We start from the raw sequence: 54,860 nt of genomic DNA on the forward strand, positions 1-54,860 counted from the left end.
TGGCGGGCTTTATCGGCAAGGCCGTGGGCCCCAAGGCAGGCGGCGTGGCCTATACCAAGGAGCGCTAGCTTTCTTGCCCCCGAAAGGACCCTTGCCATGCTGAGCGATGCCACCGACGAGGCGCTGTTCCAGGCCGCCGAGGCCATCCGCGCCAAGGCCTATGCGCCCTATTCCCGCTTCACGGTGGGCGCGGCGATCCTCGCCGATGATGGGCAGATCTATAGCGGCTGCAATATCGAGAATGCCGCCTATCCCGTGGGCAATTGCGCCGAAGCTTCGGCCATCGCGGCCATGATTGCGGGCGGCGGCAAGCGCATTGCCCGCATTTATGTGACGGGCCCTGGGGCCGCGCCGGTCACCCCTTGCGGCGGCTGTCGCCAGCGCATCCGCGAATTTGCCGATCTCGATGTCACGGTGATCTCGCATGGCGTCGAGGGCGAGCCGCTGCTGACGACCCTCGAACAATTGCTGCCCCACAGCTTTGGCCCGGAATATTTGCCCAAGTGAGCGTGGCAGGGATCGATGCGGTCGGCGAGTTTTGCGCCAAAGCAACGCCGACCCCCACCCCGACCCTCCCCTCAAGGGGGAGGGAGGGCTGGAGCCGATAACATTGCGTGTAAGCTACGCCCGCCACGCAAACCGGGCCTGCGATCCATCGTCCCCTCCCCCTTGAGGGGAGGGCCAGGGTGAGGGCGTAGGGTCCTTCACCCCAATTCACGCCATCGCCAACCCCTCCCGGCTGCGAGAGGGGAGTGACAAAAAAACGAGACCAAAACCATGACCAAAGCCGCCAAGACCATTCGCCAGATCGCGGGCAAGGAGCCCATCACTGCGGCCCTGGTGCTGGGCTCGGGCTTGTCGGCGATTGGCGAGGGGCTCGCGGATTGCATCACCATTCCTTATGCCGAGCTCAAGGGCTTTCCCGGTGGCGGGGTGTCGGGGCATGGTCGCGACCTGCTGATCGGCACGATGGGCGGCAAGCGCATCGCGGTGCTGACTGGGCGCGAGCATTATTACGAGCATGGCAATGCCGCGGCCATGCGCCCGGCGCTGGAAACAATGGCGGAGCTGGGCGCGCAAACCTTGCTGCTGACCAATTCGGCCGGCTCGGTCGATGAGCGGCTGCGCCCGGGCGATCTGATGATGATTTCCGATCACATCAATTATGCCGGCATGAACCCGCTGATCGGGGAGGCCACCGACCGCCGCTTCACTAATATGGTGGATTGCTATGCCCCCGAGCTGCGCGCCAAGGCCATGGACATTGCCGAGCGGCGGGGGCTGCATTTGGGCGAGGGCATTTATCTCTGGTATTCCGGCCCGAGCTTTGAAACTGTAGCCGAAATCCAGATGGCAATCCGCCTGGGCGCCCAGGCCGTCGGCATGTCCACGGCACCAGAAGTGATCCTCGCGCGTTTCCTTGGGATGAAGGTGTGGGCCTGCTCCTCGATCACCAATATGGGCGCGGGCCTGTCGAGCGAGAACATCAGCCATGAGCACACCAAGACCATGGCCGTTGCGGGCGCGGACAAGCTCAAGCAGCTGATCCCCGCGCTGGTGGAGGAACTATGAGCCTGAGGGTCGTCAACCAGCAACCACCCGCCCCGGTGCATCGCCGCAATCCCGGCTTCACCCTCGATCTCGATTGGGTCGAGCGCACCGTGATGAACCGTTCGGCGCTGGAACGCCGCGCCGGCACGATCGGCGCCCGCCGCACGGTGAAAAAGGATTATCAGCTCGCCTGGTTGCTTAAGGCGATCACGCTGCTTGATCTGACGACGCTCAATGCCGATGACACGCCGGCGCGGGTGGAGCGGCTTTGCGCCAAGGCGCGCCAGCCGGTGCGCCCCGAAATTCTCAAGCGCCTGGGCGCGGAAAAGCTGCGCATCGTGCCCGGCGCGGTCTGCGTTTATCATAGCTTTGTTGCTACGGCCGTGCATGCGCTCGAAGGCAGCGGCATTCCCGTGGCGGCAGTATCCACCGCCTTTCCCCATGGCCTCGCGCCTCTTGAAACCAAGCTGCGCGAAATCGAGCTTTCAGTGGCCGATGGCGCACGCGAAATCGACATCGTCATCGAGCGCGGCACCGTGCTCAGGGGCGATTGGCAGGGGCTGTACGATCAGATCCGCGCCTATCGGCAGGCTTGTGGCGACGCCCATATCAAGACCATTCTGGGCACCGGGGAATTGGCCACCCTCACCAATATTGCCAAGGCGTCGCTGGTCTGCATGCTGGCCGGCGCTGATTTCATCAAGACCTCGACCGGCAAGGAAAAAACCAACGCCAATCTCGTGGCCTCGCTGGCCATGATCCGCATGATCCGCTGGTTTGCCGAGGAAACCGGCATCGAGATCGGCTACAAGCCGGCCGGTGGCATTTCCCAGGCCAAGGACGCGCTCGCCTATATGGCGTTGATGAAAGAAGAGTTGGGAGCCCACTGGTTGCAGCCGCACCTGTTCCGCTTCGGCGCTTCCAGCTTGCTCACCGATATCGAACGCCAGCTCGAGCATGGGGTAACCGGGCACTACGCCGCCGATTATCGCCAGCCGATGGTTTGAAACACCAGGTTATCTGCCGCCATGGCACGGAGCCGCTGCAAGGCGCGGGCGGGACGAGCAACCGGGCGCACCGGACCGGAGGAACGACATGAACAAGATCACGCAAGTCTTCGAAACCCTCGACTACGGTCCAGCCCCAGAAGCGGCCGACCAGGCGCTGGCCTGGCTTGATGCGCATCACCGCCAGTTCGGCCACTTCATCAGCGGGCAGTGGACCACCGCCGCCGCCACATTTCCCACCCATAATCCCGCAACAGGCGAACCCCTGGCGCTGATCGGTGTCGGCACGGCGGCCGATGTCGATGCAGCCGTTGCCGCCGCGCGCGCGGCCTTTCCGGGCTGGAGCGCGCTTTCAGGCTTTGAGCGCGCCAAATATCTCTATGCGCTGGCGCGCGCGGTGCAAAAGCATGCGCGCCTGTTTGCCGTGCTCGAAACCCTCGACAACGGCAAACCCATTCGCGAGTCGCGCGACATCGATATTCCCCTGGTGGCGCGCCATTTCTACCATCATGCCGGCTGGGCCCAGCATGCCGCGCGCAGCTTTCCAGGCCAGGTGCCCTATGGCGTTTGCGGGCAGATCATCCCGTGGAATTTTCCGCTGCTGATGCTGGCCTGGAAGATCGCGCCGGCTCTCGCCGCCGGCAACACCGTGGTGCTCAAGCCGGCCGAATTCACCTCGCTGACGGCCCTTTTGTTTGCCGAGATCTGCGAGCGGGTCGGCCTGCCGCCGGGCGTGGTCAACATCGTCACTGGCGCCGGCGACACGGGCGAGGCGATCGTCGCCCATCCCGGCATCGACAAGATCGCCTTTACCGGCTCGACTGAAGTGGGCAAGGCCATCCGCGCCGCCACTGCCGGTTCGGGCAAGGGCCTCTCGCTCGAGCTCGGGGGCAAAAGCCCCTACCTCGTCTTTGACGATGCCGATCTCGACAGCGCCGCCGAAGGGCTGGTGGACGCGATCTGGTTCAACCAGGGCCAGGTCTGCTGTGCCGGCTCGCGCCTGTTGGTGCAGGAATCCATCGCCGAGCGCTTCATCAAGAAGCTCAAGGCGCGCATGGCCACGCTGCGCCTCGGCGATCCGCTCGACAAATCCATCGATGTGGGCGCCATGATTGACCCGGTGCAGGTGGAGCGCGTGCGCAAACTGATGGCCAAGGGCGTCGCCCAAGGGGCCGAAGTGTTTGAGGTCGAGGGCGAACTGCCCGCCAAGGGCGCGTACCTCAAGCCCGCCTTGGTCACCAATGTTTCGCCCGCCAATACGCTGGTGGCCGAGGAAATCTTCGGGCCGGTGCTGGTGGCAATGAGCTTCCGCACGCCCGAGGAAGCGGTGGCGCTGGCCAACAACACCCAATATGGCCTTGCCGCGACGATCTGGAGCGAGAACATCAACCTCGCCCTCGATATCGCCCCAAAACTCAAGGCCGGCGTGGTGTGGATCAACGGCACCAACCAGTTCGACGCCGCCGTGGGCTTTGGCGGCGTGCGCGAGAGCGGCTTTGGCCGCGAAGGCGGGCGCGAAGGCATGGCAAGCTATCTGCGCCCCGCCTGGGAGCACGACCTGCCCCTCGTCCCCGCCATCGCGGATGCCGAGCCGCTCGAAGCACCGGCGCGGCCAGCGGCCAGTCCACTCGACAGCCTCGACCAGACTGCCAAGCTCTATATCGGCGGCAAGCAGGCCCGCCCCGATAGCGGCTACTCGCTGCCCGTGCATGGCGCCAATGGCAGCCTGATCGGCGAAGTGGGCGAAGGCAACCGAAAGGACATCCGCAACGCCGTGGAAGCAGCGCGCAAGGCGCTGGGCTGGAGCATAACGACTGCCCATAACCGCGCCCAGATCCTTTATTTCCTCGCCGAAAACCTGGATTACCGCCGCGCCGAATTTGCCCGCCGGATCGCGGCGCAAACCGGCGGGGATGGTGAAGCGGAAGTGGCCGCCAGCATCGAGCGGCTCTTTGCCTTTGCCGGCTGGGCCGACAAATATGACGGCGCCATCCACAATCCGCCCACACGGGCCGTCGCTGCCGCCATGGTCGAGCCCATCGGCGTGCTGGGCATCGTCGCGCCGGCCGAGCAACCGCTGCTAGGGGCGATCAGCTTGCTCGCCCCGGCCATTGCCATGGGCAACACCGTGGTGCTGGTGCCATCGGTGCTAGCCCCGCTCAGCGTCACCGACCTCTACCAGGTGCTTGAAACCTCGGATGTGCCCGCTGGCGTCGTCAACATCGTTACCGGCAACCCGCAGGCGCTGGGCAAGACGCTGGCCGAACACCACGGGGTCGATGCCCTCTGGTTCTGCGGCTCGGCCGAAGCCTCCACTCTGATGGAGAAAGTCTCGGCCGGCAATCTCAAGCAAACCTGGACCACCAGGGGCCGCCGCTTCGACTTCACCGACAGAGAAAAATTCGCCGGCGACTACTTCCTCGCCGAAGCCACCCAGATCAAGAATGTCTGGATCCCCTACGGGGCGTGAGCTGGGAGGGTTCGTAGATGAGCTTCCTCCCCCAGGAAATCATCGTCAGCAAGCGCGACGGCCGGGCTTTGCCGCCCGCCGATATTGCCCGTTTCATTGCCGGCCTGGGCGATGGTTCGGTCAGCCATGCCCAGGCGGCGGCGTTGGCCATGGCGGTGTATTTCCGCGGCATGGACATGCCCGAGCGGGTAGCACTGACCCTGGCCATGCGCGACAGCGGCACCGTGCTCGATTGGTCCGATCTCGATGGGCCGGTAGCCGACAAGCATTCCACCGGCGGAGTGGGGGACAATGTGTCCCTGATGCTGGCGCCCATCCTGGCGGCCATGGGCATGTTCGTGCCGATGATTTCGGGGCGCGGGCTCGGCCATACCGGGGGCACGCTCGACAAGTTCGATGCCATTCCCGGCTATTCCACCAGCCCCGACAATGCGCTTTTCCGCCTTGTGGTGCGCGAGGTGGGCTGCGCCGTGATCGGGCAGACCGCCGATCTCGCCCCTGCCGACAAGACGCTGTACGCCATTCGCGATGTCACCGGCACGGTGGAGTCGGTCCCCCTGATCACCGCCTCCATCCTTTCGAAAAAGCTGGCGGCCGGTTTGGGGGCCCTGATCCTTGACGTCAAGACCGGCTCGGGCGCCTTCATGCCGACGCTCGAACAATCGCGCGAACTGGCGCAAAGCCTCGTCGATGTCGCCAATGGGGCAGGGCTGCGCACATCAGCGCTGATCACCGACATGAACCAGCCCCTCGCCAGCGCGGCCGGCAATGGGCTCGAAATGCGCAATGCTGTCGATTTCCTCACCGGCAAGCACCAGGACCTTCGCCTGCGCGAGGTGACGCTGGCCTTAGCCGCCAGCCTGGCGGAGCTAGCCGGCATTGTTCCCGACCGGGCAGCGGGCCTCGAACTGGCCGAGGGGGCGCTCACCAGCGACCGTGCCACCGAGCGCTTCAGCCGCATGGTGGCGGCGCTGGGCGGGCCGACCGATTTTGTCGAGCAGATGGACCGCCACCTAGCCCCGGCGCCCCTGGTGCGCGACGTATTCGCGCCGGCGGAGGGCCGGGTGGCCAGCATCGACACCCGTGGCGTCGGGATGGCGGTGGTCGCCCTGGGCGGCGGGCGCACTGCACCGGGCGAGGGCATTGATCATCGCGTCGGCTTTGACCACCTGCTGCCGCTTGGCGCCAGGGTGGATAACCGCACCCCCATCGCCCGCCTGCATGCCCGCGACGCCGCCAGTGCTGATGAGGCCGAACGCCGCCTTGTTGCTGCCTACCGCCTGGGCGAAACTGCGCCCGATCAGCCGCTGATCGCCGCCGTGCTGCCGCCGCCCGCTTCCCCAAGGACCTGACGCCCATGCCCCGCGCCATTCTCTGCATTCTCGACAGCGTCGGCATCGGCGGCGCGCCTGATGCGGCGGCCTATGGCGACGACGGCGCCAATACGCTGGGCCATATCGCCGAATATGCCGCCGCTGGCAAAGCCGACCGCCCGGGCCTCCGCAGCGGCCCGCTGGGCCTGCCTAATCTCGACGCCATGGGCCTGGGCGCCGCCGTCCAGCTCTCCACCGGCACCGTGCCGCCCGGATTGTCCGCGACGCCGCACGGCGGCCGTTTCGGCGTGGGCCGGGAAGTCTCCAAAGGCAAGGACACGCCATCCGGGCATTGGGAAATCGCCGGGGTGCCCGTACCCTTCGACTGGGGCTATTTTCCCGCGACCGAGCCCTGCTTCCCGCCCGAACTGACCGCTGCCCTCATCGAGCAGGCGGGCCTGCCCGGCATTTTGGGCAACAAGCACGCCTCGGGCACCGAGATCATTGCCGAGTTAGGCGAAGAGTCGATCCGCACCGGCATGCCCATCTGCTACACCTCGGTGGATTCGGTGTTCCAGATCGCCGCGCACGAAACCCATTTCGGCCTCGATCGGCTCTACCAGCTGTGCCAGACCGCCTTTGCGCTGACGGCGCCGCTGCAGATCGGCCGGGTGATCGCCCGCCCCTTTGTTGGGGAGGATCGCGGCAGCTTCAAGCGCACCGGCAACCGGCGCGATTTCGCCATTCCTCCGCCCGAACCGACCCTGCTCGACCGCAATGCCGAGGCCGGCAACGCGGTTTACGCCATCGGCAAGATCTCCGACATCTATGCCGGCCATGGGGTCACCCACAAACTCAAGGGGACCGGGCTGCCCCAATTGTTCAACCGCACGCTCGAGGCAATGGAAATGGCGCCCGAGGGCGCGCTGGTCATTACCAATTTCGTTGATTTCGACAGCGAATACGGGCACCGCCGTGATGTCGCGGGCTATGCCGCCGCGCTCGAATATTTCGATGCGCGGCTGCCCGAGCTGATCGCGGCCCTGCGCCACGATGACCTGCTGGTCCTCACCGCCGATCACGGCAATGACCCGACCTGGCCGGGCACCGACCATACCCGCGAGCAAATCCCCATTCTGGTGTTTTCCCCAGCGCTCTCGCCAGGCGAGATTGGCATCCGCCCCAGCTTCGCCGATATTGGCGAAAGCCTTGCCCAGTGGCTTTCCCTGCCGCCAGGGCGACACGGCAGCAGCTTTCTTTCCCCCAATTTCAGGTGATCCCATGACCGATGTCCTGCCCAGCAACGTCACCGTGGTTGATCACCCGCTGATCCAGCACAAGCTCACGATCATGCGCGACAAGGAAACCTCGACGGCCAGTTTCCGGCGGCTGCTACGGGAGATTTCGCTGCTGCTTTGCTATGAGGTCACGCGCGATCTCGAGCTTGAAATGGTCTCGATCGAAACCCCGATGCAAAGGATCGATGCGCCCACCATCAAGGGCAAGAAGCTGGTTTTCGCCTCGATCCTGCGTGCCGGCAATGGCCTGCTCGAAGGCATGCTCGACCTGGTCCCGGCCGCCCGCGTTGCTCATATCGGGCTTTATCGCAACCATGAAACGCTTGAGCCGGTGGAATATTACTTCAAGGCGCCCTCCAACCTGGCCGATCGCCTGGTGATCGTGGTCGACCCCATGCTGGCCACCGCCAATTCAGCGACGGCCGCCATCGACAAGCTCAAGGAGCGCGGCGCCAACAATATCCGCTTTTTGTGCCTGCTCGCGGCGCCCGAGGGGATCAAGCGGTTCACCGCGGCCCATCCCGATGTGCCGGTGTTTACTGCGTCAATCGACAGCCATCTCGACGACAAGGGCTATATCGTGCCCGGCCTCGGCGATGCCGGCGATCGCATGTACGGGACCAAATAAATGGCCAAGCTCGTTCACACCATGATCCGCGTTCTCGACGAGGAGCGCTCGGTAGAGTTTTACCGCCGTGCCTTTGGGCTCGAGATCGCCGAACGGATCGACTTTCCCGATTTCACCCTGGTTTATCTGCGCGGTGATGATGTCGCCTTCGAGCTGGAACTGACCATCAACAAAGGGCGCACCGAGCCGTATCAGCTGGGCGATGGCTATGGTCATCTCGCCGTCGTGGTGGATGATGTCGATGCCGAGCACCGTCGCTTCCAGGCCGAGGGCATTACCGTAGGCAAGCTCGTCGACTTCAAGAATGGCGACACGCTCGTGGCGCGTTTCTTTTTTGCCACCGACCCCGATGGCTACAAGATCGAGGTGATCGAGCGGGGCCGCCGCTTCGGCTAGCCCCGCTTCGGGTCTGCCGCTCAGCGCTCGCGCAGCGGCAGGCCAAGCTGAATGAGTTCGCGGCGCGTGTCTTCGGCCGACTGGAAATGAATGGCCTGCATGCCGAACTTGCGCGCCGCCACCACATTGGGCTCGCTGTCATCGATAAAGACGCAGCTTTCCGGCGCCATTCCATAGCGTTCGCAGAACACGCGGTAAATGCGTGGATCGGGTTTTACGAGGCCTTCGAGCCCCGAAACAATCACCCCGTCGAACTTTTCGAGGAACGGCCATTCCCCCAGCCGCGTCATCCACTTTTCCCAGGAAAAGTTGGTGATGGCGAAGGTCGGGATCTCCTGCTCGATCAACTCGTCATGGATGTCGATCGTGCCCTGGATCATCGGCCCAAAGGTTTCGGTCCAGCGGTGATCGAACGCCTGGATCTCGCGCCAATAGCGGGGGAACCGGCTCACGAGCTTGGCGACGCCTTCGGAGTAAAGCGTGCCGGCATCGAATTCCAAGTTCCAGTCGGGCGTGCAGATATTCTGGTGAAACCACAATGCATCTTCCTCGCTCTCAAAGAGCTTGCGGAACAGATACATGGGGTTCCAGTCCACAAAGACCCCGCCAATATCGAAGACGGGGATGAGGGTATCAGTCATGGCAATTTCCGGCTGTGGACAGATGCCGGTTTGTGGCACGACGGCGGGGGTCGTGCAAGCAAGCTAGCAGCCCTGGCACTGGATGCGATCGCCCTGAAACCGCGGCATGAAAAAGCTCTGGCGGTAAAGGGGGATATCCTGCTGGAAGACTAGGTCGAACATGGGCACAAACGGTGCAGATGCCTCGGCAACGATGATATATCTGTTGCGCACGATGTCCTTTATGGCGTTTGGCAACTCGATGCTGGCGTTGACGGTGTGCGGGGTTCCTCCGTTAAAACCGAGGGACCAATCTACGCGCGTCGTTCCGTCGGCTCGGATCTGCACCGAGGTTACTACCTGCTTGAGGTTAGCTGCTGAATACGGGGCAAGTATCCTCGAAGCGGCCTGAAAATAGTCGTTGATCTGAGTGGTGCTGATCACGTCATCTGAGCGGGCCACGAGGTCGCCAACGGCGCCGGCGGTCGACTGTACCTTTCGATCCATGGTGATGAGCGTACTGGCTTCGATCGAGCCCGCATATAGGACCAGCATGATTGGCAGGATGAGGGCAAATTCCACCACCGCGGCTCCGCGATTGTCCTGACGCCAGCGGATGATCAGTTGCGAGAGATTTTGCCAGGCCTTCATCAGAACGGCTCGTTCTTGAACACTGTCGTGCTACCCAGCAAGCGCTGGCTCTGCGGCAGGTTGGCGAGGCCCAGCCCACCAATGTCCACTAAGATTGGGTATTTGTAATAGACTTGCACCATCACCACATCGGATCGGTTGCCGCCATCGTAGCCGGAGGGGACAGTCCATTCGCAGTCGGTGGTACAGTTGGGGTCAACCGGGGACGTCGTTGTCGCCGATGTGAAATTTGTTACCGTTGACACGCGGATATGCAGCCCGGCGCAATCGGGGAACAGCCCGTACAGCCGGCTGCACACCTCGGTACGAAACCGCGCCGTGTCAAAACCGGCAGTCTTGGCTTGACCGGTGCGGATCAAACGGGACGCATCCTGCACCGCGCTTTCCAGCACCTGGGTGGACAGGAACACCAGCGAGGTCTGCAGAATGGCCGCGATGATTGCAAAAAAGGGTAGGGCCAGGAGGGCGAACTCCACCGCGACGGCGCCCCGGCTGTCGCCGGCAAAGCGACGGCCTGCGCGCAGGCGCCTGGCTCGTGCAATGGGCGCAAAAAGGGTTGGGATCATCGCGGTGCTCGCTTTAGCAACGAGACAATAAGCCTGTACCCCTAAGCCATGGTTAGGATCGAGGGTTCGGCAACGAAGCTTCGCCCGGATGGTTAAGCGGGGCTAAACTGGCTTAGTTGCCGGTACCGGTGCCGACCAGCTGCGAGGAGGCCAGCGTATTGGCGGTATACTCATTCTGGTCGCCCAGCATTATAGTGGGCTGGCAGATCGGCGCGCAGGCAAGGCTCGTGCGCTGCAGGCCCTGATACACCGTCACCACGCCCGAGCTCATCTGCACCACATCGATCAGTGTGTCCGCGATCGGGTTGCCGACATTGTCGAGGATGATCAGGTTGGTCTGGCCATAGCTCTTGCCGGTCAATACCAGCGTCTTGGAATCCTGAATGGTCACATCGGCAATGCCGGGATTACCCACGATCACCGTGGCCGCCGGCGCACTGATGCGCAGCACCCGGGCCATGTTGACGCTGACGCTGATCGGCCCCGTTTCCGCCGCCTGGAGAGCGGGCAGGGGGGCAAGGGCGAACAAGGCAGCCAGGCAGGCGGCGACACGGGAGCGCATGGGCAGGTCCGGACTCGGGTACAATGCCGCTAGAGTTACCGAGATTGGTAAATAAAGGGAGAACGAACCTGTTCTTGCGCCACTCGAGGCCCTGCGTTCTTGCGCCTGACCCAACTTACTGCCGGCGGACCCAGGCAATAAAGCAACATTCAAGCTCTACTTGCAACTTGCATTGCTTGCTTCGAATGCAAGTCTTTCCGTTAGGGTCTTGATCATCATAAGCAAACCCGCGACTTGGGTTCTCTTTCGTTTAACTCAATTTCAACAGCTGCCGAATAGTTTAGGGCCATGTTCGATGCGTGGCCTGTCACTCGATGGCGTCACCCCGATGACGAGAGCAAGGAGCTTGGGAATGAACATTTTCGCACGTTTCGCACAGGACGAGTCCGGCGCGACGGCTATTGAATACGGCCTGATCGCCGCACTGATCGCCGTGGCAATCATTGCTGCAGCTACCACGCTGGGTACCGATTTGGCCGCGTTATTTGGCAGAATCTCCGGACGCCTGACGACTGCTGCTCCAGCGGCGTAATCCCTGCTGCGAAATTGCCAGAGGGGAGGGAGCAAGTTGCCCCTCCCCTTCATCGTGGCTAGGCCTGGTTCTGCAGGCTATTCGCCTCGGCACCCGAGTGCCTTGCCGCTTTCCGTTAGCATTCCTTGTTGCAACAGTGTGTGCGCATGTCCGCTGGCCCGTGCTCGTCTAACCGCGCTCAGAGGAGTTAGTATGTTCTGCGATGCTCGGTGTCGGCGGGCCTAGCCCGATTACTGGAGACAGGTTCCTTGTCCACGCTTGCCCTGCTGTTTTTCCCCTTTGCCATGGCATTTGCGGCTTCGTCCGACCTGTTGACCATGCGCATTTCTAACAAGCTGGTGCTCCTGCTGGTCGCGGGTTTTGCGCCGACGGCGTTCGCCATTGGCCTGCCTCTTGAACTCGTGGCGATGCATATCGCCTGCGCCCTCGCCGTATTGGTGGTCGGCTTTGCCTTCTTTGCAATGCGCTGGATCGGTGGCGGAGACGCCAAGCTGGCGGCAGCGACCACGCTGTGGCTCGGCGTGGGGCTGACGCTGCCTTACCTGGTCTATGCCGCCCTGCTCGGGGGCGCCCTGACCCTTGCGATTCTGTCCCTGCGCCGACTGCCGCTCACGCCATTTCTGGCCCGTTTCGAGTGGCTCGAGCGGCTGCATGACAGCAAGTCAGGGGTGCCCTATGGCGTCGCATTGGCCATGGCGGGTCTCTTGGTTTATTCCAATTCCGCTATATTCGAGCGCCTCGCATCCTGAGTCTTCAGTTGAGCACGTCGCTCAACACTGCTCGTCGTTGCATTATGCAAGTCTTAGCAGCCCGTTAACTCCGATTGCCAAGCTTCCTTTAACCAAACTTTGACCCTTTGGCCTCATTGTTTGGTGGATCAAGGGACCAACCGTGTCCCTCCACCAAGCGGAGTAGGCAATGAGGCCGGCGCGTCTGATTCTGTTGCTGGTAGCGTTGATCGCCGGTGGTCTTGCAGCATTCCTGGTCATGCGGGGCGGCGAACAGCCCGGCCCCCAGGTGGTTACCCAGGCAGCGCCGGCTGAAACCAAAACGCAAATCCTGGTGGCGGCCGCTCCCATCGGTGTCGGCGAGCGCTTGTCCAGCGCGGCCGTGCAATGGCAGGACTGGCCCGAAAGCGCCATCCGGCCCGAATACGTCACCATTTCCGCCATGCCGCAGGCGCCCGAAGAGCTGACCGGCGCCGTCGCGCGGTTCGAGTTCTTCCCGGGTGAACCCATCCGCCAGGAAAAGTTGGTCACCACGGGGCAGGGCTATCTCTCGGCCGTTCTGGCATCCGGCAAGCGCGGCGTGTCGGTGCCGGTCGCACCCGCCACTGCCGCGGGGGGCTTCATTGTGCCCAATGACCATGTCGATGTGCTCCTGACCCGCTCCACCGAAATGGGGCAGGTCTCCGAAGTGGTGCTGCCCAATGTGCGCGTTCTCGCCATCGGCACCCGGCTGGGCGAAGTGGGCGCCACCGGCGCCGGCACCCAGAGCGATCCGGCCCAATCCGGCTCGGGATCGGGCACCCAGGGCCAGGCCTTCGAGAACGCCACCATCGCCACGCTCGAGCTTGATCCTTCCCAGGCCGAAACCCTCGTCAATTCCACCGGTCAGGGCGAGTTGTCGCTGACCTTGCGCTCGATGGCCGATTTCAACGAAGCCGCGACTTCGGTGGGCAGCAGCCAAACCGTGCGCTTGATCCGCTTCGGCCGCGAGCAAAGCGTGATGTCGGGCAACACTCAGGCGCAGCCCAGCGTCGCTGTTCCGGAATCCACTCAGCCCAATGCGGCTCTGCCGGCTGTTGTGCCGGCCTCCGTCAGCCAACCAGAGCCCGCAGCCTCCGCGCCCCCCGCGGTCGTGCTCCAGTAAGCGGTGAAAACCATGATCAGCCCCGCCGCCCGTTTTTCCCGCTCTGCCCTTCACCGTTGCCTCTTGCCTACGCTTTGCGCGGCGCTGCTGATCCCCTCGGCCGCAACCGCCCCGGTGCAGGCGCAGGACGCTCAACTCAGCATCTCTGCAGCGGCTTATGGCGCGGTTCGCTCCACCACCGTCGCTCTCAACAAATCGCTGATCGTCGATCTGCCAGCTGGCGTCGCCGAAGTAATCGTCTCCCAGCCTACAGTGGCTGCGGCGATCATGCGCACCCGGACCCGCGCCATCGTTCAGGGCATTGGCGGCGGCGATACCAATATCTTCTTTCTTGATGACCAGGGCCGCACCATCAGCGTGCTCGACATCAAGGTGCTCGAAGAACCCTCCCAGGTCGGCAACGCCCTGGAAGGCGCCCTGGCTCGCGTCATCCCAGGCTCCAATATCCAGGTTGAGTCCGTTACCCTCGGCCAACTCGGCGAAGAGGTCAATCGCGTCGTGCTGACCGGCACGGTGCAATCCGCCGAGGACCGAGATCGTGCCTTGGAAGTGGCAATTCAGTTCGCTGGTGATCCCAAGAACGTCGCCAACATCATCGATGTGGCGGGCGCCCAGCAGGTCATGCTGCAGGTCACCGTGTCCGAGATCAACCGCAACACCGCCAAGGAATTGGGGATCAATCTGGCCGGCACGGCGGTGATTGGCGGGGTCAATCTTGGCTTCAACAACACCACTGCTGGCACCAATTTCACCACCAATGGTGCGACAGGCAACTTCCCCATCGCCAATGTGAATATCGATGCCGAAATCCGTGCCCTTGAAACCCGCGGTGCCTTGCGGATTCTGGCTCAGCCAACCTTGACCGCTATATCGGGCCAAACTGCCAATTTCCTCGCCGGTGGCGAACTGCCCTATTACGATCTCGACGATGACGGCCGCCGCATCACCAACTACAAGCCCTACGGCGTCGAGCTTGATTTCACCCCCATTGTTAAGTCCAACGGTCAGATTGGCCTCAAGGTCGAAACCAGCGTGTCCGAGCCGCAGACCGACGGCTCGCTGAGCAAGCGTGGCGCCTCGACTTCCATCGAACTGCCAGCCGGCACGACGCTCGCGATCGGCGGGCTACTGCAGGAGCGGGTCAGCCAGGGCATCAACCAGATGCCCGGTTTGGGAAATATCCCGATCCTCGGTGCGCTGTTCCGCTCGCGTCAGTACCAAAGCCAGGAAACCGAACTCGTGATCCTGGTCACGCCATACCTGGTGCAGCCCACCCACGGCACCATTGCCGTGCCCACCGATTTCAGCGAACCGGCCAGCGATGCCGAGGCGGTTTTCCTGGGCAAGATGGAAAAAATGTATGGCGTCGGCGGTCGCGCCGAAATGCGGGGCGGCTTCAGCGGCTCGGTCGGCTTCATGCTCGATTGATGCGGCAGCAGGCGCCAAAGGAGAATAGTGTTATGAGTTTTCTGACCCCCGAGCCCCGCAAGATCGAAGAAGGTGCGGCCGAGATCGCCTCGGGCGCTCGCCTCATTCCGCGCATCACCATCCAGGCCTTTTGCGAAAACAGCCAGACCGCCCAGCTGGTGGAAAGCGCCATCCACGACCGGCGCATGTCTAAGGTGGCCCTCACCACTCACAATGGTGGGCTCGATGGGGCAGTGGAAACCTATAAATCCAACCCTACGCCCAATCTGGTCATCATCGAAACCACCCTCCAGCCCGCCGAGATTTCGCGCGAACTGGAGCGTCTGGCCGAAGTATGCGATGCCTCCACCCGGCTAGTCGTTCTGGGCCATGTCAATGACGTGATGCTTTATCGCGAGCTGATCCGCTCCGGCGTATCGGAATATATCGTCCTGCCCGCCACCTCCCAGACCATTGTCGGCGCCATCACCGAACTCTTTGCCTCCGATGGCGCCGCCCCGATCGGGCGCACTGTGGGCTTTGTGTCGGCCAAGGGTGGCGCCGGCGGCTCTACCATCGCCCATAACGTCGCATGGATGGTGTCCCAGACGCTGCGCCAAGATTCCTTGATCGTTGACATGGACCTGGCCTTTGGCACGGCCGGGCTCAACTTCAACCAGGATCCGCCCCATGGGCTCGCCGATGCGCTGCTGGCCAACCAGAAGGTCGACCAGACCATGCTGGATCGCCTGATGAGCAAGGCGGCCAACCACATCAACCTGCTGACCGCGCCGGTCACCCTCGACCAGACCTATGATTTCGAGGAACGCGAGTTCGAAGGCATCATCGAGATGTGCCAGGCGTCCATGCCGGTGGTGGTGCTCGATATTCCCCATAGCTGGAGCGCCTGGGTGCGCCACACCCTCGCAACCATCGACGAGGTGGTGATCGTCGCCGAGCCCGATCTTGCCAATCTGCGCAACGCTAAAAACCTGTCCGACACCATCAAGGCGCTGCGCCCCACCGAAAGTGCCCCGAGCCTTGTGCTTAACAAGGTCGGCCTGCCGCGCCGGCCCGAGATCAGCGCCAGTGAATTTGCCAATTCCATCGAATGCCAGCTACTGGGCCAAGTGCCGTTTGATGCGGCTCTCTTCGGCACGGCCGCCAATAATGGGCAGATGATCGCCGAGGTCTCGGCCAACAACAAGATCAACGAAGTGTTCCGCGCCGTCGGCCTGCACGTCACTGGCCGGCAGGCACCGGGCGGGGCGGGCAAGTCCTCCGGCCTCAAAATGCCTTCATTCCTGAAAAAGCGAGCCTGAGGCGCTTTGGCAAGCGCTGGCTAGAACGGTACAACGAGCATGTTTGGTAAGCGTACATCCTTTGGCGGCAATACTCCCGGCGTCAATGTAGCCCCGCCGGCGCGGCCGCCCGAGCGTGCGCCCGTCCGTGCCGATCCGGTGCGCCGGGCCAGCGACGAGGCTGCCGCAATGCGCCTGCGCGGTGAGGAGGTGGTTGATGTGCGCACCCCGGTCGATGCGCAGCGCGACAAGGAATATTTCGCCACCAAGTCGGCCATCTTCAACGCCCTGATCGATTCCATCGACCTGTCGCAGCTGGCCACCATGGACCAGGACGCGGCGCGAGAGGAAATTCGCGACATCGTCGCCGAGATCATCGCGCTCAAATCCATCATCATGTCGATCTCCGAGCAGGAAGACCTGCTCGAGGATATCTGCAACGACGTGTTGGGCTATGGCCCGCTCGAGCCCTTGCTGGCGCGCGACGACATCGCCGACATCATGGTGAACGGCTCCCAGAAATGCTATATCGAAGTGGGCGGCCGGGTGCGGCTCACCAATGTGCGCTTTCGCGACGACGCCCATCTGATGAATGTGTGCCAGCGCATCGTGAGCCAGGTCGGCCGGCGCGTTGATGAAAGCTCCCCCATCTGCGACGCCCGCTTGCCCGATGGCTCGCGCGTCAACGTCATTGCGCCCCCGCTCGCCATCGACGGGGCTGCGCTCACCATCCGTAAGTTCAAAAAGGACAAGCTGACCCTTCAGCAGCTGGTCAAATATGGCTCGATCTCACCCGAAGGCGCCGAAGTGCTGCGCATCCTGGGCCGCGTGCGCGCCAATGTGCTGATCTCGGGCGGTACCGGCTCGGGCAAGACCACTCTCCTCAATTGCCTCACCGCCTTCATCGAAAAGGACGAGCGGGTCATCACCTGCGAGGACTCCGCCGAACTGCAGCTGCAGCAGCCCCATGTGGTGCGCCTTGAAACCCGCCCGCCCAATCTGGAGGGGGAAGGGGAGATCACCATGCGCGATCTCATCAAGAACTGCCTGCGTATGCGCCCCGAACGCATCATCGTGGGCGAAGTGCGTGGCCCCGAAAGCTTCGACCTGCTCCAGGCCATGAACACCGGCCATGACGGCTCCATGGGCACGCTGCACGCCAACAGCCCTCGGGAAGCGCTGTCGCGTCTTGAATCCATGATCACCATGGGCGGCTATTCGCTGCCCAGCCGCACCATCCGCGAAATGATCGTGTCGTCCATCGACGTGGTCGTGCAGGCCGCGCGCCTGCGCGATGGTTCGCGCCGCATCACCCATATTTCCGAAGTGCTGGGGATGGAAGGCGATGTGATCGTGACCCAGGACATCTTCCTTTACGACATCATGGGCGAAGACCAGAACGGCATGCTGCTGGGGCGCCATCGCTCCACCGGCATCACCAAGCCCCAGTTCAGCGAGCGCGCCCGCTATTTCAACGAAGAAGCCAATCTGATCGAGGCGCTGGAAAACGCCAATGTCGAGCAGAACGAGCTGTTGGGGGCATAGCCGTGAACGCGCTCCTGCTTGCTCTTCTGGCTATGGTCGCGGTCGGCGCCGCCGGCTTTGCCTTGGTGCCTTCGGCCCTCGGCAGCAGCCGCAGGGCCGCCAAGCGCCGCGCCGCATTCAAGGTCGACCGGGGTACGCGCCTTGCGACCGACAGCGCCCGCGTGCGGGACCAGCGCCGCAAAAGCGTGCAGGACGCGCTCAAGAGCCAGACCGATGCCCTCAACGCCAAAAAGCGCGTGCACCTGCCGCAGCTGCTGTTCCAGGCCGGGATGACCATCAAGCCAGCGACCTTTATCCGCAACAGCATCATCGCCGGCGTGATCATCTTCCTGCTGCTGGTTCTGGTGCAGGTGCCGTTTTATTTCGCCGCGATCTTTGCCGTGGCGGGCGCTTATCTGGGCCCGCGCATGTATGTCAGCCGCAAGCGGCGCAAATACCAGGACAAGTTCCTCGACGAACTGCCCAACGCGGTGGAAGCCATTGTGCGTGGCGTCAAAACCGGCCTGCCGCTCAACGATTCCATCCGCGTCGTCGCCAAGGACGCCAAGGAGCCGGTGAAGTCCGAATTCCAGCGCGTGCTCGACCAGCAAAGCTTTGGCATGTCGATGACCGATGCGGTGCAGGTGCTGCTCGAGCGCGTACCCCTGGCCGAGGTCAACTTCTTTGTGGTGGTGATCAGCGTCCAGCAACAGGCGGGCGGCAATCTGAGCGAAGCGCTGGGGAACCTCGCCCGCGTTTTGCGCAACCGCAAGAAGATGAAGCAAAAGGTCAAGGCGATGTCGTCCGAAGCCAAGGCTTCGGCGGGGATCATCGGCTCGCTCCCCTTCGTCGTGGCCACGCTGGTCAGCGTCGTGTCGCCCGCTTATCTGGCGCCGCTTTTCACCACGCCGCTCGGCAATATGTGGCTGGGCGTCGCCTTTGTGATGCTCTCATTCGGCGTCTTCGTGATGAACCGGATGATCCAGTTCGATTTCTAAACTCCTGGGCAAGGACGTGCTGTTGTGAACATTGTCGAGCTTTTGACCCAGCGCGAATTCCTGATTGCCGTGCTGGCCGCGGTTTCCGCGGCTGCCGTGGTGTTCACCTTTGGCTCGAGCCTGATCGTCAAGACGGAGATGAAGACCCGCATCAAGCGCGTGGCGCTGGAACGCGACAAGATGCGCGCCGAGGAGATGGCGCGGCTGCGCGGCAGCGCGCTGGGAAGCGATGGCCGCTCCTCCATTCGCCGCAATGCCGAAACCAAAACCTATATGAAAAAGGTGGTGGAGCGGTTCGACCTCAAAAAAGCGTTCCAGGACGATGCCACCGTCGACAAGCTCGCCATGGGCGGTTATCGCGGGCAGGGGCACCTGACCACCCATTTGTTCATGCGCTTTGCCACGCCGATCGGCATTTTCGTGCTGGTGGGTTTTTACTTCTTTGTCATGGCCCCCTCGCCCGAACGGCCGGTTTATCTCAGCCTGCTTTACAGCATCGGCGCGGGGCTGGCGGGCTCCTACCTGCCCAAGCTGCTGCTGCAGAACGCCATCTCCAAGCGCCAGGCCTCCATCCGCAAGGCCTGGCCCGATTGCCTCGATCTGCTGCTGCTGTGCGTGGAAGCGGGCATGTCGATGGAACATGCCTTCAAGCGCGTGGCCAAGGAAATCGGCCAGCAAAGCGTCGAGCTTGCTGAAGAGCTGACCCTCACCACCGCTGAATTGTCGTTTCTCGAAGATCGCGGCCGCGCCTATGAAAATCTGGGGCGCCGCACCGGGCTCGACAATGTGCGTTCGGTGATGACCGCGCTGATCCAGGCTGATCGCTACGGCACCTCGGTGGGCCAGGCCCTGCGCGTCATGGCCGAGGAAGGCCGCGAATCGCGCATGTCGGAAGCCGAGAAAAAGGCGGCATCGCTGCCCCCCAAGCTCACCGTGCCGCTGATCCTGTTTTTCCTGCCCGTGCTGTTCGTCGTCATCCTGGCCCCTGCCATGATCAAGGTCTTTGCCACCCCAATGAATACGGGGATGTAAGCGCAAGCACAGTTTGTCGCCCCAGCGCGAGCGCAGCCCGTCGCTCCCGCTCAATCGCAGCTTGTAGCGCCCCGCGAGCGCCAGCCGGGCTCAAGCCTCAGCCCTGATCGACCTGTTCCCAGCGGTTCTGCTGGGTCAGCAGCGAGCGCACATAGGTCATGTTGCTTTCCACCTGCTCGGGCGGCAATTCGGCGGCATAAAGCGCACGCGCTTCGTCGAACCGGCCCTGCAGGCCCACAACCAGCGCCAGGTTCTGCCGCACGCGGGTATTGGCACCGCGCATGGTTACGGCGCGGCGCAGGTGCTGCTCGGCCCGGGGCAGTTCATTGGTCATGGCATAGGACAGGCCCAGATTGGCCTCGATCGGGGCTTCCCCGGGGGCCAGGGCCAGGGCTTGCGTATAAAGCCGGCGCGCCTCCTCATTGCGTCCCAGCTGGTCCAGCGTTGCGCCCTTGACCAGTAGTGCATTCCAGTCCGGCGCATCCGGGCGGATGGCCTTGTCGATCACTGCCAGCGACTGGGTAAAGCGCCCATCGGCCGTCAGCGCCTTGGCATAGGCGATGGTGATTTCGGTATCGGTGGGGTGATGCGTCATCCCCGCTTCCAGCACGGCCACGGCCTGCCCGCTTTGGCCCGCATCGCGCAGCGCGGCGGCATATTGGATGATGAGGTTCTTGTCCTTGGGCTGGCGCTTGTAGCGCTCGGTCAGTTCGCCCAGGCCCTGCTGACTCTGCACTGCGGGCGTTTCCACTCCCGTCAGCGATCGGTTCGACGCACAACCGGCCAGCAGCAGTGTCGTCATCCCCGCCAACACGGCACAGCGCAGCAATGGGGGTAGGCAGGGCAGGGCAAGCACGGCAAACACCTCGAACCAGGAAAGCCTTCGCTTTAGTAGAACATTAACCCTAACGCGCCGTTAAGTCGGGCTTTGGCGATTGCCGGTGGACCGCGACGCGCGCTAAGAAAGTGCACGATCTCAGGGACCAAGCCATGACCACGACCCAGCCCATTGCCATCATCTGCCTTGCACCCGGCGGGCTCGATGGGGCCGGCCTCGACCCCACCATGCTGGCCTGGGCGCAGGCCAATGCGTTTGATGGCGAGCGCGGCCGCTTGCTGCCGGTCCCAGGCGAAAACGGGGCGCTTGGCGCTTATCTGTTCGGGCTTGGCGAGGCGGGCGATCGTTCCCCCATGGTGCTGGGCCTGGCGGGCGCCAAGCTTGCGCCCGGCGATTACCGCCTGGCCGGAGCCTTCGGCGATCCGACGCTCGCGGCAGTGGCATTCCGCCTCGGCGCCTATCGCTTCACCCGCTATAAAAAAGGCAAGCCCGCCCCGCAGCTGGCGCTGCCCGAAGGCGCCGATCCCGCCGAAGTCGAGCGCCTCGTGGAAGCGGCGACCCTGGCACGCGACTGGATCAACACCCCGGCCAATGATTTTGGCCCCGAAGAATTCGAGCGTCAGATCCGCGCCTTTGCCCAAGAGCGGGGCATGAGTGTTGCCGCCACCGTCGGCGAGGATCTGCTCGCCGCCGGCTTTCCCCTGATCCATGCCGTGGGGCGCGCCGGGCACCAGCCGCCGCGGCTGCTCGACCTTTCCTGGGGCAATCCCAGCCATCCCAAGGTGACGCTGGTGGGCAAAGGCGTGACCTTTGATACCGGCGGGCTCGACATCAAGAACGCGGCGGGCATGCTGTTGATGAAAAAGGACATGGGCGGCGCCGCCAATATTTTGGGCCTCGCCCATGCCATCGTGTCGGCCAAGCTCGGCCTGCGCCTGCGCGTCCTCATCCCCATTGTGGAAAACGCCATCGCCAGCGCCGCCTTCCGGCCGGGCGACGTGCTCCCATCGCGCAAGGGCCTGACGGTCGAGATCGGCAACACCGATGCCGAGGGCCGGCTGATCCTGGCCGATGCGCTGGCGCTGGCCGATGAGGAGAGCCCCGAACTGCTGCTCGACATGGCAACGCTCACTGGTGCTGCCCGCGTTGCGCTCGGCCCGGAACTGCCCGCGCTGTTTTCCACCGATGATGCGCTGGCGCGCGAGCTTATGACCGCCGGCCTCGCCCTGGACGATCCGCTCTGGCAAATGCCGCTGTGGTCGCCCTACGATGCCATGATGAACAGCAAGATCGCCGATGTGAACAATGCCGGGCAAGGGGGCTTTGCCGGCTCCATCACCGCCGCCTTGTTCATGCGCCGCTTTGTCGCCAATGCCCGCGCCTGGGTGCATCTCGACATTATGGCCTGGGCCCCCGAAGCGCGCGCCGGCCGCCCCTTCGGCGCCACCGACCACGGCATCCGCGCGGTCTACGGTGTGCTCAAGGCGCGGTACCCCCGCGCAGCCTCGTAGAGGCTGTCGCGCCCGCGCAGTCCGCCGCAACCCGCAGGGTTGTCGGCCCGCCGCAACCCGCAAGCTAATCGCCCCAGCGCAACCCGCAGGGTTGTCGCGTTCAGCCCCGCGCAGCCTCGTAGAGGCTGTCGCGTCCCGCTAAGCCCGCTCCTAATACCCTCGCCCGCGATCCACCACATTGCGCAGCGGCTTGCCCGCCTCGTGATCGGCAATCACCTGCGAAAAATAGGTAGCGCCGGTTTGCGGGTTGGAAATTGCCGCAATATGGGGCGTGAGGTAGCAGTTGGCTGTGTCCCAGAGTGGACTATCGGCGGGCAGTGGCTCGGTTTCGAACACATCCAGGCTCGCGGCCCCCAGCGTACCGTCGCCTAGCGCCGTGACGATGTCGGCCTCGCGCTGGTGCCCGCCTCGCGCTGCATTGACAATCGCCGGCCCACCATCGAGCTTGCCGCGCCGCAGCTTGCGGAAGGTTTCCATATTGAGGATGCCCGCGGTTTCAGGCGTCAGCGGCAACAGGTTCACCAGGATATCGGTGCCGGCAAGAAAATCGTCGAACTGCTCGGCGCCCACGAATGCCTCAACCCCGTCCACCGCTTTGGGCGTGCGGCTCCAGGCGCGCACCGCAAAGCCCAGCGGCACCAGGCGCCGCGCCGCGTCCTGCCCAAGCACGCCCAGCCCCATGATACCGACGCAGGTCTCGCTGGCGGCGGGCGGGTAAAGCTGGCTCCAGCGCCGCGCCTTCTGGTCGGCCTGGAAGCGGCTATGGAGCCGGTGATGCATGGTCACCTGCGCCACCACATAATCGGTCATGCGCTGCGTCAAATCCTCGTCCACGAACCGGATCAATGGCACATCGGGCAGGCCGGGATGCTTGAGCAGCGCATCAACGCCCGCCCCGATGGAAAGCACCAGTTCCAAATTGTCGAGCCCCTCGAACGCATCGGGCTTGGGCTTCCACACCAGCAGGTAGCGTATGGCGGCCGGATCGAACCGGTCGCCGCGCCGCACCACCGGGTAATCGCCCAGCGCTGCCCGCAGGCGCTCGGCCCAGCCGGCCTCGTCCAGATCGGAAAGGTGCAGCAGCAGCATGAGAAGGTCCTGGGTTTAGACAAAAAGAAAGCCGCGCTTGGGGCGCGGCTTGATGAAGGCTTGAACCGCTTACTGTGCGGCTGGGGGCGTGCCCGGATCGTTCGGCAGCGCCGGCGAAGGGGCCTGGGTCGGCGCCATCGGATTGGCCGGCGCCTGGTTGGTTGCGGGGGTGCCGCTGCCCGTCGGGGTGCCCACCACCGGTGATTCGGTCATGGTTTCCTCGGGTGTTTCCACCGCCGCATCGGGCGCCACTGGCACGGTGATGTTTTCGGGCGCGGTGCTGGCCGGATTGCTGGGCGCAACCGGATCTGCCGGCGCAACATCGGCTTCTTCGCCGGCCGGCTCTTCAGCCTGGGGCTCGGCGCCTGCCTCGGTTTCGGTCGCGGGCACATCCGCTGCCGGGAACGGCACCGGATCGGGCGACAGGGTCTGCAGGTAAGCCAGGATATCGGCACGCTCTTCGGGGCTGCGCACGCCGGCAAACGCCATCTTGGTGCCCGGCGCATAATCGCGCGGGCTGGTCAGGAAGGCGTCGAGATTCTCGTAGCTCCACACATCGCCCGCGGCGTTGTGGGCGATCAGGGCGTCGGAATAAGCAAAGTCTTCCACCGCGCCTTCGGGGCGGCCGACAACGCCATAAAGATGGGGACCCTGCTTGTTGCCCTCGCCCTCGCCGAAATTGTGGCAGGACTGGCACTTGCGGACGGCCGTTGCGCCACGCGCGGGATCGGCGCTCGCCAGCAGCACGCCCAGGGGCGCTGCGGCTTCCGCCGGCCCTGCATCGGCCACCAGTTCGGTCGCTTCGGGTTCGGGAAGCGCATAGCCGGGGCCACGCCCTTCAATGGGGTGGTAGATGGCTTCAGCCACAAAGCTGGCACCCATGACAAACACCAGGGTGCCGAGTACGGCGCCCATGATCTTGTTAATCTCAAACGAATCCATGTGAAACTCTCTACCAGTCCATCCCCGAACGAACGATAGTCCAAGCGGGTTCAACTTGCGACTGCCTAAAGAAGCTGCCCTCAACCACCCGGTTCGCCGCGCGCGGAAGATAGTCGCAAAGCCCATCAAGGCGCAACTGCCCAATCCGGTGGTGCGACATTTCCCCCGTCCGGGCTCACTGCCGGGGCCCTGGCCGAATTGACACCCGCCGGGCTCGGGTTCAAAAGCTGCACCCACAGCCGAGCGGAGTGTATCGATGAGCAGGAAGATTGCGTTTCAGGGCGAAAATGGCGCCTTCAGCCATGCGGCGGCACGCAATGTGTTTCCTCTCGACGAAGTCATGGGTTGCGTGACCTTCGAGGAAACCCTGGCCGCGGTGCAAAGCGGGCGCGCCGATTTCGCCGTCGTGCCGGTGGAAAACTCACTTTATGGCCGCATCACCGACATCCACCACCTGCTGCCCCAGAGCGGGCTCTTCATCATCGGGGAAACCTATCTCCGGGTGGAAATGAACCTGCTGGGCCTTCCCGGCACGCAGCTGTCCGATATTCGCGCCGTCCAGTCCCTGTCGGTGGCGCTTGGACAGTGCCGCAAATTCATCGCCGACAACGGCTTTCGCACCATCAATGCGGTCGACACCGCGGGCTCGGCCCGCGAAGTGGCGCAAAAAGGCGACCCGACGCTGGCGGCGATCGCATCGCGTTTTGCCGGCGAAATCTATGGCCTCGACGTTTTGGCCTCCAATATCGAGGACGCCGACCACAACACGACGCGTTTCCTGGTGCTGTCGCGTGAGGAACGCCGCGCCGCTCCGGGCAACACCAAGACCACTTTCGTGTTCCGCGTGCGCAACGTCCCCGCCGCGCTTTACAAGGCGCTTGGCGGCTTTGCCACCAATGGCGTCAACATGACCAAGCTCGAAAGCTACATGGTCGGCGGCGCCTTCACCGCCACCCAGTTCTATGCCGATATCGAGGGCCATCCCAGCGATCGGTCGGTGCAACTGGCCTTTGAGGAGCTCGGCTTTTTCACCGACCAGTTCCGCATTCTGGGCGTTTATCCCGCCAGCGACCATGAGAGCGCCCCGGCCTGAGGGCTCTGCCTTTCCCTTCACACCCCTTATCTTTCGAGAGTTCCCCCCATGTCCCATGCCGATCTTGCCCGCATCATCGACACCGCCTTTGACAACCGCGCCGAGATCAATCCCGACACCACGGGCGAAGTGCGTGAGGCCGTCGAAACGGCGTTGAACCTGCTCGATAGCGGCCAGGCCCGCGTTGCCGAAAAGGTGGATGGTGAGTGGCAGGTCAATCAGTGGCTCAAGCGCGCCGTGCTCCTGTCCTTCCGTCTCAACGACAACAAGGCCATGACCGGTGGCGCTGAAGGCTCGACCTGGTGGGATAAGGTGCCGACCAAGTTCGAAGGCTGGGGCGACAATCAGTGGCGCGATGCCGGCTTCCGCGCCGTGCCCGGCGCCATTGCCCGCAAGTCGGCCTATATCGCCAAGAACGTCATCCTGATGCCCAGCTTCGTCAATCTGGGCGCCTATGTCGATGAAGGCACCATGGTCGACACCTGGGTCACGGTCGGCTCCTGCGCGCAGATCGGTAAGAACGTCCACCTCTCCGGCGGCGTTGGTATCGGCGGCGTGCTCGAGCCCCTGCAGGCGGCTCCCACCATCATCGAGGACAATTGCTTTATCGGCGCCCGTTCGGAAATCGTCGAAGGCGTTGTCGTGGGCGAAGGCTCGGTGATCTCCATGGGCGTCTTTATCGGCGCCTCCACCAAGATCGTCGATCGCGCCACCGGCGAAATCCATATCGGCAAGGTGCCGCCCTATTCGGTGGTGGTGTCCGGCTCGCTCCCCGGCAAGCCGCTGCCCAATGGCCAGCCCAGCCCCAACCTTTACTGTGCCGTGATCGTCAAGACCGTAGACGCCCAAACCCGCTCCAAGACCGGCATCAACGAACTCCTCCGCGATTAAAACGCCAGCGCAGGCTCCTCCTTACCCTCCCCTCGATGGGGAGGCAGGGTGGGGTGGGGCCACGCTCTCGGAACCATCCCGATATGACCGACCCCGTTGACCTCCTCACCCGCCTGATCGCCTGCCCCTCGGTGACCCCCCAAGAGGCCGGCGCGCTCGACCTGCTCGAAACCGAACTGCAAAAGCTCGGCTTCGCAATCCACCGCCTCCGCTTTGAGGGCGACGGCTCCTACCCGGTGGACAATCTCTTCGCGATCCGGGGGCAGGGCGGTCGGCGGCTCCTGTTCGCCGGCCACACCGATGTGGTGCCCCCTGGCGATCCAGCCCTCTGGACCAGTGACCCCTTCACCGCCCGCCCCAGCGAGGGCAAGCTTTATGGCCGTGGCGCCGCCGACATGAAGTCGGGCATTGCAGCCTTTGTCGCCGCTGCCGCCGCCATTCCCGCTGACGCCGGCACGATCATGCTCGCCATCACCAATGACGAGGAAGCCGACGCGGTCAACGGCACCGGCAAGCTCATGGCCTGGGCCAATGAACAGGGTCACCGTTTCGACTTCGCCCTGGTGGGCGAGCCGAGTTCCGCCGCTACCCTGGGTGACAGCATCAAGATCGGCCGGCGCGGCTCGTTCTCGGGCGTCGTCACCGTCGAGGGCACCCAGGGCCATGTCGCTTATCCGGAAAAGGCCAACAACCCGCTCCCCGTACTGTCCCGCATTGCTCTCGCCCTAAGCGAAACGCGTCTCGACACCCCGACCGAGCATTTCCCCGCCAGCAATCTCGAGCTCACCTCGATCGATGTGGGCAATCCCACTGCCAATCTGATCCCCGCCGCCGGGACGCTGCGCTTCAATATCCGCTTCAACGATGGCTGGACCCCCGACACCCTGGCACAATGGGTGCGCGAGCGCATCGCCGAGGTGGATCCCTCCGGCACCACCGTGCGCTTCGAGGTCACCGGCCGCCCCTCGCTGTCCTTCCTGTCCCCCCTCGGCGAGCATGTTGCATTGCTGTCGGACACCATCGCGGACCGCACCGGGCAGCGCCCGCAATATTCCACCGGCGGCGGCACTTCGGACGCCCGCTTCATTGCCCCCTATGGTCCGGTGGTGGAATGTGGTCTTGTGGGCCCCAGCATGCACAAGATAGACGAGCACATCGCCATCTCCGATCTCACTGGGCTGACCGAGATCTACACGCAATTCATGCGCCGCTTTTTTGCCGGTGCGGTTGCGTGAAGCTTTGGGCGGCGCTCACCCGGGCCTGGCGCGGCTGGATGCTGCTGCTGCGCGGTGACCCCGCCTGGTCGCAGCACTTCACCCTGACCAATCCAGGCCTCGCGGCCGCGCTGTCCATCTTCCTGTTTTTCGCCTTTCTGTCCGTCGCCTTCGCCTCCATGGGCGTTGGCATGCCCAGCATGATGGGCATCGCTTCGGCGCTGGTGGTGCAGGCGCTGTCCATCCTGGCGCTGCTGCTGGCCATCCAGATCACCAAGCGCGTTCTGGCCAGCCCGGCTCCGCTGCGCACTTTGCTGGTCCCCGGCATTTATGCGCTGGTGGCCTATCTTGTTGCCGGGACGGTGGTTTCCCTCATCGGCGGCCCCGCGCTGCTGCTGGTCTGGCTCGCGCTGGGCTATTTGCTTTATCGCCTCGGGCGTGTTGCGGCCGGCTGGAGCCGAGGCGTTTCGGTCGCATTTGCAGTTTTAACGATCGCGCTGCTTGTCGGCATGCCGGTGAGCCTTTACATGCTCCTGAACCCCGCCGCGTCCCCCCTATGATTGCCGAGTAACCATTGGCCCAGCCGACCACGAGTTTTCGCGATGAACTGGCCAGTGCGGCACGCGGCTGCTTTGCGCTCCTGACCGGCAACCGGCAGGCAGCAAGCTTTTTCGATTTCAGCCAGCGCGGCCTGATCGGCTCCTTTATTGCCTTCCTCCTGGCCAACGCGATCTCGGCCTTTGTGCCGCAATTGTTCGGCCTTGGGCTTGAGCCGGGCCTGGCCACCCGTGGCCTGCTGATGAATGGCGTGTTGTTCCTGCTCCAGGCGGCTCTCGCCTATGTGGTGCTGCGCCAGCTCGGGCGCACCGATGGCTTCGTGCCCTTCCTGGTCGCCGATAACTGGACCACGTTCTTTACTGCCTTCCTGTCGCTGCTCCTGCTGCTGGTGGGCGATGGCGGCGGCATTGCCTTTTTCGGCGTGATCATCGTCGTGATCATCATCGACATCAACATTGCCCGCCTGATCGTGACGCTCTCGCCCATGCAGGTGGCGATGTTCATTGTCGCCCAGCTGGTGGGCGCCAGCATCGGGCTGCTGCTATTTTACGGCATGCTGATGCCGGCAGTGCCGCCGCCCGTCTAGTAGTCGACCCCGGTCAGATACAGCCCGGCTGACGGCGCCATCGCCCCGCATTGACGCCGGTCTCGCGCATCGAGCACCTGGCGCAAGCGTTCCGGCGCCCATTTGCCCTCACCCACGAGCTTGAGTGAGCCCACCAGCGAGCGCACCTGGTGATGCAAGAAGCTCCTCGCACTCGCCACCACGACAATATGCTCGCCCTCGCGCCGCACATCGAGCCGGTCGAGCGTGCGCAGCGGCGACTTGGCCTGGCACTCAGCCGCCCGGAACGTCGTGAAATCATGCAGGCCCAGAATGCCCTGCGCCGCTTCGTGCATCGGCTCGGCTTGGAGCGGCATGGGCAAGTGCCACACATGGTTGCGCTCGATCACCGCCGGCGCCCGTCGATTGAGGATACGGTATTCGTAATGGCGCGCGGTGGCGGAAAACCGCGCTTCAAAGCTCTCGTCCACCGCTGCGGCCGATATCACCGCCACCGGATGGGGCCGCAAGTGATAATTGAGCGCCTCGCGCACCCGGAACGGGTCCCATGCGCGCGAAAGGTCAAAATGCGCCACCTGGCCCAACGCATGCACCCCCGCATCGGTGCGGCCCGCCGCTTGCGTTACGACCCGCTCGCCCGAAAACCGCTCGATCGCGTCTTCCAGCACGCCCTGCACACTCAGCCGGGTTGGCTGCACCTGCCAGCCCGAAAACGGGGTGCCGTCATATTCCAGAACGAGCTTGAACCGGGCCATGGCTCAGCACCGGCCCAAGGTCTGGCCTCCCCGCCCCCTTGAGGGGAGGGGCCGGGGGAGGGGGTCCATCAGTGACCCACAAGGCCACCCTCCACCCCGGCCCTCCCCCTCAAGGGGGAAGGGAGCACAAATCTCGAACTTCGCGATCAACTGATCTTCTCCGGCAGCGCGCCGGCACCGCGCAAAAACGTCGCGGCATCCATCGCCGTCTTGCCTTCGCGCTGCACCTGGACGAGCCGCACGGCGCCAGTCCCGGAGGCAATGGTCAGCTCCGGCAATACCGTGCCGGGCGCCCCTGATCCCTCCGCCAGCGTCGAGCGCAGCGCCTTGACGCGCACCGGCTTGCCACCGAGCTCGATCTCGAACCAGGCGCCCGGAAAGGGCGACAGCCCGCGAATATGGTTGTGCACCTCAGCCGCCGGCCGCGACCAGTCGATCCGGGTTTCGCCCTTTTCGATCTTTTTGGCATAGGTGACGCCCGCTTCGGGCTGCGGGGTGAAATCAAGGCTGCCCCGCTCGAGCGCCGCCAGCGCCCGGCCCATCAAATCGGCCCCCACCCGCATCATGGTATCGTGCAATTCGCCCGCCGTGGTGTCGGGTCCGATTGGGATCACTTCGCCCAGCGCCACCGGACCCGTGTCGAGCCCTTCTTCCATCCGCATCACCATGACGCCGGTTTGCGTATCCCCGGCCATGATCGCGCGCTGCATCGGCGCCGCGCCCCGCCAGCGCGGCAGCAAGGAGCCATGCAGGTTGAGGCACCCCAGCCGCGGCGCTTCCAGAATGGGCTTAGGCAGGATGAGCCCATAGGCCACCACCACCGCGAGATCGGCATCATGGAGCGCAAATACGCCCTGCTCGTCGGGGCCCCTGAGTGAGCGCGGCGTCAACACGGGAATGCCCATGGCTTCCGCCGCCAGATGCACCGGCGACTTGCGTTCCGCCTGCCCGCGCCCGGCGGGCTTTGGCGCACGCGCATAAACCGCCACCACCTCCTGCCCGCTCGAAACAATCTCGGACAGGGTCGGCACGGCAAATTCGGGCGTGCCCATGAAAACAACGCGCATCGGCAAACTCCTGGGCACGCCTACAGCTTCGGTAGACTTTTAGATGATCGGTCTGCTGCGCTCCTGCAGTAGACCTCATGGTGAGGTGCGCAGCGCAGCGCAGCCTCGAACCACGTGGTCGTGGCGTGGCTACCCCGCGGCGCGCTTGGCGGCCTTGTCGAACTTCTTGATCACCCGGTCGCGCTTGAGGCGGCTGAGATAGTCGATGTAAAGTACGCCATCGAGATGATCGATCTCGTGCTGGATGCAAACGGCCAGCTTGCCATCGGCATCGCGAACCACTTCATTGCCATCCAGATCGGTGTACTTCACCGTCACCGCGTCAGGCCGCTCCACTTCATAGTAGAGCTCGGGGATCGACAGGCAGCCTTCTTCGGTCACCTGGATCTGGTCGGAAACCTTGGTGATCTCGGGATTGATCATCACCAGCGGATCGGGCGTTTCGCCTTCGCCCGCCAGGTCCATGACCACGATGCGCTTCATCACCCCGATCTGGGGGGCGGCAAGACCAATGCCGGGCGCGTCATACATGGTATCCAGCATGTCCTTGGCCAGCGTCTTGATCTCCTCGTCCACCTCGGGGATGGCGTCGGCGACGGCACGCAGCCGCTGGTCGGGCAACACAAGAATGGGGCGGATAGCCATGTTAATTCGTCCAGGCAAAAAGGGAATTGTTCCCGATATGGTATTTTCGGCGCTTCCGGTCAACTGCGCTGGAACCCCGCCAAGGCCGTTCCGTTGCCGCAACAGGGAGGAATAACGCCATGCCAACAACCTATCAGGGTGGTTGCCGCTGTGGCGCGGTGCGCTACCAAGTGACGGGCGAACCGCTCAAAGTGGGCCTTTGCCATTGCACCGATTGCCGGCGCGAAACCGGCAGCACCTTTTTGTATTATGCCGACTGGCCGGTCGAGCGCTTCTCGGTCACCGGCACTTACGCCACTTTTGAGGGGCGCAGCTTTTGCCCCCAATGCGGCGCGCCGCTCTTCCACCTCGACGAAACCGGCGCTGAAATCGTGCTGGGTTCGCTCGATCAGGTCCCGGCCGCCTTCGTGCCCACCCGCGAAGGCTGGATCAAGCGCCGCGAACCCTGGCTTGCTCCCGTTTCTGGCGCCGGCCAGTTTGACCAGGACCCGCCGGACGCCGCCTGAGCGCCCCTTACCAACGCGCAGCAGGTTTAGTTTGCCAAGTGGTGAACTGATGTCTATAGTTCACCACATGGAGAACTATGACCCAGCCCTTGACGGAGCCTTTCACGCCCTTGCCGACCCGACACGGCGGGCGGTGCTCCGCCAGCTGCTGGCTGGCCCCAAGCCGGTCAAGCAACTAGCCGAGCCCTTCGCCATGGGCCTGCCCGCCTTTCTCAAGCATTTGCGGGTGCTTGAGGAGACAGGTTTGATCGCGACGGAAAAAACCGGCCGTATTCGCACCTGCCGCATCGAGCCCGAGCGGCTGCTGCAAGCCGAAAGCTGGCTGGCCGAGCAACGTGCATTCTGGAGCGCCGGGGCGGATCGGCTCGCGGCTTATGTCGAAAACCATCTGGCCGCGGAGCCAAATCCATGACTGTTTGCGACGACGAACTCACCATTACTCGCTTCATCAACGCAGCGCCCGCCAAGGTCTGGACTGCTTGGAGCCGGCCGGAGCATCTCGCGCGCTGGTGGATCCCGGCGCCCATCGAATGCGAGGTGGTCAAGCTCGATCTGCGCCCCGGCGGCGGCTTTGAAACCCGGATGCGCGAAGGGGAGGGGCCGTTCCAACCCCATGTGGAAGCCTGCTTTCTCGATGTTTTGCCCGAGCAGCGCCTGGTCTGGACCACGGCCCTGGCCGAAGGCTGGCGTCCCACCGAGCCATGGCTGGCGCTGACGGCGATCATCACCTTTACGCCCGAAGGGCCGGGCACCCGCTATTCCGCCCGTGTCCTCCACAAAAACGCCGCCGATAGCCGCAAGCACGCCGAACTGGGCTTTGATGATGGCTGGGGCACCACCATTGATCAGTTGGCCGCTTACGCCGGGGAGCTCGACTGAATTGCGCGAACTGGTCGGTAGCGCCCGCGCCGCTATTTCAGGGGCCGGATCGCAAAGCTCAGCGCCAGTTGCAGGATCGGCTCACCCTCTTCATTGCGCACCCACATGGTGATGTTCTTTTGCGGGTAGGCCCCGGGAATATGGTCCTTGGCCAGTTCCGCCAGGGCGCTTGAGGCTTCGTCGCGCGCGGCGTGGTCACTAGCCAGGTCAGAGCCGATCTCGTCCCTGAACAAGACGTCACCATCATCGGTATCAAAGAAATATCGTGGCATGGCTCTCTCCTGGCTCCACCCGCAACGCGCCGGGGGGCGGGAGTAGGCATTCCCTAAACCTGTGTTGTTGCCCCATAAAATCCGGGTCACTCCCTCCGCAACTGGTCGCCGGTTTGCGCCGCGCCGCACAAGAACATAGGAGGAACGCCCGAATCGTCCTAAACCAGCAGCATGGAAAGCCCGCTTCTTGTTTTCGGCCAATTCGCAGTCACTCCGCTCCAGGCACTCGCGGCGGGGGGCGGGCTCATCGTCCTGCTGCTGCTGGTGCTGTTGCTGGCGGCGCTGCGCACCGGCCGGGCGCGAGCGGCCGAAACCGCCGCGGTGCTGGCGCGCTCGGAAGCCATGGAGCGCCATCTCGCCGGGCTCATGCAGGTGCAGTCGGAAATGACGGGCCGCATGCAAACCATGTCCGAGATCTTTGGCTCGCGCACCTCCGATCTGGCGCGTCTGGTCAATGAACGGCTCGATTCCACCTCTCAACGCGTCGGCCAGGCCCTGCAGGAAACCCGCGCCAAGACCGATGAAGGGCTCTCCAAGCTCCATGAGCGCCTCGCGGTCATCGATCGCGCCCAATCCACCATGACCTCGCTCTCGAGCGAGATCGTGTCGCTGCAATCCATTCTGGCCAACAAGCAAACCCGCGGGGCTTTCGGGCAGGGGCGCATGGAAGCGATCATTGCCGATGGGCTGGCGCCCAACAGCTATTCCTTCCAGACTACGCTTTCCAACAACAACCGCCCCGATTGCCTCGTGCTCATGCCCAATGGCGCACCGAGCCTCGTGATCGATGCCAAGTTTCCGCTCGAAAGCTGGCAGCGCCTGGGCATGGCTGACTCACCCGAAACCTTGCGCGCCGCGCAAACCCAGTTTCGCGGCGATATCGGCGTGCATGTGAAGGCGATTGCGGAAAAATACCTGATTCCCGGGGAAACCCAGGACACCGCCTTCATGTTCGTGCCCTCCGAATCCATCTTCGCCGATATTCACGAGCATTTTCCCGATGTGGTGCAAAAGGCCGCCCGCGCCCGCGTCGTCATCGTCTCGCCCGCCCTCCTGATGCTCTCGGTGCAGGTGATCCAGGCCCTCTTGCGCGATGTGCGCATGCGCGAACAGGCCCATTTGATCCAGGGCGAGGTGCGCGAATTGCTGGCCGATCTCGGGCGTCTCGACGAGCGGGTCAATAAGCTGCAGACCCATTTCAACCAGGCCAGCCGCGACATCGGCGATATCCTCACCTCCACCGGCAAGATCAACAAGCGCGGCGAGCGCATCGACGCCATGGATTTCGAGGAACAACCCCGTCTGGCCGGCGAGTAAGCCCGTAGCTTACTTCGCCGGCGAGTAAGCCCGCGGCTTACTTCGCCCCGGCGAGTAGGCGCTCCTGTCTACTTCGCTTCCAGCTCGCTGGCGCTTTTCAGCACCTCGTCGCCATCCTCCTGCCGGATCAAAAAGGCCGGCTCCTCCTGGCTGGCATTGCGCGTCACCTCGGCGCCCTTGATGGTGCGGGTGACCTTATCGGTGAACCGCTCCACGATCGTGCCTTGTGCCGTGCTGCCGGCCCAGTTCCACGTCACCTTCGTTCCCTTCTGCAGTGCCTTGCTCATCAATCGCTCCTTGCGTTGATCCAGCAACGAGCCGGCCGGCGCCCCGTTGCAGTCCCCCAAGCAGTTGATCGGTGCAGTGAACCCGCGCTCGCTCCGGCGCGTTGTGTGCTTCGAACACTCTCGCTCAAGGAAGCAAGCCATGCCCACAAACCATCCCGGCTCTATCCTGCCGCAGGACACCGCACCGGCCGATGCCGTCGACGAAGTCATTGTCGGCCAACCGATCAGCCAGGATGAGGTGGACGACCTGCTTTATGGCGAGGACCGCCCGGCGGGCGAACGCGTCGATCGCCTGCGCGAACTGGCCGACCAGATCCGCGCCCGCCAGGCCGGCGATCTTGCCACCAATCCCGATACCGATCCGCTGCTCGACGAAATCGATCGCGCCATCGCCGAACTCTCGGGTTCACTGGCCGATGCCGACGATGAATTCGACTATGGCAATGCCACGGGCGTTCTGGCGCAGGATCCCGAGGACCACCTCGATGCCCTCTCGCCCGACGATGTGGATGGCCGCGCCGGCATCACCGGGGAAGCCGCCGACAGCGCTCCCTTCGATGATGACGAAGACGAGCCCGAGCCGCTCGATGAAACCGAATGGGAAGAAGGCGACGGCTTTGATCCCGACAAGGGCGTCCGCTAAACCAGCGTGCGCGCCTTGAGCGCCTGGCTCAACGTGCCTTCATCCAGATAATCGAGCTCCCCGCCCACGGGCACCCCGTGGGCGAGGCGCGTTACCTTGGTGGTGCCATGCCCCAGCCGGTCGGTGATGTAGTGGGCCGTGGTTTGCCCCTCGACGGTCGCATTGATGGCGAGGACGATCTCGCTGAACTCGGGCGCCCGCGCCAGCAGTGCCTCGATGGAAAGATCATCGGGGCCCACGCCATCGAGCGGCGACAGCACGCCCCCGAGCACATGGTATTTCACCGCCCCGACTCCCGCGCGCTCCAGGGCCCACAGATCGGCGACATCTTCCACCACGAGCAGCATGCCGCTTTCGTTGCGGCGCGGATCGGCGCAAATGGCGCAGGGGCTTTGCGTATCGACATTGCCGCACACTTCGCAGGTGCGCACCGCCAGGACGGCCCGGTCAAGCGCGGCCGATAGCGGGATCATCAGCTGATCCTTTTTCTTGATCAGCTGCAGCACCGCCCGTCGCGCCGAACGCGGCCCCAGGCCCGGCAAGCGCGCCATCAGCTGGATCAGCTGTTCAATTTCGGGTCCGCCGCTCGCCATCAACATCATTCCTGCCCCGACGCCGATGGGCGAAGAGGTGGCGCCACGCGCCGCAACGGGATGGGCGCGGGAATGCCCCGCGCCTTCACATCAGTCCAACAAACCTAGAACGGCAGCTTCATGCCCGGTGGCAGCGGCAGGCCGGAGGTGACTTCCGCCATCTTGCGCTGCATTTCGGCTTCCGCCTTGCTCTTGGCGTCGTTGTGGGCGGCCACGATCAGGTCTTCGAGCACTTCCACATCGTCGTCCTTGAACAGGCTCGGATCGATCCGCACGCCGCGCATCTCGCCCTTGCCATTGAGCGACACGGTCACCATGCCCGCGCCGGCCTGGCCTTCCACCACGAGGTCGCCGAGCTCGGCCTGCATGGCCTCCATCTTGCTCTTCATCTCGGTGGCGGCCTTCATCATGCCCATGATGTCTTTCATTCCTCGTCCTCTTCTGCTGGCAGGGGGGCCGCTTCGGCCTCTGGCGCAACGGCATCGTCGCGCAATTTCACATTCACGACCTTCGCACCCGGAAAGGTCTCAAGTATGGCCTGCACCAGCGGGTCCTCGTGGGCCGCCGCGTGAGCCGCCTTTTGCCGCTCCTGCTGCTCCTGCCGGAACGTGAGGCCTTCGGGCGGCTTGCTCGATACGGTCACGAGCCAGCGCGAACCGGTCCATTGCTGCAGCCGCGCCGACAACATGGCGATGATGCCGGGATCGGCGCCTTCGGCCAGCGCCACCTCGATTTGCCCTTCGCTGAACGACACTGGCCGCATCTGCGATTCCAGTGCGAGCTTAAGCAACACGTCGCGCTTGGCGCCCGCCAGCGCAATCAGTTCGCGATAGCTCCCCACTTTTGCCATGGCTGGCGGCGGAGGCGGCGCGGGTTGCACCGTTTCCAGTGGTTGGGTCGCCACCAGCACCGGCTGCGCCAGCGCCTGGGGCGCCTCCTCGGGCGAGGGCAGGGTGCGCGATACCGCCGGCTCGTTCTGAAATGGTTGCGGCGCCTCGATCCGCATCGCCTGCCCGCCGCCACCGCCGCCGGACGGACCACGGCCCATCGGCGCTCCGGGCGGCAACGCCGGCGCGGGAGCGGGCTGGTTGGCCAGCTTGGCAATCAGCTCATCGGGCGTCGGCAGATCGGCCGCATAAGCCAGGCGCACCAGCACCATTTCGGCGGCCTGCAGGGCATTGTTGGCCCGCCCAACTTCCTCGTGGCCCTTGAAGAGGATCTGCCAGGCCCGCGACAGCGCTCGCATCGGCAGCCGCCCGGCATATTCGGCCCCGCGCACGCGCTCGTCGGGGGTCAGCGACAAATCCTCGCCCGCCGCCGGCACCACTTTGATGCGCGTTACGAGATGGGTGAAATCGGCAAGATCGGCCATCAGCGTTTGCGGATCGGCACCGAGGTCATAAAGCGCGCGCAGCGTTTGCAGGGCATCGCCGATCCGCCCGGCCATCACTTCTTCAAACAGATCGATGATCCGCGACCGGTCCCCCAGGCCCAGCATCGCCTTGACGGTTGCGGCCGTCACCGCGCCATCGCCATGGGCGATTGCCTGGTCGAGCAGGCTCAGATTGTCGCGCGCCGAGCCTTCACCCGCCCGCACGATCATGGCGAGCGCCTCGGGCTCGAACCCGATGCCTTCCTGCTCGAGGATCGATTGCAGATAATCCGTCATCACCTCGGGCGTGATCCGCCTGAGGTCGAACCGCATGCAGCGGCTCAGGATGGTCACCGGCACCTTGCGGATCTCGGTGGTCGCGAAAATGAACTTCACATAGGGCGGCGGCTCTTCGAGCGTTTTCAGCAGCCCGTTGAAGGCCGCCGTCGAGAGCATATGCACTTCGTCGATCACATAGACTTTGAACGGCGCCGACACCGGACCGTATTTGACGGAGTCGATGATTTCGCGAATGTCGTTGATGCCGGTATTGGACGCGGCATCCATCTCCACCACATCGACATGGCGCCCCTCGATGATGGCGCGGCAATGCTCGCCCTCGACCGAGAGGTCAAGCGTGGGGTGCCGTCCGCTCGCATCCTCATAATTGAAGGCGCGCGCCAGAATGCGCGCTGTCGTGGTCTTGCCCACGCCGCGCACGCCGGTCAGGATAAAGGCGTGGTGGATGCGGTTCTGCTTGAACGCATTGCCCAGCGTCTGCACCATCGCGTCCTGCCCCACGAGGGTCGAGAAGTCGCGCGGGCGATATTTGCGGGCCAGCACCAGATAAGGCGAGGTTTGAGCGTCCGCCATCCTGCCCTCCAATGCATGGTGAAAAAGGAAAAAACCGGGGAGCCGCTGGCTCAGCTCGGGAATAAATAGGAGGCTGGCAACGACCCGTGCAGGTCTCGTTGGGGCTGCTTCCTTCCGGACCTGACCCGGTTGGCGAGGAACACGTCCGCGCCAACCTCCCGAGGCGCTATATGCGAATAAATGGCCGCAAAGGCAAGGGGCAAGACCGGTGCGGGGCGCCCTTGATCCGCGCTCGAGCGCGGCTCGACGGCGACCAATCTGCCCGCCGCCGCGGCCATCGTCTTCAAGATCGGGTCCAAATACCTATATGATAAGGGCGCGGCCCTTTGCGGGGTGCGACCCTTTACCCCGCGTTCCCCGCCCGCTTAACTCACCACAAAACCCAACTGCCCGTATCGGAGCTTTTCTTGGCCAGACGCCGTCCCACCCCGTTGCGTACCTCCCAGGAGGACATTGACGCTTCCCAGCGCGCTCCCAATACGCCCCAGACCCAGTCATCCGCATTCCGCCTGGCTTTCGCCGATGACGACTTTCTCACCTCCGAGGACATCCGCGGCGTCCGCTTCCAGCTGGAATATCTCAAACCCGAGTTCCGTCTGCGCGAAGCGGGGATCAATTCCACCGTGGTCCTGTTTGGTGGTGCGCGCATTCCCGAGCCCGGCAAGCCGGCCTGGGCCGCCAAGAACCAGACCCAGAAAACCAATCTGGAAGCCGCCTCGCGCTACTATGATGTGGCGCGCGATTTTGCGCGCCTCGCCTCGGAAACCTCGCGCAGCCTTGATTTCAAGGAATTCGTGGTGGTGACCGGGGGCGGCCCGGGCGTCATGGAAGCGGGCAATCGCGGTGCGGCCGATGTGGGCGCGCCCTCCATCGGGCTCAACATCGTTTTGCCCCATGAGCAGGCGCCCAATCTCTTCGTCACGCCGGAATTTTCGTTTAACTTTCATTATTTTGCCACGCGCAAGATCCATTTTCTCCTGCGCGCTAAGGCAGTCGCGGTGTTCCCCGGCGGCTTTGGCACGCTTGATGAATTCTTCGAGGCGCTGACCCTGATCCAGACCGGCCGCATGGCCCGGGTGCCGCTCTTGCTGTTTGGCGCGAGCTTTTGGAGCAAGGTCATCAATTTCGAGGCGCTGGCGGAAGCCGGAACCATCTCGCCCAATGATCTTGAATTGTTCAACGTGGTCGACACCGCCCAGGAGGGCTGGGACGTGGTGCAAAAATTTTATGACCTGCCCACCCCGGTTGCGGCGCTCTGACCAGGAGCGCCGCCCGCCTAGCCCGCCCTCTTGCGGCCTTGCGCCGCTTCGTCTTGCCCGTCCTGCCCGGGAAGGGCGAAATCGCCTCCCGTCACCGGCACCTCAAGGAGTCTTCATGGACCATTATGATATCGTGGTGATCGGCAGCGGCCCCGCCGGCCGCCGTGCCGCCGTGCAGGCAGCCAAGCTCGGCCGCTCGGTGCTGGTGGTGGAAAACCGGCTGCGCCTGGGTGGCGTTTCGGTCCATACCGGCACCATCCCTTCGAAAACCCTGCGCGAAACCGTGCTCAACCTTTCGGGTTGGCGCGAGCGCGGCTTTTATGGTCTCGCCTATCGGGTGAAAAAGGAGATCGAGGGCAAGGATCTGGGCTCGCGCCTGCGCAAGACGCTCGATTACGAAATCGAAGTGCTCGAGCATCAGTTCGCCCGCAATGGCGTGCGCACCTTTGGCGGCATGGCGCGCTTTCTTGATACCAACCGGATCAGCGTCACCGACCCCGATGGCGAAGAGCACGTCTTTTCCTTTGATTACGGCGTGATCGCCGTAGGCACCACCCCTTATCGCCCCGCCAATATCCCCTTCAACGACCGCTCCGTAGTGGATAGCGATAGCCTCGTGTTCGAGCCGCGCGTGCCCAAGAGCCTGACCGTGGTCGGGGCCGGCGTGATCGGCATCGAATACGCCACCATCTTTTCGGCGCTCGATGTGCCCGTCACCATCATCGAGCCCAAGGACACCATTCTCGATTTCATCGACCGCGAGATCATCGAGGAGTTCACCCACGAACTGCGCCAGCGCGGCGTCACCTTGCGTCTCGGAGCCAAGGTCGATCAGGTCGAGCTCGATTCCGTAGGCTGGCCGATCGCGATCCTCGCCGACGGGCGCCGCATTCGCTCCGACATGCTGCTTTATGCGGCCGGCCGCTCTGGCGCGACCGCCAATCTGGGGCTCGAAAACGCCGGCATCACCCCGCAGGATCGCGGCCGCCTCAAGGTCGACCCTGCCACCTTCCAAACCAATGTGCGCAACATCTATGCCGCCGGCGACGTAATCGGCTTTCCCTCGCTCGCCTCTACGTCCATGGAGCAGGGGCGGATTGCGGCCCTTCATGCCTGCGGCGCGGCCATGCACCCCGCTCCCGAGTTCTTCCCCTATGGCATCTATGCCGTGCCCGAGATTTCAACTGTTGGGCTCACCGAGCAGCAGGTGCGCACGCAAGGCATTCCCTATGAAAGCGGCGTTGCGCGCTTCCGCGAAACCTCGCGCGGCCACATCATGGGCTTGCAGTCGGGCATGATGAAAATGATGTTTTCGCTCGAGGACCGCAAATTGCTGGGCGTCCACATCGTGGGGGAGGGCGCGACCGAGCTCATTCATATCGGCCAGGCCGTGCTCAATCTGGGCGGCACGCTCGACTATTTCGTCGAGAATGCCTTCAATTACCCGACCTTGGCCGAAGCCTACAAGATCGCCGCGCTGGACGCCTGGAACCGCATGCCGCGCCAGACCACCCCGCTCGCGGCCGCCTTGCCCTAGACCTCTTCTTCGTGCTCGGACCAGCCGATCACGAAGTCCCGCTCATGGCGCAAGCCGTCCCATTCCCGCAGCACGTCATTGTCATAAATCAGGGTATAGGGGCCGCGGTAACCGGCATTTTCGGCCGCAACGATGCAGGCGGAGTAATCCGCCTCATCGAGAACCCCAATATCTGAGAAATGCGCCTTGGCATGGCAGAGCTCCGCCCGCCCCGCGATGGATGCCAGCGCCTCGTATTTGCCCGGCCCCGACCAATTGCCAAAATCCATCAGCAATCCAACGCGTCCCTCCAGTTGATCGAGCAGCCAATGCACCTGCTGCGGCGTCGGCAACAGGTCAAACCAGTTCTCGGTCACGAGCCGCACCGATGAGCCCGCATTGCGATCAGCGAGGATGCGCAGCGCAGCCACCGAGCGATCCAGCGCCGCCATGGTCGGCTTCTGCTTGCCGGCAATCACCCGGGCATTGTCTGCGCCCAGTGTATTGGCGACTTCGATCCAGCCGGCAATCCAGTCCCGGTCGCGATCGCCATGCACGGGATCGGTGATGTCGCCGGCATCGATCAACAGGGTCTGCAGCCGCACCTCCGAATGCGCAAGGCTCGCCCGCAGTTCTTCCAGATAAATCGGATCACGGCTGCGCAGGTGAAACGACACCAGCTCGAGCCGGTGATAGCCATGTCGTTTCAGCGCCGAAGGCAGGTCGAGCAGGGTTTCGCTGCCCTCGCCATAGGTCAGCTCCTCCCTCCCCACTTCATTGCTGGTCAAATCATGGGGATAGGTGCTGCCCAGCAGCCGGTGCAGCGACCAGCTCGAAACGGCAATTCGCTCTTCGGGGGTCATGCAACAACACTCCTCTTCGGGTCCCCGAACACTGGCCCGCGGGGACACCGGGTGCAAGCCGGATCAGGGTGACTGGCTATCGCCCGCTTAACCATCCCGCTCGGGGCTGGCGGCTCCGCCCATCCCGCACTAAGCTGGTGAGCAGCAAGGGGGTTCCCATGGCCGAGCAGTTTGATGCCATCATCATCGGGGCGGGCCAGTCCGGGCCGTTCCTGGCCGCGCGGCTCGCCGAAGCCGGGCACAAGACGGCCCTCGTCGAGCGCACCCATCTCGGTGGCACCTGCGTCAATGATGGCTGCACCCCGACCAAAACCCTCGTCGCCAGCGCCCGCGCCGCCTGGATGGCCCGCCATGCCATCGATTACGGCGTTCTGCTCGATGGCCCGGTCCGCGTCGACATGCGGGCGGTCAAGGCGCGCAAGGACAAGGTCGTCAATGCTTCCGTGCAAAGCCTGACCGATTGGCTCGGCAACACCGAGGGGCTCGAACTCATCACCGGCTCCGCCCGCTTCGTCTCCCCCACCGAGGTCGAGGTCAACAACCGCCGCCTCACCGCCCCGCGCCTCTTCATTAACACCGGCGCCCGCCCAAGCATCCCCGATTGGCCGGGGATCGAGGATGTGCCCTATCTCACCAACACCACCATCCTCGAACTCGACACCCTCCCCGAGCATCTGGTGATTGCCGGCGCGAGCTATGTGGCGCTCGAATTTGCCCAGATCTATGCCCGGTTCGGCGCCAAGGTCACGATCGTCGCCCGCGGCGACCGTCCCGCCAGCCGCGAAGACCCCGACATCTCCGCCGCCATCCGCCAGATCCTCGAGCGAGACGGCGTCCAGTTCCTGTTCGATACCGAAGTGCAGTCCGTCCGCCGCGACGGCACCGGCATCGCCTTGGCCCGCCGCGGCCCCAATGCCGACCAAACCCTCTCGGGCAGCCATCTCCTCCTTGCGCTCGGCCGCACCCCCAACAGCGAGGACCTCGACCTCCCCGCCGCGGGCCTCGAGGCCGACAAGCATGGCTATATTCCCGCCGACGATCACCTGCGCACGGCGGTACCCGGCATCTGGGCCATGGGCGACATCAACGGCCGCGGCGCCTGGACCCATACCTCCTACAACGAGTTCGAGATCGTCGCCGACAACCTCCTCGATGGCGGCACCCGTTCCATTGCCGGCCGCACCACCGTCTACGGCCTCTTCATCGACCCGCCCCTGGGACGCATCGGCATCGGCGAAAGCGAAGCCCGTAAGCTCGGCCGCCCGGTGCTCAGTGCCACCATGCCCATGAGCAAGGTCGCCCGCGCCCGCGAGCGGGGCGAAACCGAGGGGCTGATGAAGGTCTTTGTCGATGCGCAAACCCAGCGCATCCTCGGTGCCGCGATCCTTGGCATCCGCGGCGACGAGGTGGTGCAATCGCTGCTGCAGCTGATGACCGGCGATCTGCCCTACACCTCGATGACGCAGACGATGCACATCCACCCCACCGTCACCGAACTCTTGCCGACGCTCCTTGCCGGCCTCAAGCCGCTGGACTAGCCCCGCTACATCCCCGTCACGAGATACTGCGCCATGAACCACACTTCCTTGGCCAGAAACGGCACCTGGGTTTGCCAGCTGCGATAGCGCGTCGTGGGCGTCGGCGAGGGTCTGGCGATAACGCCCAGCCGGTCCGCGATCATGATTGCGCGGCGCATATGGATGGGGTCCGACACGATCAACACGCTGCCGATCCCATGCGCTTCCAGCACCGCCTTGCCAAAGGCGAGGTTCTCGATCGTCGTGCGCGATTGATCCTCGAGCACAACATCGCCCGCGGGCACGCCGCGCGACACGAGCCAGCGCCGGCTGGCCTCCGCCTCGGTCAAATCATCCTCGGGGCTGAGACCTCCGGTGACGACAATGCGCCTGACTTGGCCGCGATCATGCAACTCCTGGGCATGGCGCAGCCGCTCCTCGAGCACCGGCGTCGGCCGCTCCCCGATCACCGCTGCCCCCAGCACCAAAGCGGCGTCAGCGGGCTCGGCTGAGCTCGCTTCGCCATAGCGCCAGATATCGAAGGCCATGCCGCCGCACACCAGCACCAGCAAGAAACTTGCGGCGATGATGGCGCGGTAAACGCGCCGCGCTAGGCCCATTCGCCCCCGCGCATCACCGGCTCGCGCGAGCCGTCGGCATGCACGCCATCGATGTCGATCTTGTCCGAGCCAATCATCCAGTCGATATGGATATTGGAGCTGTTGCCGCCCTGGGCATTGATCTGCTCCTGGCTCAAATCCTTGCCGCCCACAAAGCAATCCGAATAGCACTGGCCCTGCGCGATGTGGCAGGAGGCGTTTTCGTCATAAAGCGTGTTGAAGAACAGGATCCCCGACGCCGAAATCGGCGAGGAATGGGGCACCAGCGCCACTTCACCCAAGCGACGAGCGCCCTCATCGGTGTCGAGCACCTTGTTGAAGATATCCTGCCCCTTGGATGCCTTGAGCTCCACCAGTCGCCCGCCCTCGAACCGGCCCTGCATCTCCTCGATCAGCGCGCCATTATGCGACAGCGGCTTGGTCGCCGCCACATAACCATCCACGCGCATGCGGTGCGGCGTCGTGAACACTTCTTCGGTGGGGATATTGGGGTTGCAGGTGATGCCGTTCTTGGCTTCCGAGGCGCCGCCCTTCCAGCGATGCCCATCGGCAAGGCCCACCGTCAAATCGGTGTCCGGCCCGGTATAATGCAGCGCCGAAAACGCCTTGCCGTTCAGCCAGGTCCAGCGGCGCTTGAGATTGGCATTGTGCTCGGCCCAGGCGGCGATCGGGTCTTCCTGGTCGACACGGCTGGCCGCAAAAATGGCGTCGGCCAGCTTGCCCACCGCCACTTCCTCGCTATCATTGGGAAACACCAGCTTGGCCCAGGCCGCGCCCGGATAGGACACGATGTTCCAGTTGATGTCGAACCCGGTGATCAGCTGCAGCGCCGGCTTGTAGGCCGCCGAATTGGCGCGATTGGCCCGGCCCACCTTGTCGGGGTCCTGGCCCGCCAGCATCATCGGATTGTCGCCCGAAATCGCCAGGCGCGCTGCGTTGTTCTTGAAGGCATCGGCCATGCCCTGGTAGAGCCAGCCCGCGGCGCGGTCAAAGCTCGCCTCACTGCCGTATTTGTAGCGCGCGAGCGTTGCTTCCTCATCGGCATAGATCGTGGTCACGAGCCCGGCGCCTGCCTTATAGGCATGCTCGGTGATCCGGCGCACCAGCGGCACCGCGCTCAAGGGCGCGGTCATCACCAGATCCTGGCCGGGCTGCAGCTGCAGGCCCACCTTGATGGCAACTTGCGCCAGTTTGTCGAGCTTGACGGGATCGATGGGGCCATTGGTGGTCATGGAATAAAACCGAAGCAGTGAACAACTGCGGCCAAACTACCCGCTCCCACCGCGCCCGGCCAGCCAAAACGCTACTCCATTTGATCTAGATCAAGAAGCGCATCTCCCGCCGGGGCTAGAACCCTCTCCAGAAACAACGGAGAGCCGGAAATGACCATTCTCATCGTCGCTGCAATTGTTGCCATGTTCGCAGCCTTCATGGCAGCCCTGGCTTATGGCGAATACACCACCGACACGATCTGATTTTCTCGGCTGGGCACTCTGTATCGAGCCCCCGGCACTCCCACCCGACCAGCGGCGCGGCTTCCCTTCCCGGAAGCCGCGCCGTTGTTTTTTTGCCCCTCACCTTGCCACCCCTCACATTGGCGTGAGTTTTGGCTCTTGGCAAAACGCGGCTCTTCCTCTAAGAACCATCCCCTGTTCCGGGCCGGGGAGGCGTTGCATGACAGTATCGATCACCGTTTCCCCATCGGGTCGACGCTAGTTTAGGCGTTACCCGGGCTGCCCCTCGCGGCGCCGCTTTTTTCCGCCACAACCTGATATCTTGCCCCGGCGCCTTTAAGCCCTTCCGGTTGTGCGTTTTTCCCATTGCCATCGAGGACCGGTGCGCCAACGCCGCCGGAAACCCCCAATGTCGTCAAACAAGCTTCCTTTCCGCGCCGATGCCTTTCGCGACGTGCTTGGCTTCACCTTTGCCCATTGGCGGGGCCAGCCCTGGCGCATCGCCACCATTGCCACTTTGGTGCTGCTGGCAACGCTGGCCGAAGCGCTGACCCCCATTTTTGCCGGGCGTCTCGTTGATGCCGTCGCCTCGGGCTCGGGGCAGGACGAGAGCTTCTGGTGGGCGGCGGTGATCGCCTTTTGGACCATGGTCGGGCTCTATCTGAGCTCGGTCGTGCTGCGCCAGCTCGTTTACTTCAACATCATTCCCTTCACCCTGCGCATCATGAGCAATGTGGTGAACACCGCTTTTCATCGGGTGCAGCGCTTCTCGACCGATTGGCACGCCAACAGCTTTGCCGGCTCCACCGTGCGCAAGATCACGCGCGGCAATGGCGCCATTGATCTGCTCAACGATACGCTGCTGGTGGCCCTGTGGCCCTCCTTGCTGATGCTGATTGGCGCCACCGTCATCCTGGGGCTGGCCTGGCCCGTCATGGGCCTTGTCGTTGGCATCGGCTCGATCATCTTTGTCACCGTCACCGTGCTGATGTCGGTCAATTTCGTGGCTCCCGCCGGCGCCCTCGCCAATGCCTGGGATACCCGCATGGGCGGCGCTCTGGCCGATGCCGTCAGCTGCAATTCCGTGGTCAAGGCGTTCGGCGCCGAGGAGCGCGAGGAAAGCCGGCTCGAAAGTGTCGTGGCCAAATGGCGCTCGCGCACCCGCCGGGTCTGGACCCGTGGCACGATCAATGGCGGCGTGCAGGGCGCCATGATGGCGCTGATGCAGGCCGCGGTCCTCGGCACGGCCCTGCTGCTCTGGCGCCAGGGCGCCGCTTCGCCGGGCGACATCACCTTTGTCCTCACCATGTTCTTTGTGCTGCAGGGGCATCTGCGCGATGTCGGCCAGCACATCCGCAACCTGCAGCGCTCGGTCAACGACATGGAAGAACTGGTGCGTCTCAATCACGAGCCGCTCGGCATTGACGACAAGCCCGGCGCCAAGCCCATCCGCATCACTGCGGGTGCGATTGAGTTCGACCACATCACCTTCCAGTACGGTTCGCACCAGACCGCGCTCTACCGCGATTTCTCGGTCGAGATCGCGCCGGGCGAACGGGTGGGTCTCGTGGGTCATTCCGGCTCGGGCAAGACCACTTTCGTCAAGCTGATCCAGCGCCTTTATGACGTCAATTCGGGCGCCATTCGCATCGATGGGCAAAACATCGCCGACGTGCAGCAATCCTCGCTGCGCGGCCAGATCGCCATTGTGCAACAGGAGCCGATCCTGTTTCACCGCACCCTGGCCGAAAACATCGCCTATGCCCGCCCCGGCGCCAGCCGCGCCCAGATCGAGCAGGCTGCCCGCCAGGCCAGCGCCCATGACTTCATCATGAACCTGCCCAAGGGCTACGAGACCATGGTGGGCGAGCGGGGCGTCAAGCTCTCGGGCGGCGAGCGCCAGCGCGTGGCCATCGCTCGGGCATTCCTCGCCGATGCGCGCATCCTCATCCTCGATGAAGCGACCTCGAGTCTGGACAGCGAAAGCGAAGTGCTGATCCAGCAGGCCATGGAACGCCTGATGGTCGGCCGCACCACCCTTGTCATCGCGCACCGCCTCTCAACGGTACGCGCCCTCGATCGCCTCCTCGTCTTCGACAAGGGCCGCATCGTCGAGGAAGGCACCCACGACCAGCTGATCACCCTCAAAGCCGGCATCTACCGCCGTCTCTTCGAACGCCAGGCCCTCGAACTCACCAAAGGCCTCAAGATCGCCTGAGGAAAGCGCGGCAATCACCCAGCTCCAAGCGGTCGATCACCGCTGATCGGGAGCGTCACCCTCCCCTCGGGAGAGGGACGGGGTGGGGGGAACGAGAGGCCCAAACCTCATCGCCCCACACCCCTTCAAAACTCAAAACTACTCGACTTCGAGCGTTACCTCAAAACCCTTGCGCGACACTTCGCTATAGGGGCAGATCACATGGGCGCGCTGCACCACATCCTCGGCGGTGGCCTTGTCGAGCCCCGGCAGGTGCACCTTGAGCGCCGCCTGGATCCAGAAACCCTCGCCGTCTTCGCGGTCCCGGAAGCTCACTTCCGCCGTCACCGTCGAATCTTCGCTGATCGGGGTCTTGGTCTTGCGCGCCGCACCCTTGATCGCGCCCAAAAAGCAGGCCGAATAGCCCAGGGCAAACAACTGCTCGGGATTGGTGCCGCGCGCGCCGTCGCCGCCCAGCTCCTTGGGCGTGGTCAGCGTCACATCGAGCACGCCATCATCGGTCGCGCCGTGGCCGGAGCGGCCGCCGGTGGAAGTGGCGCGTGCGGTGTACATGATCTTCGTCATTGCTTTTGATCCTTTGCTGGGTCGAGCCCCAAGCTTAGTCTGTCCAGTGCTTGCCGTTGCAAGGCTTTTGACGCGCTTGGTTACGTCTCATTGAACGCCTCGATCGCTAATATGGTCGCATCGGCGGCAGGAAGGCCTCAACCGGCCGAAGCTACCTGCACCATTGCTGAGGCCTTGCCTTCCCTCCCCCTTGAGGGGAGGGACCGAGGGAGGGGGCCGCGGTGTCCTTGCACCGGCGCTTCCTCGCCGCCGTACTATTGCACCCGCTCCAGCGAACAATGCCTTCGCCTCGCGCCCGATGGTTGGAACAATGCGGGGGCACTATATCCAACGGGACATTCAGCCACCCCCGTCTCCGAAAGGCCCGACCATGATCGACGCCAGCGTTCAAACCGATATCCGCTCCCAGCCCCTCCTGCCGCTGACGACGCGGCTGGGTCCCGTCCATCTTGCGGTCACCGACCGCGCCAAGGCCCTCGCCATCTGGCGCGACGTTGTTGGCCTGCGCCTGCTGTCGGAAACCGGCAATGCGCTGGTGTTGGGGGCAGGGGACCAGCCCCTCATCGTGCTCGAAACCGGCGCCCTGCGGCCATCCGTGGCGCGCACGATCGGGCTTTATCATGTGGCCATCCACGTCCCCAGCCGCGCCGACCTCGCGCAACTGGCGCTGCGCGCGCTCGCCCATAATTTGCGCATCGCGCCTACCGACCATCTGGTGTCCGAAGCCATCTATCTCTGGGACCTCGACGGCAATGGCATCGAGATCACCTTCGAGACGCCCTGGCGCGGCACGCTCGGTCATCCCGATCAGGGTCATTATGCCGTCACCGCCGATGGCCAGCCCCATTCGGGCCGCGACCCCATCGATCTGCGCGGCCTGCTGGCTGAACTCGGCCCCAACCCGCTGCCCCAGCAAACGATGCCGGCCGGCACCCGGATCGGCCATATCCATCTGCATGTAACCGACCTCAACCTTGCCACCACATTTTACCGGGACGTCATCGGCTTTGCCGGGTTCCTTTTGATCCATTCCTTTGGCATGGGCGATGTCGGGCTCGACTACATGCCCCATACCCTGGCCTACAACATCTGGTCGGGTCCCGATGCCGTGCTGCCGCCGCCCGGCTCGGCCGGCCTGCGCTGGTTCACCATCACCGTGCCCGATGCGGCGACCCTCGCGGCTGTCGAAGGGCGGCTGCAAAATTCGGGCGCTCCAATTGCCCCGATCGAGAGTGGCATCGAAACGCGTGACCCATTCGGCAACCGCGTGCATATTGTGGTTGGCTGAGCCCTGGTGAACAGGCGTTCAGAACCCGTTCATCAAGGTGGCAGAACCATGAAAAACGCCGATGACGTGCTGCAATTCTGGTTCGTCGACCACGGCCCGGACGACTGGTTTGGCGGCAAGCCCGAGTTCGACGGCGCCCTCAGTGAGAGCTTTGCCGAAACCCACGCCCGGGTCGGCAAGGCCGAAGCCTGGACCTGGCGCCACAGCCCCGCCGGGCGCCTCGCCGAGATCATCGTGCTCGACCAGTTCTCGCGCCAGCTCCACCGCGGCAACGCCCAGGGTTTCGCCTGGGATTCCATGGCCTTAGCTCTGGCGCAAGAAGCCCTGGCGCTCGATGCCGACCACGCGGTGGAAGCCATCCGCCGCCCCTTTTTCTACCTGCCCTTCATGCATTCGGAATCCATCATCATCCAGCATGAAGGGGTTCGTCTTTACCAGGCGCTGGGCGATCCCGAGCAGCTGCAGTTCATGCTCGATCACCTGCACGCGATCGAGCGCTTCGGCCGCTTTCCCTTCCGCAACAAGGCCTTAGGCCGTACCAGCACCCCCGAGGAAGAGCACTACATGGCCGAAGCGGGTGATCGCAGGTTTTAGCGCAACCATGCTCTCCCTCGCTCCGTTGAGCGCAAAAGGAGATCGATAATGGAAGTTCAATCCGGCCCATCCATCTGGCTGATCCTGCTCACCATCGGCGTCATCGCCCTCGCGCTCGCCGTGGTGTTCGGCATCATGCGCAACCGCAATCGCACCCCCGGGGAAAAGGCCGTCACGGAAGCCGCAACCCGCGCAACCTACCAGGCCGAAGACCGCGACCGCACCTAGCTAAGGAGCGCCGGGTCCACCAGGGCCCCCTTCTGCCCGATCACAATGCCAGCGACCCGGTGCGCCGCCTCTGCCGCCTCCTGCAGGCCCTTGCCGGCCAGCCGGGCGCTAAGGTAAGCGCCGTTGAACGAATCCCCTGCGCCCGTCGCATCGACCACGCTCCCGGCCGGCGGTGGCGCGACCTTGACCCGCTCGGTAGCAGTCGCCACCAGGGCGGGATTGCCACCATCCTTGACCACCACTTCCCCGACACCCAGCTCCAGGTAACGCTCGGCGGTTTCCTCGACACTGCGGTCGCCAAACACCGGCGCTTCGTCGCCATGGGTGGGCAGGACGATGTCGCAAAGGCTTGCGGCCGCGGTCAGCATGGACGCCATCACCCGCTGGCTGGTCCACAGCGCCGGGCGCAGATTGGTGTCGAACACGACAGTCGCCCCCGCTTCGCGCGCCACCACCACAGCCCCCAGCAGGCGGCCCCGCGCCCGCGGCTGTAGGATGGCAAGGGTGATGCCCGAGAAATACACCATGCTGGCGCCCTCAAGCGCGACGTGGAGAGCACCCTTGTCCTCGGCCAACAGTCGCGCTGCCGATTGGTCGCGCCAATAGGTGAAGTGCCGGTCCCCGCCTTCCTGATGGATCAAATACAGCCCCGGGCGCCGGTTCTTGATCGTGCCGATATGCTTGGTGCCGATGCGGTGCTGCTCAAGGAAGGCCCGGATATCGGCGGAATAACGGTCTTCACCGAGCGCGGTGAAATAGTCCACCGACCAATCCGGCTCGAGGAGGGCGCGCATATACCAGGCGGTGTTGAGCGTATCGCCGGCATAGCCGAGCCGGTATTGCCGGTCCTCGCCCCCGCTCATCTCGATCATGCATTCTCCGATGCTCACGAAGCGCTTGCTCAAGACTGAACCCTCCTGTTGTGGCTCCGCTTATGAGCGCAAAAGCCGCCCTGCCGCAAGACCGGGTGCGACAGCTTCATCGCTGGAAAGCGGCCAAGTTGATCTTCCATACAAGCGCGAAGCTGCTTATGGTGCGCCCGCTTACAGGAGTTTACTTGCCGATGCCGCGTTTGAACGCTTCCTTGCTCGCCAATCCGCCACAGAGCGTCCGTGTGCCCGATTACGATCGAGGTGCGGTGACACCCGGGATTGTCCATCTCGGCATTGGCGCGTTCCACCGGGCCCACATGGCGGTCTACGTCGACGATCTGCTAGCTCAGGACCCGAGTTGGGGCATTGTGGGCGCGAGCCTGCGCCGCCCCGACACCAAGGATGCACTCGCGCCGCAGGATGGGCTTTATACGATTGCCGTGCGCGACGCGGCGGGCACCAGCACACGCATCATCGGCTCGATCCTCAGCGTAATGGACGCCAACACCCAGCGCGAGGAATTGCTGGCGCTCATGGCCTCTCCCGCCCTTCGCATCGTTTCGCTGACGGTGACCGAAAAGGGCTATTGCCACGATCCCGCTACCGGCGAGCTCGACGAAAACCATCCCGATATCACCTACGATCTGGCCCATCCCACCGAAGCCCGGTCGGCGCCGGGCATGCTGGTGGAGGCACTGGCGCGCCGTCGGGCGGCGGAACTTGGCGCATTCACCGTGATGAGCTGCGACAACCTTCCGTCCAACGGCCATACTACGTCGCGCATCGTGACCCGCTTCGCTGCCCTGCGTGACCCCGAACTGGCGCGCTGGATCGAGGACAATGTGCGCTTCCCCAGCACCATGGTCGACCGCATCGTTCCGGCCACCACGGATGCTGATCGCGCCATGATCGAGGCCGCGACCGGCGTTGCCGATGCCTGGCCGATCATGACCGAGCCCTTCACCCAATGGGTGATCGAGGACAGCTTCTCGGCCGGCCGTCCGCAATTCGAGCAGGCGGGTGCTACCATTGCCGAGGACGTCGAGCCCTTCGAGCGCATGAAGCTGCGCATGCTCAACGGCTCCCACTCTACCTTGGCTTATCTGGGCTTTCTGGCGGGCTACCAATATGTCGCAGACGCCGTCGGCGATCCGGCTTTCGCCGCGCTGATCCGTGGTTTGATGACCGAGGAAGTCATGCCTACGCTCCACATGCCGGGCGTGGATCTGGGCGCCTATCGCGACCAGTTGCTCCAGCGGTTCAGCAATCCGGCCCTGCAGCACCGGACCTGGCAGATCGCCATGGATGGAAGCCAGAAGCTGCCGCAGCGCCTGCTCGGCACTATCCGTGACCGCTTGGCGGCCGACCAGCCATTCACCCGGCTCGCGCTCGGGGTTGCGGCTTGGATGCGCTATGTCACAGGTGTGGATGAAAGCGGCGAAAGCATCGATGTGCGCGATCCGCTCGCCATGCGAATGATGGCGATCGCGGCTGATGCCGGTGATGATCCCGAAGCGCTGTTCGATGGTCTGGTCGCTCTCAGCGAGGTGTTCGGCACCGACCTGCCCGACAATGCCGCGTTCCGTGCGGCAGTGCTCGCTCATCTCGATAGCCTCTACGAAATCGGCGCCGCCCAGACAGTCGCCGAGGTGGTACGAGGCTGAGCCGCTAGCCTAGCCGCGCACCGCACCTTTGCGCCGCTGGCGCGCTGCCACCAAGCAGCGGGCCAGCCGCTCTGACCAGAACTGCACGCCATCCACTTCGAGGATCTCGTCGTGGCGGATTTCGATCATCGTGGCCTCAAGCCCCCGGCCGTCGCCATGCTGTTCCAGCGTCAGGGTCACACCGCTCTGGGCGGCATAAGGCAGGTTCCAGCCGACATTGAGTTCGGGATCCTCGGCCTTGAGCGCGTCATAGAGCGCCCGGGTGAAGCGCTGGTCACTGCCATGGATCAACCCGATGGGCCAAGGTCGCGCTACCCCGTGGTAAACGGGGGTAAAGGAATGCACGCAAACCAGAACCGCTTCCCGTCCGGCATGGCGTCGCGCCTCCAGCAAGGTGTGGATGGAGGCGTGATAGGCCTGGTGGAAGTGGCTGATCCGGAATTGCCGCTCGGCTTCATCCAAATTCTCATTGGCCAGGATCGGCGTTGCTTCCGATAAGGTCCAGATCAAATCGGGTGCATCGAGCGCGCGATTGCAGTCGATCACCAGCCGCGACACCGTTGATTGCACGAGGGGCGCGTCGAGCGCGTCGGACAAGACCCGGCTGACGGCAAGTGCCCCCGGATCCCAGGCGATATGGCTCAGCCGTTGGACCTGCGACAAACCAAGATCGCCATAGCGTTCTGGAATGCGGTTGGAAGCGTGGTCGCACACGATCACGAAGGGCGATGTGCCCCGCGCATTGGTGACCACCACGGCCTTATCGCACGATACCACTACTTTGCCCCCGAACAGGTCCGCTCGCGAGCCGCACTAACCCCAGCCTCGGGCAAGCTGTCAACGCAGCGACCGCCGAATTCCTCTGAACCATCAGTGCTGGTCCACCAGGGCCATGAAGGACTTGGTGTCCATCACGAGCAGGGGATCGATCGGCCCGATCGCATCGACATCCTTGCCGGCGTAGTCAAGCCGATGCAGCACCGTGCGGATGAGGTTGAGCCGTCCCCGGCGCTTGTCATTGGAGCGCACCACCATCCAGGGGGCGTGGGGCACATCGGTATGCTCGAACATGGCGTCTCGCGCCCCGCTATAGGCTTCCCAGCGTCCCAAAGCTTCGATGTCGATCGGCGAAAGCTTCCAGACCTTGAGCGGGTCGTGACGCCGGTCGTGAAAGCGCTTGAGCTGCATTTCCCGGCCGATCGAGAGCCAGAACTTGAACAGATGGATGCCGTCATCGGTGATGCGGCGCTCAAATTCGGGGGCTTCCTGGAGGAAGTGCTCCACCTGCTTGGGCGTGGCATAGCCCATTACCCGTTCGACCCCCGCCCGGTTGTACCAGGAGCGGTCGAACAGCACGGTTTCGCCACCCGCTGGCATCCATTCCACATAACGCTGGAAGTACCACTGCGTCCTTTCCCGATCATTGGGCTTGGGCAGTGCCGCAATCAGATTGTGTCGGGGGTTGAGATTGGAAAGATAAGTCTTGATCGTGCCGCCTTTGCCCGCCGCGTCGCGTCCCTCGAACACCAGCATGACGCGCTCGGCCGTGGTCAGCAGATGAGCCTGCAGCAGCACCAATTGCTTTTGGAGTTCATACATCTCCGCCTCGTAGATCTCGAGGTCGAGCTTGTCGGCATAAGGGTAACCACCCGAGCGCATTGCGTTCTTCTTGATCGCTTCTGGCAGTTTGGGATTGTCGATATCGAAGTCGTCGAATGGATCGCTCAATCTTGTCGCTCCGCTGTCACGTGGACCGTGTTATAGAGATTATTTAGCACGCAAGAGCCGCCAAACTTGGGCGGTCGGTACTCCAAAGCCAATGGACGACGCCAACATTCCTCAAACTGTTCTTTCAGCTGGCACAGTGGCAGCGCCGAAATTACCTGTGCCCGCTATTCTGCTGGTGGTCGTGGCGGGCGTGCTGCTGGCCCTGGTAACCTGGTGCGGGTTGACCTGGTGGGGCGCCTGTTTAGGTTTTGCCGTGCTGGCGGCAACCATTCTTTGTCTCCCCATCGCGGCGCGACCGACGGATTTGATAACAGCCCCAAGCGTTGCATTGGCTGGGCAAGCCGCGGAAGACGACGCCGCTGTAGCCGCCTTTGCCGATGCGCTGGTCGACCCCTGCCTGGTTCTCGATGCACGCGCGACCTTGGTTCACGCCAATGGCGCTGCGCAGCACCGCTTTCCAGCGATCTCCGTAGGCAAGCGGTTGACCTTGGCCCTGCGTAACCCCGAACTGGTGCAAGCGGTTGAAGCGGCGCAACGGACCGGCCGTGCTCAAACCATCGAGATTCACGAGACGTTGCCCTCCGAGACCTGGGACAAAGTGGTGATTGCGCCCCTGCTGCGCGCCGGCGAGCACTCCCAGCAACTGATCATGACGGTGCAGAGCCTGACTGAACTCAAGCGCGTCGATGCCATGCGCAGCGACTTCATCGCCAATGCCAGCCATGAATTGCGCACGCCCTTGGCATCGCTGCTGGGCTTCATCGACACCCTGCTTGGCCCGGCAGCCAATGATCCGGCTGCGCGCGAGCGGTTCCTTGGCATCATGCGCGGCCAGGC

59 protein-coding genes and 1 other RNA gene (2 of these 60 running past the window's edge) are annotated in these 54,860 nt (G+C 63.8%); 37 read left to right on the forward strand and 23 right to left on the reverse strand.

The genetic code is table 11. From position 1 onward, the window contains the following. The 9 genes from ELX51_RS02160 to ELX51_RS02200 all read left to right on the forward strand — a co-directional run. Positions 1–68: the 3' portion of an ABC transporter permease gene (locus tag ELX51_RS02160; RefSeq protein WP_127751965.1), read on the forward strand. The gene continues 901 nt to the left of window position 1, outside the view; the window shows 68 of its 969 coding nt (coding positions 902–969); its start codon lies off the left edge, out of view; the stop codon is at positions 66–68. Between the two features lie 28 nt (positions 69–96). After that, entirely contained in the window at positions 97–507 is a 411-nt protein-coding gene (locus ELX51_RS02165) for a cytidine deaminase (RefSeq protein ID WP_127751966.1), read from the forward strand. Positions 508–777: 270 nt separating this feature from the next. Beyond that, positions 778–1,572 (forward strand): purine-nucleoside phosphorylase, encoded by a 795-nt coding sequence (locus tag ELX51_RS02170; RefSeq protein WP_127751967.1) that lies wholly within the window; start codon positions 778–780, stop codon positions 1,570–1,572. Further along, a complete protein-coding gene (deoC, locus tag ELX51_RS02175) occupies positions 1,569–2,558 on the forward strand; it encodes a deoxyribose-phosphate aldolase (protein ID WP_127751968.1) in 990 nt (329 codons plus the stop codon). The genes ELX51_RS02170 and deoC overlap by 4 nt, the downstream gene beginning before the upstream one ends. Before the next feature lie 88 nt (positions 2,559–2,646). Then, a complete protein-coding gene (locus ELX51_RS02180) occupies positions 2,647–5,028 on the forward strand; it encodes an aldehyde dehydrogenase family protein (RefSeq protein ID WP_127751969.1) in 2,382 nt (793 codons plus the stop codon). Positions 5,029–5,045: 17 nt separating this feature from the next. Beyond that, on the forward strand, positions 5,046–6,380 hold the full coding sequence (gene deoA / locus ELX51_RS02185; protein ID WP_127751970.1) for a thymidine phosphorylase: 1,335 nt from the start codon (positions 5,046–5,048) through the stop codon (positions 6,378–6,380). Positions 6,381–6,385: 5 nt separating this feature from the next. After that, a complete protein-coding gene (locus ELX51_RS02190) occupies positions 6,386–7,618 on the forward strand; it encodes a phosphopentomutase (RefSeq protein WP_127751971.1) in 1,233 nt (410 codons plus the stop codon). A gap of 4 nt (positions 7,619–7,622) precedes the next feature. Further along, a complete protein-coding gene (gene upp / locus ELX51_RS02195; RefSeq protein WP_127751972.1) occupies positions 7,623–8,267 on the forward strand; it encodes a uracil phosphoribosyltransferase in 645 nt (214 codons plus the stop codon). Beyond that, positions 8,268–8,663, forward strand: a complete 396-nt coding sequence (locus ELX51_RS02200; protein ID WP_127751973.1) for a VOC family protein — start codon at positions 8,268–8,270, stop codon at positions 8,661–8,663. A gap of 20 nt (positions 8,664–8,683) precedes the next feature. Here the strand turns inward: ELX51_RS02200 and ELX51_RS02205 are convergent, their stop codons facing one another. The 4 genes from ELX51_RS02205 to ELX51_RS02220 form a co-directional block, all read right to left on the reverse strand. Continuing rightward, entirely contained in the window at positions 8,684–9,304 is a 621-nt protein-coding gene (locus ELX51_RS02205) for an HAD family phosphatase (protein ID WP_127751974.1), read from the reverse strand. Between the two features lie 63 nt (positions 9,305–9,367). After that, positions 9,368–9,934 carry a TadE/TadG family type IV pilus assembly protein gene (locus tag ELX51_RS02210; protein WP_127751975.1) on the reverse strand — a complete coding sequence of 189 codons (567 nt, stop codon included), beginning with the start codon at positions 9,932–9,934 and terminating at the stop codon, positions 9,368–9,370. After that, a complete protein-coding gene (locus ELX51_RS02215; protein WP_127751976.1) occupies positions 9,934–10,500 on the reverse strand; it encodes a TadE/TadG family type IV pilus assembly protein in 567 nt (188 codons plus the stop codon). The genes ELX51_RS02210 and ELX51_RS02215 overlap by 1 nt, the downstream gene beginning before the upstream one ends. A 112-nt stretch (positions 10,501–10,612) precedes the next feature. Continuing rightward, positions 10,613–11,062 (reverse strand): pilus assembly protein N-terminal domain-containing protein, encoded by a 450-nt coding sequence (locus ELX51_RS02220; RefSeq protein WP_127751977.1) that lies wholly within the window; start codon positions 11,060–11,062, stop codon positions 10,613–10,615. Positions 11,063–11,414: 352 nt separating this feature from the next. On the opposite strand from ELX51_RS02220, the gene ELX51_RS02225 reads away from it, so the two are divergent. The 8 genes from ELX51_RS02225 (at position 11,415) to ELX51_RS02260 (ending at position 19,728) form a co-directional block, all read left to right on the forward strand. Next, complete coding sequence (locus ELX51_RS02225) at positions 11,415–11,594, forward strand: Flp family type IVb pilin (protein ID WP_127751978.1); 180 nt, start codon at positions 11,415–11,417, stop codon at positions 11,592–11,594. Positions 11,595–11,842: 248 nt separating this feature from the next. After that, on the forward strand, positions 11,843–12,343 hold the full coding sequence (locus tag ELX51_RS02230) for a prepilin peptidase (protein WP_248305223.1): 501 nt from the start codon (positions 11,843–11,845) through the stop codon (positions 12,341–12,343). 169 nt (positions 12,344–12,512) lie between these two features. Next, positions 12,513–13,466 carry a Flp pilus assembly protein CpaB gene (gene cpaB, locus ELX51_RS02235; RefSeq protein WP_127751979.1) on the forward strand — a complete coding sequence of 318 codons (954 nt, stop codon included), beginning with the start codon at positions 12,513–12,515 and terminating at the stop codon, positions 13,464–13,466. Positions 13,467–13,478: 12 nt separating this feature from the next. After that, on the forward strand, positions 13,479–14,894 hold the full coding sequence (locus ELX51_RS02240) for a type II and III secretion system protein family protein (protein ID WP_127751980.1): 1,416 nt from the start codon (positions 13,479–13,481) through the stop codon (positions 14,892–14,894). 32 nt (positions 14,895–14,926) lie between these two features. Next, positions 14,927–16,195 carry an AAA family ATPase gene (locus tag ELX51_RS02245; RefSeq protein WP_127751981.1) on the forward strand — a complete coding sequence of 423 codons (1,269 nt, stop codon included), beginning with the start codon at positions 14,927–14,929 and terminating at the stop codon, positions 16,193–16,195. 39 nt (positions 16,196–16,234) lie between these two features. After that, positions 16,235–17,719, forward strand: a complete 1,485-nt coding sequence (locus ELX51_RS02250; protein ID WP_127751982.1) for a CpaF family protein — start codon at positions 16,235–16,237, stop codon at positions 17,717–17,719. 2 nt (positions 17,720–17,721) lie between these two features. Next, positions 17,722–18,696, forward strand: a complete 975-nt coding sequence (locus tag ELX51_RS02255; RefSeq protein ID WP_127751983.1) for a type II secretion system F family protein — start codon at positions 17,722–17,724, stop codon at positions 18,694–18,696. A 24-nt stretch (positions 18,697–18,720) separates the two neighbouring features. Beyond that, positions 18,721–19,728 carry a type II secretion system F family protein gene (locus tag ELX51_RS02260; RefSeq protein ID WP_127751984.1) on the forward strand — a complete coding sequence of 336 codons (1,008 nt, stop codon included), beginning with the start codon at positions 18,721–18,723 and terminating at the stop codon, positions 19,726–19,728. Between the two features lie 97 nt (positions 19,729–19,825). Here the strand turns inward: ELX51_RS02260 and ELX51_RS02265 are convergent, their stop codons facing one another. Continuing rightward, positions 19,826–20,584: a tetratricopeptide repeat protein gene (locus ELX51_RS02265; protein ID WP_127751985.1), complete on the reverse strand. Its 759-nt coding sequence runs from the start codon at positions 20,582–20,584 to the stop codon at positions 19,826–19,828. Between the two features lie 134 nt (positions 20,585–20,718). On the opposite strand from ELX51_RS02265, the gene ELX51_RS02270 reads away from it, so the two are divergent. Next, complete coding sequence (locus ELX51_RS02270) at positions 20,719–22,077, forward strand: leucyl aminopeptidase family protein (protein WP_127751986.1); 1,359 nt, start codon at positions 20,719–20,721, stop codon at positions 22,075–22,077. A 150-nt stretch (positions 22,078–22,227) separates the two neighbouring features. Here the strand turns inward: ELX51_RS02270 and ELX51_RS02275 are convergent, their stop codons facing one another. Together ELX51_RS02275 and ELX51_RS02280 are read right to left on the reverse strand one after the other, a co-directional pair. Further along, entirely contained in the window at positions 22,228–23,166 is a 939-nt protein-coding gene (locus ELX51_RS02275; protein WP_127751987.1) for a glyoxylate/hydroxypyruvate reductase A, read from the reverse strand. 69 nt (positions 23,167–23,235) lie between these two features. After that, positions 23,236–24,108 (reverse strand): cytochrome c family protein, encoded by an 873-nt coding sequence (locus ELX51_RS02280; RefSeq protein ID WP_127751988.1) that lies wholly within the window; start codon positions 24,106–24,108, stop codon positions 23,236–23,238. Positions 24,109–24,364: 256 nt separating this feature from the next. Between ELX51_RS02280 and ELX51_RS02285 the strand changes: the two genes are divergently transcribed. The 5 genes from ELX51_RS02285 (at position 24,365) to ELX51_RS02305 (ending at position 28,450) form a co-directional block, all read left to right on the forward strand. Then, a complete protein-coding gene (locus ELX51_RS02285; RefSeq protein WP_127751989.1) occupies positions 24,365–25,201 on the forward strand; it encodes a prephenate dehydratase in 837 nt (278 codons plus the stop codon). Positions 25,202–25,249: 48 nt separating this feature from the next. Next, positions 25,250–26,092, forward strand: a complete 843-nt coding sequence (gene dapD, locus ELX51_RS02290) for a 2,3,4,5-tetrahydropyridine-2,6-dicarboxylate N-succinyltransferase (protein WP_127751990.1) — start codon at positions 25,250–25,252, stop codon at positions 26,090–26,092. 83 nt (positions 26,093–26,175) lie between these two features. Continuing rightward, positions 26,176–27,327, forward strand: coding sequence for a succinyl-diaminopimelate desuccinylase (dapE, locus tag ELX51_RS02295; protein WP_127751991.1), 1,152 nt, complete (start codon positions 26,176–26,178; stop codon positions 27,325–27,327). Beyond that, complete coding sequence (locus tag ELX51_RS02300) at positions 27,324–27,866, forward strand: hypothetical protein (RefSeq protein ID WP_127751992.1); 543 nt, start codon at positions 27,324–27,326, stop codon at positions 27,864–27,866. The genes dapE and ELX51_RS02300 overlap by 4 nt, the downstream gene beginning before the upstream one ends. Positions 27,867–27,880: 14 nt before the next feature. Beyond that, positions 27,881–28,450: a hypothetical protein gene (locus tag ELX51_RS02305; protein ID WP_127751993.1), complete on the forward strand. Its 570-nt coding sequence runs from the start codon at positions 27,881–27,883 to the stop codon at positions 28,448–28,450. On the opposite strand, the gene truA is transcribed toward ELX51_RS02305, so the two are convergent. The 3 genes from truA to def form a co-directional block, all read right to left on the reverse strand. Continuing rightward, positions 28,447–29,184, reverse strand: coding sequence for a tRNA pseudouridine(38-40) synthase TruA (gene truA / locus ELX51_RS02310; protein ID WP_127751994.1), 738 nt, complete (start codon positions 29,182–29,184; stop codon positions 28,447–28,449). The two genes, ELX51_RS02305 and truA, sit on opposite strands and share 4 nt — an antisense overlap. Before the next feature lie 146 nt (positions 29,185–29,330). Next, positions 29,331–30,257: a methionyl-tRNA formyltransferase gene (fmt, locus tag ELX51_RS02315; RefSeq protein ID WP_206524686.1), complete on the reverse strand. Its 927-nt coding sequence runs from the start codon at positions 30,255–30,257 to the stop codon at positions 29,331–29,333. Positions 30,258–30,380: 123 nt separating this feature from the next. Then, positions 30,381–30,896 carry a peptide deformylase gene (def, locus tag ELX51_RS02320; RefSeq protein WP_127751996.1) on the reverse strand — a complete coding sequence of 172 codons (516 nt, stop codon included), beginning with the start codon at positions 30,894–30,896 and terminating at the stop codon, positions 30,381–30,383. A 119-nt stretch (positions 30,897–31,015) separates the two neighbouring features. On the opposite strand from def, the gene ELX51_RS02325 reads away from it, so the two are divergent. The 3 genes from ELX51_RS02325 to ELX51_RS02335 are packed head-to-tail and all read left to right on the forward strand — an operon-like array spanning position 31,016 to position 32,281. Continuing rightward, complete coding sequence (locus ELX51_RS02325; RefSeq protein WP_127751997.1) at positions 31,016–31,402, forward strand: GFA family protein; 387 nt, start codon at positions 31,016–31,018, stop codon at positions 31,400–31,402. Positions 31,403–31,451: 49 nt separating this feature from the next. After that, positions 31,452–31,814, forward strand: coding sequence for a metalloregulator ArsR/SmtB family transcription factor (locus ELX51_RS02330; RefSeq protein WP_248305224.1), 363 nt, complete (start codon positions 31,452–31,454; stop codon positions 31,812–31,814). Next, the gene (locus tag ELX51_RS02335; protein ID WP_127751998.1) at positions 31,811–32,281 is read left to right on the forward strand and encodes an SRPBCC family protein; all 471 of its coding nucleotides are present in this window, start codon (positions 31,811–31,813) and stop codon (positions 32,279–32,281) included. Before ELX51_RS02330 ends, ELX51_RS02335 begins: the two co-directional genes overlap by 4 nt. Positions 32,282–32,313: 32 nt before the next feature. On the opposite strand, the gene ELX51_RS02340 is transcribed toward ELX51_RS02335, so the two are convergent. After that, positions 32,314–32,553: a hypothetical protein gene (locus ELX51_RS02340; RefSeq protein WP_127751999.1), complete on the reverse strand. Its 240-nt coding sequence runs from the start codon at positions 32,551–32,553 to the stop codon at positions 32,314–32,316. Between the two features lie 171 nt (positions 32,554–32,724). Between ELX51_RS02340 and rmuC the strand changes: the two genes are divergently transcribed. Next, positions 32,725–33,870: a DNA recombination protein RmuC gene (gene rmuC, locus ELX51_RS02345; protein WP_127752000.1), complete on the forward strand. Its 1,146-nt coding sequence runs from the start codon at positions 32,725–32,727 to the stop codon at positions 33,868–33,870. A gap of 68 nt (positions 33,871–33,938) precedes the next feature. Here rmuC and ELX51_RS02350 read toward each other — a convergent pair whose 3' ends face one another. Further along, positions 33,939–34,157, reverse strand: coding sequence for a DUF2945 domain-containing protein (locus tag ELX51_RS02350; protein ID WP_127752001.1), 219 nt, complete (start codon positions 34,155–34,157; stop codon positions 33,939–33,941). A gap of 139 nt (positions 34,158–34,296) precedes the next feature. On the opposite strand from ELX51_RS02350, the gene ELX51_RS02355 reads away from it, so the two are divergent. Next, the gene (locus ELX51_RS02355) at positions 34,297–34,800 is read left to right on the forward strand and encodes a hypothetical protein (RefSeq protein WP_127752002.1); all 504 of its coding nucleotides are present in this window, start codon (positions 34,297–34,299) and stop codon (positions 34,798–34,800) included. Here the strand turns inward: ELX51_RS02355 and recR are convergent. The 4 genes from recR to ffs all read right to left on the reverse strand — a co-directional run bounded on the left by recR (position 34,797) and on the right by ffs (position 37,798). Then, positions 34,797–35,393: a recombination mediator RecR gene (gene recR, locus ELX51_RS02360; protein WP_127752003.1), complete on the reverse strand. Its 597-nt coding sequence runs from the start codon at positions 35,391–35,393 to the stop codon at positions 34,797–34,799. The genes ELX51_RS02355 and recR overlap by 4 nt on opposite strands. 104 nt (positions 35,394–35,497) lie before the next feature. Beyond that, positions 35,498–35,821: a YbaB/EbfC family nucleoid-associated protein gene (locus ELX51_RS02365; protein WP_127752004.1), complete on the reverse strand. Its 324-nt coding sequence runs from the start codon at positions 35,819–35,821 to the stop codon at positions 35,498–35,500. Beyond that, complete coding sequence (locus tag ELX51_RS02370; RefSeq protein ID WP_127752005.1) at positions 35,818–37,638, reverse strand: DNA polymerase III subunit gamma/tau; 1,821 nt, start codon at positions 37,636–37,638, stop codon at positions 35,818–35,820. The genes ELX51_RS02365 and ELX51_RS02370 overlap by 4 nt, the downstream gene beginning before the upstream one ends. Positions 37,639–37,702: 64 nt before the next feature. Further along, positions 37,703–37,798: signal recognition particle sRNA small type (gene ffs / locus ELX51_RS02375), an RNA gene on the reverse strand. 247 nt (positions 37,799–38,045) lie between these two features. Between ffs and ELX51_RS02380 the strand changes: the two genes are divergently transcribed. Together ELX51_RS02380 and sthA are read left to right on the forward strand one after the other, a co-directional pair. After that, a complete protein-coding gene (locus ELX51_RS02380; protein ID WP_248305225.1) occupies positions 38,046–38,897 on the forward strand; it encodes an LOG family protein in 852 nt (283 codons plus the stop codon). A gap of 115 nt (positions 38,898–39,012) precedes the next feature. Beyond that, complete coding sequence (sthA, locus tag ELX51_RS02385) at positions 39,013–40,434, forward strand: Si-specific NAD(P)(+) transhydrogenase (RefSeq protein ID WP_127752006.1); 1,422 nt, start codon at positions 39,013–39,015, stop codon at positions 40,432–40,434. Here sthA and ELX51_RS02390 read toward each other — a convergent pair. Next, complete coding sequence (locus tag ELX51_RS02390; RefSeq protein ID WP_127752007.1) at positions 40,431–41,276, reverse strand: TIM barrel protein; 846 nt, start codon at positions 41,274–41,276, stop codon at positions 40,431–40,433. The genes sthA and ELX51_RS02390 overlap by 4 nt on opposite strands. A gap of 158 nt (positions 41,277–41,434) precedes the next feature. Between ELX51_RS02390 and ELX51_RS02395 the strand changes: the two genes are divergently transcribed. Continuing rightward, the gene (locus ELX51_RS02395) at positions 41,435–42,814 is read left to right on the forward strand and encodes an FAD-containing oxidoreductase (RefSeq protein ID WP_127752008.1); all 1,380 of its coding nucleotides are present in this window, start codon (positions 41,435–41,437) and stop codon (positions 42,812–42,814) included. A gap of 5 nt (positions 42,815–42,819) precedes the next feature. Here ELX51_RS02395 and ELX51_RS02400 read toward each other — a convergent pair whose 3' ends face one another. Together ELX51_RS02400 and ELX51_RS02405 are read right to left on the reverse strand one after the other, a co-directional pair. Further along, positions 42,820–43,413, reverse strand: a complete 594-nt coding sequence (locus ELX51_RS02400) for a YdcF family protein (RefSeq protein ID WP_127752009.1) — start codon at positions 43,411–43,413, stop codon at positions 42,820–42,822. Continuing rightward, the gene (locus ELX51_RS02405; protein WP_127752010.1) at positions 43,404–44,645 is read right to left on the reverse strand and encodes an aminopeptidase; all 1,242 of its coding nucleotides are present in this window, start codon (positions 44,643–44,645) and stop codon (positions 43,404–43,406) included. The genes ELX51_RS02400 and ELX51_RS02405 overlap by 10 nt, the downstream gene beginning before the upstream one ends. A gap of 631 nt (positions 44,646–45,276) precedes the next feature. Between ELX51_RS02405 and ELX51_RS02410 the strand changes: the two genes are divergently transcribed. Then, positions 45,277–47,085 (forward strand): ABC transporter ATP-binding protein, encoded by a 1,809-nt coding sequence (locus ELX51_RS02410; RefSeq protein WP_127752011.1) that lies wholly within the window; start codon positions 45,277–45,279, stop codon positions 47,083–47,085. Positions 47,086–47,223: 138 nt separating this feature from the next. Here ELX51_RS02410 and ELX51_RS02415 read toward each other — a convergent pair whose 3' ends face one another. Next, a complete protein-coding gene (locus ELX51_RS02415) occupies positions 47,224–47,649 on the reverse strand; it encodes an organic hydroperoxide resistance protein (RefSeq protein WP_127752012.1) in 426 nt (141 codons plus the stop codon). Between the two features lie 370 nt (positions 47,650–48,019). Here ELX51_RS02415 and ELX51_RS02420 point away from each other — a divergent pair, with 370 nt between their 5' ends. From ELX51_RS02420 to ELX51_RS02430, 3 genes are read left to right on the forward strand one after another with little or no spacing between them, the layout of a single operon-like run. After that, entirely contained in the window at positions 48,020–48,937 is a 918-nt protein-coding gene (locus tag ELX51_RS02420; protein WP_164854715.1) for a VOC family protein, read from the forward strand. A 48-nt stretch (positions 48,938–48,985) separates the two neighbouring features. Next, the gene (locus ELX51_RS02425) at positions 48,986–49,531 is read left to right on the forward strand and encodes a DUF924 family protein (RefSeq protein ID WP_127752014.1); all 546 of its coding nucleotides are present in this window, start codon (positions 48,986–48,988) and stop codon (positions 49,529–49,531) included. A 48-nt stretch (positions 49,532–49,579) separates the two neighbouring features. Further along, a complete protein-coding gene (locus tag ELX51_RS02430; RefSeq protein WP_127752015.1) occupies positions 49,580–49,759 on the forward strand; it encodes a hypothetical protein in 180 nt (59 codons plus the stop codon). Here ELX51_RS02430 and ELX51_RS02435 read toward each other — a convergent pair. Beyond that, positions 49,756–50,664, reverse strand: a complete 909-nt coding sequence (locus ELX51_RS02435) for a sugar kinase (RefSeq protein WP_127752016.1) — start codon at positions 50,662–50,664, stop codon at positions 49,756–49,758. The genes ELX51_RS02430 and ELX51_RS02435 overlap by 4 nt on opposite strands. Positions 50,665–50,822: 158 nt before the next feature. Here ELX51_RS02435 and ELX51_RS02440 point away from each other — a divergent pair, with 158 nt between their 5' ends. After that, positions 50,823–52,295, forward strand: coding sequence for a mannitol dehydrogenase family protein (locus ELX51_RS02440; protein ID WP_127752017.1), 1,473 nt, complete (start codon positions 50,823–50,825; stop codon positions 52,293–52,295). A 9-nt stretch (positions 52,296–52,304) separates the two neighbouring features. Here ELX51_RS02440 and ELX51_RS02445 read toward each other — a convergent pair whose 3' ends face one another. Next, a complete protein-coding gene (locus ELX51_RS02445; protein ID WP_248305226.1) occupies positions 52,305–53,072 on the reverse strand; it encodes an N-formylglutamate amidohydrolase in 768 nt (255 codons plus the stop codon). A gap of 93 nt (positions 53,073–53,165) precedes the next feature. Next, positions 53,166–54,023, reverse strand: a complete 858-nt coding sequence (gene ppk2, locus ELX51_RS02450) for a polyphosphate kinase 2 (protein ID WP_348983126.1) — start codon at positions 54,021–54,023, stop codon at positions 53,166–53,168. Between the two features lie 157 nt (positions 54,024–54,180). Between ppk2 and ELX51_RS02455 the strand changes: the two genes are divergently transcribed. After that, on the forward strand, positions 54,181–54,860 hold the 5' portion of the coding sequence (locus ELX51_RS02455) for an ATP-binding protein (protein WP_164854716.1). It continues 535 nt past the right edge of the window; only the first 680 of its 1,215 coding nucleotides appear in the window; its start codon is at positions 54,181–54,183; its stop codon lies beyond the right edge, outside the window.

Origin of the sequence: Devosia sp. 1566 (assembly GCF_004005995.1) — a bacterium.
Lineage (GTDB): Bacteria > Pseudomonadota > Alphaproteobacteria > Rhizobiales > Devosiaceae > Devosia.

Excerpts from the sequence above, each read along its gene's own strand:
- cpaB (WP_127751979.1), top strand. The coding sequence starts at position 12,513 with ATGAGGCCGGCGCGTCTGATTCTGTTGCTGGTAGCGTTGATCGCCGGT.
- dapE (WP_127751991.1), top strand. The coding sequence starts at position 26,176 with ATGACCGACCCCGTTGACCTCCTCACCCGCCTGATCGCCTGCCCCTCG.
- ELX51_RS02355 (WP_127752002.1), top strand. The coding sequence starts at position 34,297 with ATGCCCACAAACCATCCCGGCTCTATCCTGCCGCAGGACACCGCACCG.
- ELX51_RS02245 (WP_127751981.1), top strand. The coding sequence starts at position 14,927 with ATGAGTTTTCTGACCCCCGAGCCCCGCAAGATCGAAGAAGGTGCGGCC.
- ELX51_RS02205 (WP_127751974.1), bottom strand. The coding sequence starts at position 9,304 with ATGACTGATACCCTCATCCCCGTCTTCGATATTGGCGGGGTCTTTGTG.
- ELX51_RS02395 (WP_127752008.1), top strand. The coding sequence starts at position 41,435 with ATGGCCGAGCAGTTTGATGCCATCATCATCGGGGCGGGCCAGTCCGGG.
- ELX51_RS02190 (WP_127751971.1), top strand. The coding sequence starts at position 6,386 with ATGCCCCGCGCCATTCTCTGCATTCTCGACAGCGTCGGCATCGGCGGC.
- ELX51_RS02370 (WP_127752005.1), bottom strand. The coding sequence starts at position 37,638 with ATGGCGGACGCTCAAACCTCGCCTTATCTGGTGCTGGCCCGCAAATAT.
- ELX51_RS02415 (WP_127752012.1), bottom strand. The coding sequence starts at position 47,649 with ATGACGAAGATCATGTACACCGCACGCGCCACTTCCACCGGCGGCCGC.
- deoA (WP_127751970.1), top strand. The coding sequence starts at position 5,046 with ATGAGCTTCCTCCCCCAGGAAATCATCGTCAGCAAGCGCGACGGCCGG.
- ELX51_RS02400 (WP_127752009.1), bottom strand. The coding sequence starts at position 43,413 with ATGGGCCTAGCGCGGCGCGTTTACCGCGCCATCATCGCCGCAAGTTTC.
- ELX51_RS02420 (WP_164854715.1), top strand. The coding sequence starts at position 48,020 with ATGATCGACGCCAGCGTTCAAACCGATATCCGCTCCCAGCCCCTCCTG.
- ELX51_RS02225 (WP_127751978.1), top strand. The coding sequence starts at position 11,415 with ATGAACATTTTCGCACGTTTCGCACAGGACGAGTCCGGCGCGACGGCT.
- sthA (WP_127752006.1), top strand. The coding sequence starts at position 39,013 with ATGGACCATTATGATATCGTGGTGATCGGCAGCGGCCCCGCCGGCCGC.
- recR (WP_127752003.1), bottom strand. The coding sequence starts at position 35,393 with ATGGCGAGCGGCGGACCCGAAATTGAACAGCTGATCCAGCTGATGGCG.
- ELX51_RS02215 (WP_127751976.1), bottom strand. The coding sequence starts at position 10,500 with ATGATCCCAACCCTTTTTGCGCCCATTGCACGAGCCAGGCGCCTGCGC.
- dapD (WP_127751990.1), top strand. The coding sequence starts at position 25,250 with ATGTCCCATGCCGATCTTGCCCGCATCATCGACACCGCCTTTGACAAC.
- ELX51_RS02270 (WP_127751986.1), top strand. The coding sequence starts at position 20,719 with ATGACCACGACCCAGCCCATTGCCATCATCTGCCTTGCACCCGGCGGG.
- rmuC (WP_127752000.1), top strand. The coding sequence starts at position 32,725 with ATGGAAAGCCCGCTTCTTGTTTTCGGCCAATTCGCAGTCACTCCGCTC.
- upp (WP_127751972.1), top strand. The coding sequence starts at position 7,623 with ATGACCGATGTCCTGCCCAGCAACGTCACCGTGGTTGATCACCCGCTG.
- ELX51_RS02430 (WP_127752015.1), top strand. The coding sequence starts at position 49,580 with ATGGAAGTTCAATCCGGCCCATCCATCTGGCTGATCCTGCTCACCATC.
- ELX51_RS02180 (WP_127751969.1), top strand. The coding sequence starts at position 2,647 with ATGAACAAGATCACGCAAGTCTTCGAAACCCTCGACTACGGTCCAGCC.
- ELX51_RS02410 (WP_127752011.1), top strand. The coding sequence starts at position 45,277 with ATGTCGTCAAACAAGCTTCCTTTCCGCGCCGATGCCTTTCGCGACGTG.
- ELX51_RS02350 (WP_127752001.1), bottom strand. The coding sequence starts at position 34,157 with ATGAGCAAGGCACTGCAGAAGGGAACGAAGGTGACGTGGAACTGGGCC.
- deoC (WP_127751968.1), top strand. The coding sequence starts at position 1,569 with ATGAGCCTGAGGGTCGTCAACCAGCAACCACCCGCCCCGGTGCATCGC.
- ELX51_RS02285 (WP_127751989.1), top strand. The coding sequence starts at position 24,365 with ATGAGCAGGAAGATTGCGTTTCAGGGCGAAAATGGCGCCTTCAGCCAT.
- ELX51_RS02200 (WP_127751973.1), top strand. The coding sequence starts at position 8,268 with ATGGCCAAGCTCGTTCACACCATGATCCGCGTTCTCGACGAGGAGCGC.
- ELX51_RS02170 (WP_127751967.1), top strand. The coding sequence starts at position 778 with ATGACCAAAGCCGCCAAGACCATTCGCCAGATCGCGGGCAAGGAGCCC.
- ELX51_RS02330 (WP_248305224.1), top strand. The coding sequence starts at position 31,452 with ATGTCTATAGTTCACCACATGGAGAACTATGACCCAGCCCTTGACGGA.
- ELX51_RS02425 (WP_127752014.1), top strand. The coding sequence starts at position 48,986 with ATGAAAAACGCCGATGACGTGCTGCAATTCTGGTTCGTCGACCACGGC.
- ELX51_RS02220 (WP_127751977.1), bottom strand. The coding sequence starts at position 11,062 with ATGCGCTCCCGTGTCGCCGCCTGCCTGGCTGCCTTGTTCGCCCTTGCC.
- ELX51_RS02240 (WP_127751980.1), top strand. The coding sequence starts at position 13,479 with ATGATCAGCCCCGCCGCCCGTTTTTCCCGCTCTGCCCTTCACCGTTGC.
- ELX51_RS02405 (WP_127752010.1), bottom strand. The coding sequence starts at position 44,645 with ATGACCACCAATGGCCCCATCGATCCCGTCAAGCTCGACAAACTGGCG.
- ELX51_RS02165 (WP_127751966.1), top strand. The coding sequence starts at position 97 with ATGCTGAGCGATGCCACCGACGAGGCGCTGTTCCAGGCCGCCGAGGCC.
- def (WP_127751996.1), bottom strand. The coding sequence starts at position 30,896 with ATGGCTATCCGCCCCATTCTTGTGTTGCCCGACCAGCGGCTGCGTGCC.
- ELX51_RS02335 (WP_127751998.1), top strand. The coding sequence starts at position 31,811 with ATGACTGTTTGCGACGACGAACTCACCATTACTCGCTTCATCAACGCA.
- ELX51_RS02210 (WP_127751975.1), bottom strand. The coding sequence starts at position 9,934 with ATGAAGGCCTGGCAAAATCTCTCGCAACTGATCATCCGCTGGCGTCAG.
- ELX51_RS02275 (WP_127751987.1), bottom strand. The coding sequence starts at position 23,166 with ATGCTGCTGCTGCACCTTTCCGATCTGGACGAGGCCGGCTGGGCCGAG.
- ELX51_RS02340 (WP_127751999.1), bottom strand. The coding sequence starts at position 32,553 with ATGCCACGATATTTCTTTGATACCGATGATGGTGACGTCTTGTTCAGG.
- truA (WP_127751994.1), bottom strand. The coding sequence starts at position 29,184 with ATGGCCCGGTTCAAGCTCGTTCTGGAATATGACGGCACCCCGTTTTCG.
- ELX51_RS02325 (WP_127751997.1), top strand. The coding sequence starts at position 31,016 with ATGCCAACAACCTATCAGGGTGGTTGCCGCTGTGGCGCGGTGCGCTAC.
- ELX51_RS02390 (WP_127752007.1), bottom strand. The coding sequence starts at position 41,276 with ATGACCCCCGAAGAGCGAATTGCCGTTTCGAGCTGGTCGCTGCACCGG.
- ELX51_RS02440 (WP_127752017.1), top strand. The coding sequence starts at position 50,823 with ATGCCGCGTTTGAACGCTTCCTTGCTCGCCAATCCGCCACAGAGCGTC.
- ELX51_RS02250 (WP_127751982.1), top strand. The coding sequence starts at position 16,235 with ATGTTTGGTAAGCGTACATCCTTTGGCGGCAATACTCCCGGCGTCAAT.
- ELX51_RS02280 (WP_127751988.1), bottom strand. The coding sequence starts at position 24,108 with ATGGATTCGTTTGAGATTAACAAGATCATGGGCGCCGTACTCGGCACC.
- ELX51_RS02365 (WP_127752004.1), bottom strand. The coding sequence starts at position 35,821 with ATGAAAGACATCATGGGCATGATGAAGGCCGCCACCGAGATGAAGAGC.